At 35.9% G+C, this 57,671-nt stretch carries 55 protein-coding genes (2 of these 55 running past the window's edge); 49 read left to right on the top strand and 6 right to left on the bottom strand.

Annotated elements, in window-relative coordinates; genetic code table 11:
- On the bottom strand, positions 1 to 58 hold the start of the coding sequence (locus K412_RS0119580; protein ID WP_024834659.1) for a 4'-phosphopantetheinyl transferase family protein. The gene continues 632 nt to the left of window position 1, outside the view; the window shows 58 of its 690 coding nt (coding positions 1-58); it begins with the start codon at positions 56 to 58; its stop codon lies off the left edge, out of view.
- 196 nt (positions 59 to 254) lie between these two features.
- On the opposite strand from K412_RS0119580, the gene K412_RS0119575 reads away from it, so the two are divergent.
- Positions 255 to 962: a thioesterase II family protein gene (locus K412_RS0119575; RefSeq protein WP_024834658.1), complete on the top strand. Its 708-nt coding sequence runs from the start codon at positions 255 to 257 to the stop codon at positions 960 to 962.
- 72 nt (positions 963 to 1,034) lie between these two features.
- On the opposite strand, the gene K412_RS0119570 is transcribed toward K412_RS0119575, so the two are convergent.
- The gene (locus tag K412_RS0119570; protein ID WP_024834657.1) at positions 1,035 to 2,042 is read right to left on the bottom strand and encodes an SDR family oxidoreductase; all 1,008 of its coding nucleotides are present in this window, start codon (positions 2,040 to 2,042) and stop codon (positions 1,035 to 1,037) included.
- 265 nt (positions 2,043 to 2,307) lie between these two features.
- Here K412_RS0119570 and K412_RS0119565 point away from each other — a divergent pair, with 265 nt between their 5' ends.
- The 16 genes from K412_RS0119565 (at position 2,308) to K412_RS0119490 (ending at position 18,005) form a co-directional block, all read left to right on the top strand.
- On the top strand, positions 2,308 to 3,555 hold the full coding sequence (locus K412_RS0119565; RefSeq protein ID WP_024834656.1) for a competence/damage-inducible protein A: 1,248 nt from the start codon (positions 2,308 to 2,310) through the stop codon (positions 3,553 to 3,555).
- 53 nt (positions 3,556 to 3,608) lie between these two features.
- Entirely contained in the window at positions 3,609 to 5,201 is a 1,593-nt protein-coding gene (gene murJ / locus K412_RS0119560; protein ID WP_024834655.1) for a murein biosynthesis integral membrane protein MurJ, read from the top strand.
- 94 nt (positions 5,202 to 5,295) lie between these two features.
- Complete coding sequence (gene recA, locus K412_RS0119555; RefSeq protein ID WP_024834654.1) at positions 5,296 to 6,342, top strand: recombinase RecA; 1,047 nt, start codon at positions 5,296 to 5,298, stop codon at positions 6,340 to 6,342.
- Between the two features lie 124 nt (positions 6,343 to 6,466).
- Positions 6,467 to 7,087 carry a regulatory protein RecX gene (locus tag K412_RS0119550; protein WP_024834653.1) on the top strand — a complete coding sequence of 207 codons (621 nt, stop codon included), beginning with the start codon at positions 6,467 to 6,469 and terminating at the stop codon, positions 7,085 to 7,087.
- Positions 7,088 to 7,249: 162 nt separating this feature from the next.
- On the top strand, positions 7,250 to 8,590 hold the full coding sequence (gene rimO, locus K412_RS0119545; protein WP_024834652.1) for a 30S ribosomal protein S12 methylthiotransferase RimO: 1,341 nt from the start codon (positions 7,250 to 7,252) through the stop codon (positions 8,588 to 8,590).
- A complete protein-coding gene (gene pgsA, locus K412_RS0119540) occupies positions 8,574 to 9,194 on the top strand; it encodes a CDP-diacylglycerol--glycerol-3-phosphate 3-phosphatidyltransferase (protein ID WP_024834651.1) in 621 nt (206 codons plus the stop codon). The genes rimO and pgsA overlap by 17 nt, the downstream gene beginning before the upstream one ends.
- A gap of 408 nt (positions 9,195 to 9,602) precedes the next feature.
- The gene (gene fapR / locus K412_RS0119535; protein ID WP_024834650.1) at positions 9,603 to 10,187 is read left to right on the top strand and encodes a transcription factor FapR; all 585 of its coding nucleotides are present in this window, start codon (positions 9,603 to 9,605) and stop codon (positions 10,185 to 10,187) included.
- A gap of 56 nt (positions 10,188 to 10,243) precedes the next feature.
- Positions 10,244 to 11,272: a phosphate acyltransferase PlsX gene (gene plsX / locus K412_RS0119530; protein ID WP_034848383.1), complete on the top strand. Its 1,029-nt coding sequence runs from the start codon at positions 10,244 to 10,246 to the stop codon at positions 11,270 to 11,272.
- Entirely contained in the window at positions 11,256 to 12,254 is a 999-nt protein-coding gene (locus K412_RS0119525) for a beta-ketoacyl-ACP synthase III (protein ID WP_034848380.1), read from the top strand. The genes plsX and K412_RS0119525 overlap by 17 nt, the downstream gene beginning before the upstream one ends.
- A 44-nt stretch (positions 12,255 to 12,298) precedes the next feature.
- Positions 12,299 to 13,231: an ACP S-malonyltransferase gene (gene fabD / locus K412_RS0119520; RefSeq protein WP_024834647.1), complete on the top strand. Its 933-nt coding sequence runs from the start codon at positions 12,299 to 12,301 to the stop codon at positions 13,229 to 13,231.
- Between the two features lie 41 nt (positions 13,232 to 13,272).
- The gene (fabG, locus tag K412_RS0119515; RefSeq protein WP_024834646.1) at positions 13,273 to 14,010 is read left to right on the top strand and encodes a 3-oxoacyl-[acyl-carrier-protein] reductase; all 738 of its coding nucleotides are present in this window, start codon (positions 13,273 to 13,275) and stop codon (positions 14,008 to 14,010) included.
- A 125-nt stretch (positions 14,011 to 14,135) separates the two neighbouring features.
- A complete protein-coding gene (gene acpP, locus K412_RS0119510; RefSeq protein WP_024834645.1) occupies positions 14,136 to 14,363 on the top strand; it encodes an acyl carrier protein in 228 nt (75 codons plus the stop codon).
- 133 nt (positions 14,364 to 14,496) lie between these two features.
- On the top strand, positions 14,497 to 15,732 hold the full coding sequence (gene fabF, locus K412_RS0119505) for a beta-ketoacyl-ACP synthase II (protein ID WP_024834644.1): 1,236 nt from the start codon (positions 14,497 to 14,499) through the stop codon (positions 15,730 to 15,732).
- A gap of 133 nt (positions 15,733 to 15,865) precedes the next feature.
- Positions 15,866 to 16,576 carry a ribonuclease III gene (gene rnc, locus K412_RS0119500; protein ID WP_034848377.1) on the top strand — a complete coding sequence of 237 codons (711 nt, stop codon included), beginning with the start codon at positions 15,866 to 15,868 and terminating at the stop codon, positions 16,574 to 16,576.
- A 15-nt stretch (positions 16,577 to 16,591) separates the two neighbouring features.
- A complete protein-coding gene (locus tag K412_RS0119495; protein WP_024834642.1) occupies positions 16,592 to 17,608 on the top strand; it encodes an elongator complex protein 3 in 1,017 nt (338 codons plus the stop codon).
- Between the two features lie 136 nt (positions 17,609 to 17,744).
- Positions 17,745 to 18,005: a stage V sporulation protein S gene (locus tag K412_RS0119490; protein WP_004620400.1), complete on the top strand. Its 261-nt coding sequence runs from the start codon at positions 17,745 to 17,747 to the stop codon at positions 18,003 to 18,005.
- Positions 18,006 to 18,060: 55 nt separating this feature from the next.
- Here the strand turns inward: K412_RS0119490 and K412_RS0119485 are convergent, their stop codons facing one another.
- Together K412_RS0119485 and K412_RS0119480 are read right to left on the bottom strand one after the other, a co-directional pair.
- Entirely contained in the window at positions 18,061 to 18,723 is a 663-nt protein-coding gene (locus K412_RS0119485; protein ID WP_024834641.1) for a superoxide dismutase, read from the bottom strand.
- 274 nt (positions 18,724 to 18,997) lie between these two features.
- Positions 18,998 to 19,414 carry a hypothetical protein gene (locus K412_RS0119480; RefSeq protein ID WP_024834640.1) on the bottom strand — a complete coding sequence of 139 codons (417 nt, stop codon included), beginning with the start codon at positions 19,412 to 19,414 and terminating at the stop codon, positions 18,998 to 19,000.
- Between the two features lie 239 nt (positions 19,415 to 19,653).
- Between K412_RS0119480 and K412_RS0119475 the strand changes: the two genes are divergently transcribed.
- The 10 genes from K412_RS0119475 to K412_RS0119430 all read left to right on the top strand — a co-directional run bounded on the left by K412_RS0119475 (position 19,654) and on the right by K412_RS0119430 (position 37,252).
- Complete coding sequence (locus K412_RS0119475) at positions 19,654 to 20,844, top strand: aldo/keto reductase (RefSeq protein WP_024834639.1); 1,191 nt, start codon at positions 19,654 to 19,656, stop codon at positions 20,842 to 20,844.
- A 144-nt stretch (positions 20,845 to 20,988) separates the two neighbouring features.
- On the top strand, positions 20,989 to 24,561 hold the full coding sequence (smc, locus tag K412_RS0119470; protein ID WP_024834638.1) for a chromosome segregation protein SMC: 3,573 nt from the start codon (positions 20,989 to 20,991) through the stop codon (positions 24,559 to 24,561).
- 84 nt (positions 24,562 to 24,645) lie between these two features.
- A complete protein-coding gene (ftsY, locus tag K412_RS0119465) occupies positions 24,646 to 25,554 on the top strand; it encodes a signal recognition particle-docking protein FtsY (RefSeq protein ID WP_024834637.1) in 909 nt (302 codons plus the stop codon).
- A 26-nt stretch (positions 25,555 to 25,580) separates the two neighbouring features.
- Positions 25,581 to 28,421 carry a UPF0182 family protein gene (locus tag K412_RS0119460; protein ID WP_024834636.1) on the top strand — a complete coding sequence of 947 codons (2,841 nt, stop codon included), beginning with the start codon at positions 25,581 to 25,583 and terminating at the stop codon, positions 28,419 to 28,421.
- A gap of 254 nt (positions 28,422 to 28,675) precedes the next feature.
- Positions 28,676 to 30,556: an APC family permease gene (locus tag K412_RS0119455; protein WP_024834635.1), complete on the top strand. Its 1,881-nt coding sequence runs from the start codon at positions 28,676 to 28,678 to the stop codon at positions 30,554 to 30,556.
- Positions 30,557 to 30,606: 50 nt separating this feature from the next.
- Positions 30,607 to 31,584 carry an ROK family protein gene (locus K412_RS0119450; protein ID WP_024834634.1) on the top strand — a complete coding sequence of 326 codons (978 nt, stop codon included), beginning with the start codon at positions 30,607 to 30,609 and terminating at the stop codon, positions 31,582 to 31,584.
- A gap of 25 nt (positions 31,585 to 31,609) precedes the next feature.
- On the top strand, positions 31,610 to 31,834 hold the full coding sequence (locus K412_RS0119445) for a YdbC family protein (RefSeq protein ID WP_024834633.1): 225 nt from the start codon (positions 31,610 to 31,612) through the stop codon (positions 31,832 to 31,834).
- 485 nt (positions 31,835 to 32,319) lie between these two features.
- Entirely contained in the window at positions 32,320 to 34,629 is a 2,310-nt protein-coding gene (locus K412_RS0119440; protein ID WP_024834632.1) for an anaerobic ribonucleoside triphosphate reductase, read from the top strand.
- A 104-nt stretch (positions 34,630 to 34,733) separates the two neighbouring features.
- Entirely contained in the window at positions 34,734 to 35,243 is a 510-nt protein-coding gene (gene nrdG / locus K412_RS0119435) for an anaerobic ribonucleoside-triphosphate reductase activating protein (protein ID WP_024834631.1), read from the top strand.
- A 122-nt stretch (positions 35,244 to 35,365) separates the two neighbouring features.
- Positions 35,366 to 37,252: an LTA synthase family protein gene (locus K412_RS0119430; protein WP_024834630.1), complete on the top strand. Its 1,887-nt coding sequence runs from the start codon at positions 35,366 to 35,368 to the stop codon at positions 37,250 to 37,252.
- Positions 37,253 to 37,328: 76 nt separating this feature from the next.
- Here K412_RS0119430 and coaW read toward each other — a convergent pair whose 3' ends face one another.
- Positions 37,329 to 38,174, bottom strand: a complete 846-nt coding sequence (gene coaW / locus K412_RS0119425; protein WP_024834629.1) for a type II pantothenate kinase — start codon at positions 38,172 to 38,174, stop codon at positions 37,329 to 37,331.
- 23 nt (positions 38,175 to 38,197) lie between these two features.
- On the bottom strand, positions 38,198 to 39,850 hold the full coding sequence (locus K412_RS0119420; protein WP_024834628.1) for an OPT/YSL family transporter: 1,653 nt from the start codon (positions 39,848 to 39,850) through the stop codon (positions 38,198 to 38,200).
- Positions 39,851 to 40,284: 434 nt separating this feature from the next.
- On the opposite strand from K412_RS0119420, the gene K412_RS0119415 reads away from it, so the two are divergent.
- The 22 genes from K412_RS0119415 to K412_RS0119310 form a co-directional block, all read left to right on the top strand.
- A complete protein-coding gene (locus K412_RS0119415) occupies positions 40,285 to 41,061 on the top strand; it encodes an NYN domain-containing protein (RefSeq protein WP_024834627.1) in 777 nt (258 codons plus the stop codon).
- A 115-nt stretch (positions 41,062 to 41,176) separates the two neighbouring features.
- Positions 41,177 to 41,533 (top strand): YlxM family DNA-binding protein, encoded by a 357-nt coding sequence (ylxM, locus tag K412_RS0119410; protein WP_024834626.1) that lies wholly within the window; start codon positions 41,177 to 41,179, stop codon positions 41,531 to 41,533.
- Positions 41,534 to 41,570: 37 nt separating this feature from the next.
- A complete protein-coding gene (gene ffh / locus K412_RS0119405; RefSeq protein ID WP_024834625.1) occupies positions 41,571 to 42,917 on the top strand; it encodes a signal recognition particle protein in 1,347 nt (448 codons plus the stop codon).
- 42 nt (positions 42,918 to 42,959) lie between these two features.
- Entirely contained in the window at positions 42,960 to 43,205 is a 246-nt protein-coding gene (gene rpsP / locus K412_RS0119400) for a 30S ribosomal protein S16 (protein ID WP_024834624.1), read from the top strand.
- A 147-nt stretch (positions 43,206 to 43,352) separates the two neighbouring features.
- The gene (locus K412_RS0119395; RefSeq protein ID WP_024834623.1) at positions 43,353 to 43,583 is read left to right on the top strand and encodes a KH domain-containing protein; all 231 of its coding nucleotides are present in this window, start codon (positions 43,353 to 43,355) and stop codon (positions 43,581 to 43,583) included.
- Between the two features lie 68 nt (positions 43,584 to 43,651).
- Positions 43,652 to 44,161, top strand: coding sequence for a ribosome maturation factor RimM (gene rimM, locus K412_RS0119390; protein WP_024834622.1), 510 nt, complete (start codon positions 43,652 to 43,654; stop codon positions 44,159 to 44,161).
- Positions 44,161 to 44,850, top strand: a complete 690-nt coding sequence (gene trmD / locus K412_RS0119385) for a tRNA (guanosine(37)-N1)-methyltransferase TrmD (RefSeq protein ID WP_024834621.1) — start codon at positions 44,161 to 44,163, stop codon at positions 44,848 to 44,850. Before rimM ends, trmD begins: the two co-directional genes overlap by 1 nt.
- Positions 44,851 to 45,031: 181 nt before the next feature.
- Positions 45,032 to 45,199 carry a YezD family protein gene (locus K412_RS22080; RefSeq protein WP_081741837.1) on the top strand — a complete coding sequence of 56 codons (168 nt, stop codon included), beginning with the start codon at positions 45,032 to 45,034 and terminating at the stop codon, positions 45,197 to 45,199.
- Positions 45,200 to 45,320: 121 nt separating this feature from the next.
- The gene (locus K412_RS0119375) at positions 45,321 to 46,229 is read left to right on the top strand and encodes a radical SAM protein (protein ID WP_024834620.1); all 909 of its coding nucleotides are present in this window, start codon (positions 45,321 to 45,323) and stop codon (positions 46,227 to 46,229) included.
- 27 nt (positions 46,230 to 46,256) lie between these two features.
- Positions 46,257 to 46,604 (top strand): NifB/NifX family molybdenum-iron cluster-binding protein, encoded by a 348-nt coding sequence (locus K412_RS0119370; protein WP_024834619.1) that lies wholly within the window; start codon positions 46,257 to 46,259, stop codon positions 46,602 to 46,604.
- A 16-nt stretch (positions 46,605 to 46,620) separates the two neighbouring features.
- Complete coding sequence (gene nifH, locus K412_RS0119365; RefSeq protein ID WP_024834618.1) at positions 46,621 to 47,499, top strand: nitrogenase iron protein; 879 nt, start codon at positions 46,621 to 46,623, stop codon at positions 47,497 to 47,499.
- 18 nt (positions 47,500 to 47,517) lie between these two features.
- The gene (locus tag K412_RS0119360; protein WP_024834617.1) at positions 47,518 to 48,999 is read left to right on the top strand and encodes a nitrogenase component 1; all 1,482 of its coding nucleotides are present in this window, start codon (positions 47,518 to 47,520) and stop codon (positions 48,997 to 48,999) included.
- A complete protein-coding gene (locus K412_RS0119355) occupies positions 48,983 to 50,299 on the top strand; it encodes a nitrogenase component 1 (RefSeq protein ID WP_024834616.1) in 1,317 nt (438 codons plus the stop codon). The genes K412_RS0119360 and K412_RS0119355 overlap by 17 nt, the downstream gene beginning before the upstream one ends.
- Positions 50,300 to 50,311: 12 nt before the next feature.
- Positions 50,312 to 51,103, top strand: a complete 792-nt coding sequence (locus tag K412_RS0119350; RefSeq protein ID WP_034848370.1) for a methionine ABC transporter ATP-binding protein — start codon at positions 50,312 to 50,314, stop codon at positions 51,101 to 51,103.
- A complete protein-coding gene (locus tag K412_RS0119345; RefSeq protein WP_024834614.1) occupies positions 51,100 to 51,810 on the top strand; it encodes a methionine ABC transporter permease in 711 nt (236 codons plus the stop codon). The genes K412_RS0119350 and K412_RS0119345 overlap by 4 nt, the downstream gene beginning before the upstream one ends.
- A gap of 68 nt (positions 51,811 to 51,878) precedes the next feature.
- A complete protein-coding gene (locus K412_RS0119340) occupies positions 51,879 to 52,721 on the top strand; it encodes a MetQ/NlpA family ABC transporter substrate-binding protein (protein ID WP_024834613.1) in 843 nt (280 codons plus the stop codon).
- A gap of 56 nt (positions 52,722 to 52,777) precedes the next feature.
- Complete coding sequence (locus K412_RS0119335; RefSeq protein WP_051461069.1) at positions 52,778 to 53,959, top strand: trans-sulfuration enzyme family protein; 1,182 nt, start codon at positions 52,778 to 52,780, stop codon at positions 53,957 to 53,959.
- 8 nt (positions 53,960 to 53,967) lie between these two features.
- A complete protein-coding gene (locus K412_RS0119330) occupies positions 53,968 to 54,876 on the top strand; it encodes a PLP-dependent cysteine synthase family protein (RefSeq protein ID WP_024834611.1) in 909 nt (302 codons plus the stop codon).
- A 217-nt stretch (positions 54,877 to 55,093) separates the two neighbouring features.
- Positions 55,094 to 55,444, top strand: coding sequence for a 50S ribosomal protein L19 (gene rplS, locus K412_RS0119325; RefSeq protein ID WP_020814325.1), 351 nt, complete (start codon positions 55,094 to 55,096; stop codon positions 55,442 to 55,444).
- Between the two features lie 175 nt (positions 55,445 to 55,619).
- Complete coding sequence (gene lepB / locus K412_RS0119320) at positions 55,620 to 56,333, top strand: signal peptidase I (protein ID WP_024834610.1); 714 nt, start codon at positions 55,620 to 55,622, stop codon at positions 56,331 to 56,333.
- Positions 56,334 to 56,360: 27 nt separating this feature from the next.
- Positions 56,361 to 57,239 carry a ribosome biogenesis GTPase YlqF gene (gene ylqF / locus K412_RS0119315; RefSeq protein ID WP_024834609.1) on the top strand — a complete coding sequence of 293 codons (879 nt, stop codon included), beginning with the start codon at positions 56,361 to 56,363 and terminating at the stop codon, positions 57,237 to 57,239.
- A 414-nt stretch (positions 57,240 to 57,653) separates the two neighbouring features.
- Positions 57,654 to 57,671, top strand: partial view of a ribonuclease HII gene (locus tag K412_RS0119310; RefSeq protein ID WP_024834608.1) — the 5' end (the start) only. 750 nt of this gene lie beyond the right edge of the window; only the first 18 of its 768 coding nucleotides appear in the window; it begins with the start codon at positions 57,654 to 57,656; its stop codon lies off the right edge, out of view.

The following is a 57,671-nucleotide window of genomic DNA, read 5'->3' as shown; positions in this document are numbered from 1 at the left end:
ATAAATCAATATAATTATCAGTACACGCAGAAACTTTCGTACCATATAATTTAATCAAGACACCCCAACCTTTCATGAAAACAACTGCTTAGCATATGTGCTGACTTTTATTCTAACAGAGATTGACAAATTTGTGAAGTTTGCAAAGGATTAAACAGAACTATGGAAATCCTAAACTGGATAATATATAATATATTGGGTTAAGTAGTAAAAATTTTGTAAGATTTTAAACTATTTTTATTAAGAGGAGTACTATGAAAAATACAATTAATCTGTTTTGCTTTCCATATGCAGGAGGTTCTTCAAACATATATTCTAAGTTGAAACATTTTGCTGACAAAAATATAAAAGTAATGCCTGTGGAACTGGCAGGAAGAGGAAAAAGGATAAGTGAACCATTATTCAAAAATATGGCAGAAGTAATAGATGATGTTTACAATATAATATCATCGTCAGTTGATGAACAGCCCTTTGCTTTATTTGGACATAGTATGGGAAGTTCCATTGTTCTTGAACTGGCACAAAAAATTCTTAAAACCAAAAAAACAGAGCCCCTGCACCTATTTATTTCAGGTAGATGTCCTCCTGTATTTTACAAAAATCGTAAGAATATACATCATTTACCTGATGAAGAATTTATAAATGAGGTTTATGAACTTGGTGGTACACCCAAAGAGGTTTTTGAAAACAAGGAATTGCGTAGTATATTTTTGCCTATACTAAGGGCAGATTATACATTGATAGAAGAATATAATTATATTGAAAAAGATGTAAAATTAAGCTGTGACATAACGGTTTTTAATGGAAAAGATGACAAAATGACCAGTATGGAAGGACTGGAAAAATGGGCAGACTATACATCTGGTAAAACTGAAATTATTCAATTTGATGGCGGGCATTTTTTCCTGCTTAATCAAATGGAGAGAATCATGAATATAATAAATAAAACTTTAATTCGTTAATAATAAAAAAGTATCGGAATGGTAATTTGTACCTGGATTCCGATACTTTTTTCTATTTTCGGGTAAATATAATTATTTTTTCATAGAATTCATATAATTATTGATAACTTTATCACACCAATCATCAAATTCCTTATCTTCAGTCTGGAGTTCTGGATGGGAAAGAATATTTTCCAAAACATATCTGACTCCTTGGTCAAAACGAACAGTTGCATTAAAACCGGGTACTAACCTTTTTATCTTGGAATTGTCGAATACAACTGTGTTTGACTTATCCCCCAAAAGAGAACCTGTGAAATCATAGTCGCTTGAAGCTGCAAGATAATCTGTTGCTATGTGTACAGCATTGAGTTTTACTCCCAAAGTAGAAGCGATTATTTCATAAATCTGGTTCCATGTAAGGCTTTCATCAGACGTAATATGAATGGCCTCACCAATGGCATGAATATTGCCCATTAAACCTATGAAGCCTTTGGCAAAATCTGTATTATATGTTAAAGTCCATAAAGAGCTTCCGTCACCGTGAATGATTACAGGTTTGTTTTCCAACATCCTCTTTATTACCTGCCAGCTGCCGTTATTTCCATGAACACCAAGAGGAATGCTTCGATTGTCGTAAGTGTGACTTGGACGTACAATAGTTACAGGGAAGCCGTTGTTGCGGTATTCTGACATTAGAAGTTCCTCACAAGCAATTTTATTACGAGAATATTCCCAATATGGATTTGCAAGAGGTGTTGATTCAGTTATTCGATAATCAGACAGGGGTTTTTGATATGCTGAAGCAGAACTAATAAATATGTATTGCTTTGTTCTGCCGGAGAAAAGTCTTATATCACGTTCAACCTGTGAAGGTACAAAGGCAATAAAATCTGCCACGACATCAAAATTCATATCTTTTATAAGTGATTTTACAAGTTCTTCGTCATTAATATCAGCCTTTAAAAGTTTTGCTCCTGCAGGAATGCTTTCAGACCTGTTGCCCCTGTTAATAAGATAAAGTTCCCAGCCTTGCTCAACCAAAGAGGATGTAATTGCTGAACTAATAATACCTGTTCCACCAATAAACAATGCCTTCATAATTAATTCTCCTTTGTACTGGTAAATAATATATAAAAGTATTATATAACGATATTTAAAATAAATACATTATTCTAGACAAAAAAAGTGCTTGAAAGCCTACATATTTATGTTATAATTAAACTGGTTAGTTGAACTCAAAGATTTTTTCTGTTATTTCATTTCTTAAATTAATTCCTTTTTTCAAATGTTTGATTACTATTTTGTTTTCATGTTGTATAATAAATAAATACGGGTTTATTTACTATATAACGGAGGCACAAATATGAAAGCAGAAATATTAGCCGTTGGTACAGAGCTGCTTATGGGTCAGATTGTTAATACCAATGCACAGTATATATCCTCAAAACTGCCAGAAGCAGGAGTTGGTGTATATTATCATAGTGTAGTAGGTGACAATCCCAATAGATTAGAAGACTCTTTGAAACTTGCTTTGGAACGGAGTGACGTTGTCATTACAACAGGCGGTTTGGGACCTACACAGGATGATTTGACAAAGGAAACTATTTCAAGAGTTTGTGGAAAAAAGCTGGTTATTCATGAAGAGAGCCTAAATAGAATAAAAGATTATTTCAGCAGGCTAGGAAGACAGATGACTCCAAATAATGAAAAGCAAGCGTACATGCCCGAAGGTTGTATAGTACTTGAAAATAATAATGGTACTGCACCGGGATGTATAATTGAAATGGGAGAAAAGGTAGTTGTAATGCTCCCGGGCCCACCGGTAGAAATGAAGCCAATGTTTTTGGATTATGTTATGCCATATTTCAAAAATAAGGGCGATTATTCTCTGGAATCAGTAATTTTAAGGGTTTTTGGTATCGGTGAATCAGCTATGGAAACTAAAATAATAGATTTAATTGATAACCAAACAAATCCAACTATTGCTACGTATGCTAAGGAAGGCGAGGTTACTATAAGGGTAACTGCCAGTGTTAAAAATGGAGAAAGTGCAGAAGAAATACTGATGCCTGTTGTAGATGAGATTAAAAGAAGAACCGGTGAAAATCTGTACTCTGATAAAGATGAAACTTTGGATTCTGTGGCTGCTAGACTTCTTTTGGAAAACAATATTACAATTGCAACTGCTGAATCCTGTACAGGAGGTCTTATTTCAGAGATGTTTACCAATATACCTGGTATATCCAAGGTATTTATGGGAGGAGCAGTGACATATTCCAATGAAGCGAAAATGGAATACCTTGGAGTAAAGGAAAAGACTCTTCAGGCTCACGGAGCAGTCAGCCGTGAAACAGCAGCAGAAATGGCTGAAGGTATCAGAAAGCGACTAAAGACTGATATTGGTATTTCAGTTACAGGAATAGCAGGGCCAGGTGGAGGTACTGCCGAAAAACCTGTTGGTTTGGTTTATATAGGCCTTTCCAGTAACAGCGGAACAATTACAAAAGAGCTTAGACTTTCAGGAAATAGAAAAAAAATCAGAACGATTACAGCATTAAATGTGTTTGATTTAATAAGAAGACATATTTTAAAATTGAAAATTGATTTTTGATTAAGGTTATACACAGGAAAAGGACTGCAAATGAGCAGTCGGGAGGGTTTAATTTGAGTTCAAATAATAAAAAATTAACAGGTGCCGCAATAATAGTTATGGCATCGTTGGTTGTAAGCAGAATAACGGGTTATTTGAGAACAATACTTATTAACAATCTGCTTACGGCAGCACAATCGGATTCATTGCTAGCAGCGTTCAGAACCACTGACTTGATGTACAATTTATTAATAGGCGGGGCAATTTCAGCAGCACTTGTTCCCGTACTGTCTGGATACATTGCTAAAGATGAGGAAGAGGACGGCTGGAAAGCTGTTGGAACTTTTATAAACGTTGTATTTGTAACCATGATTGGGGTATGTATTCTTGGAGTAATTTTTGCTCCTGCTGTAGTATCCATGACTGCGTCAGGCTTAACGGGTGAAAAAAGGGAGATGACAATCCAGCTTACCAGAATACTGTTTCCCTCAGTTGGTTTTATGATGCTTGCAGGAATGACAAACGGAGTGCTTTATTCATATAAGAGGTTTGCTTCCGCTGCATTTGCACCATCAGTTTATAATCTTGGAACTGCACTTAGCATATTCATACTTAGCAGATTTGGGGTTAGATTTGTTGCATTTGGTGTATTAGCAAGTGCGATTATATATTTCCTAATGCAGATAACCTTCGCATGGCCTAATTTAAAATATTACAGGCCTAAAATTCTTTGGAAGAATCAGGGGTTTAGAAGGCTGTTCAAGCTTGCAATACCATCCCTTGCAGCATCTGCCATAGCACAGATAAATATACTTATATCACTAAACTTTATATCTATGTTTAAAAATGACGGAAGTATAACGGCATATTACAATGCAAACGATTTATGGCAACTGCCCTACGGCATATTTGCAATGGGACTTGGAACAGCGATACTTCCTACACTTTCAGAAAAACTGGCACTGAAAAAGATAGGAGAATTCAAGGAAATACTTGATAATGGTTTTAGAACAATTCTGTATCTTATAATACCGTCATCAGTAGCATTTATAGTCCTTTCTCAACCTGTTGTCAGTGTTGTTTACAAATGGTCACAAGTTATAGGAAAAGAAAGAATTGTAACAGCAGGCAATATACTGTTTTTGTTTACGGCTGCAATGATTGCTCAGTCTATGCTTGCTCTTCTGAACAGGGCTTTTTATGCGGACAATGATACCAAGACTCCTCTTTATGTTGGTACCATATCTATTGCACTAAACTTTGTTTTCTGCTACATATTTATGAAAACTACAGATCTGGGTCCTGCCGGAATGTCATTGTCATATTCCATACAAAGCGTGGTAAATATGGCTATTATGATGGTGATAATATCAAAACGAATGAATGGAATGGGATGGAAAAAACTTCTTAACTATTCAATAAAGCTGTTAGGGGCTGCGGTTATTATGGGGGGAGTACTATTTTTATTAAATAGATTCATCCCTGTTGATTTTACAAAGCCTTTCGTAATGCACTCAAAGTTAATTGAAATAGCGGCATTAGGAGTAGAAATTGTAGTAGGAGCATCAGTTTATTTTGCATTTACCATGCTATTTAAGATAGATGAGGCCGTTGCAGTAAAGAACAAATTTATTAGTAAAATTAAGGGTTTAGTAGTTAAATCATAACAAGCAAAATATTTTAATTTAACAGTTGACTATCTATAAAATAAAATATATAATTTAAAAGAACAAATGTTCGAATGATAAAGGAGGTCACCCCGTGTTAGAAAAGAAAAAAGCATTAGAGATGGCTTTGGGCCAGATAGAGAAACAGTTTGGCAAAGGTGCGGTAATGAAACTGGGCGAAAATTCACATATGAATGTAGAGAGTATTCCTACAGGGTCCATGAGCCTTGATTTGGCACTGGGAGTAGGAGGAGTTCCCCGAGGAAGGATAGTAGAAGTTTTTGGACCGGAGTCATCAGGTAAAACGACAGTTGCATTGCATATCATTGCGGAGGCTCAAAAAGCCGGAGGCGAAGCTGCTTTTATAGACGCAGAACACGCCCTTGATCCTGTGTATGCAAAGAAACTTGGGGTTGATATAGAAAATTTGATAGTATCTCAGCCTGATACAGGTGAACAGGCTCTTGAGATTACAGAAGCACTTGTAAGAAGTGGTGCCATAGATGTTATTGTAGTTGACTCTGTTGCCGCTCTTGTGCCTAAAGCAGAAATTGATGGAGAAATGGGAGATTCCCATATAGGTTTGCAAGCAAGGCTTATGTCACAGGCATTGAGAAAATTAGCCGGTGTTATTAGTAAATCCAGAACAACTGCTATATTTATTAATCAGCTTCGTGAGAAGGTCGGTGTAATGTTTGGTAATCCGGAAACTACTCCCGGTGGTAGAGCATTAAAGTTCTATTCCTCAGTAAGGCTTGATGTCAGAAGAATAGAAGCATTAAAGCAAGCTAACGAAGTTGTAGGTAACAGAACAAGAGTTAAGGTTGTAAAAAATAAAGTAGCACCTCCATTCAAAGAAGCTGAGTTTGATATAGTTTATGGTGAGGGTATATCAAAAGAAGGCGGTATACTTGATATAGCCGTTAGCATGGATATTGTCAACAAGAGTGGAGCATGGTTCTCGTATAACGGTCAGCGCATAGGTCAAGGCCGTGAAAATGCAAAGCAATATCTAAAAGAAAATCCTGCTATGTGCAGTGAAATTGAAAAACTTATCAGAAGTAATTTTGTTGTAACTGATGCTCCACAAAATGAAGGTACAGAAGGAGACGAAGATATTTCACTTGATGAAATTGAATAGTACTATATTAAAATAAAAGAAGAATAGAAACAGTCATTACAAGGCATGCCAGAGGATGAATTCCGTACAGGCATGCCTTATATATAGTATAAACGTATTATGCGAATATTAAACGGAGGCTGTTATGAGGATTACATCAATAGAAAAAAGCAATAAGAATAAATCCATGGCAAGTGTCTGCATTGATGACAAGATAGAATTTGTGCTGCCACAAAAACGTATAGATGCTCTTAATCTTGCCATTGACAAAATAATAGAGGGGGAAACACTGGATTACATACTTAAATACGAGGTCTACGCCGCAGCAAAGAGTTCAGCGGTAAAGTTTCTTTCTTTGAAACTCAGAACTTCTTTTGAAGTAGAAGAAAAGCTTAGAGAACTGGGTTATGAGGAGACTACAATAAATCAAGTGATAAATGATTTAACTGAAATAGATTATATCAATGATTATAAATATGCTACTAAATATATATCCGAAAAAACAAAGCTGAAGCCAAAGTCTATCAGATTATTGCAAATGGAATTGAGTAATAAGGGAATACCTGATGATATAATAAGCAGTGTGATTGAAGAATTAAACCCGGATGATGATGAGGTAGCTTTGGAAATACTTAAAAAAAGATATTCAAAATATACAGAGTATGATGAGAATTTGATTAATAAAATGAAATCTTATCTTGCAGGCAGAGGGTTTAGTTATAATCAAATTTCAAAAGCAATAAGTAAATACTTACCAGAAGACTAATGTAATACGAATTTCAACTGCAAAAAAAATTAAATATTTGCAAATTATTTACCTAAAACATTGACAATCTGTAATTATTATTAAATAATTTTTAATAGAACTTTTTTAGAGTATAAATTAAGCAAATATACGTTCTTTAAATCGAAATATGGAGGGCTTTGGGTGAAAAAAAAGATAGGCATCGTCTCATTGGGGTGCCCAAAAAATTTAGTAGACAGCGAGATAATGCTGGGTATGTTGTCCCATGCAGATTATGAAATTGTAAATAACAAGGAAGATGCTAATGTACTTATAGTAAATACATGCGGGTTTATAGAATCCGCTCAGCAGGAATCCATAAATACAATTTTAGAAATGGCTGATGAAAAGAGCAGAAATTGTGAGGTACTTATAGTTACCGGTTGTATGGCAGAAAGGTATAAAGAAAAAATACTTGAACAGATACCGGAAGTAGACGCAGTTTTGGGTACAGGTAATTATAAAGAAATAGCCGAAGTAATTAATCTTGCGTATATGGGAGAAAAGACAGTATCTTATGGAAAACTGGACGAGACTGATTATCTTGATGAAGAGAGAGTAATTTCGTCAGCTAAACATTCAGTTTATCTGAAAATATCAGAAGGATGTGATAATCGCTGCACGTACTGTATTATACCGTTTTTGAGAGGTAAGTACAGGAGCCGTAAAATGGAGTCATTAGTTAGAGAAGCTGAACTTTTGGCTGAAAAAGGTGCAAAGGAAATCATTATTGTCGCACAGGACAGTACTCGTTATGGTATTGATATATATGGTAAAAAAATGCTTCCGGAGTTAATCAGAAAGCTATCAGACATAAGTGGAATAGAATGGATAAGACTTTTGTATTGCTACCCTGAGGAAATAGACGATGAGTTAATTAATGAAATATCCAATAATCCAAAGGTTTGCAAATATCTTGATATCCCCATACAGCATGCTTCTGACAGAGTACTAAAGCAAATGGGAAGAAGAGGCACTATAACTGAAATTAAGCAAGTACTTAATAAGTTAAGAGAAAAAGTCAAAGGTATTTATATCAGAACATCGTTGATAGTTGGATTTCCTGGTGAGACAGAGGAAGATTTTGAAGAATTAGTTGCTTTTCTAAAGGAATTTAGGTTGGATAGAGTAGGAGTATTTACTTATTCCAAAGAGGATGGTACACCGGCAGCAAAGATGAAAGGCCAAATACCAAAGCATATTAAAATTAAAAGGCAAAAAAAGATTCTTGAGCTCCAAAATTCAATCAGCAGGGAAATAAACCAAGGTAGGAATGGAAAAGTCTACAAAACTATAGTTGACGGTATTGCCGATGATGGTATATTCTATTATGGACGTACTTATGCAGAAGCTCCTGAGATTGATGGGGTTATTTATTTTACCAGTCCCGAAGAGCTTTTAATAGGTAGTTTTGCAGATGTAAGGATTCTTAATTCCGAAGATTATGATTTGATAGGAGAGGTCATAAATGAATTTACCAAATAAAATAACTATATCAAGGATATTTCTAGTTCCGTTATTTATGATTTTTGTTATACCAATTCCTGATGCAACAGTAAATTTTCAGCTTTTGTCTTTCATGAAAGACGAAATGTTAGCATTTAATAATTTTATTAATAATTATGGAAGTTACGTTGCTGCGGTGCTATTTATATTGGCTGCGAGTACTGATGGAGTTGACGGATATATTGCTAGAAAACATAAACTAGTTACTGCTTTTGGAAAATTTCTTGACCCTATTGCCGATAAATTATTAATTACTGCTGCATTGATTGCTTTGGTTCAGCAGCAGGTAGTAACAGGTTGGGCAGCTATGATTATAATATCCAGGGAACTTTTAGTTACAGGATTACGTTTGGTTGCTGCAGGAGAAGGACAAGTTATTGCGGCCAACAAGTCAGGAAAAATCAAAATGGTATTTCAGGCTATTGCAGTTTCAGTTTCTCTTTTAAAGAATTGGCCGTTTTCAATATTTACGGATGTACCGGTTGACTCATATCTGATGTTTATAGCTGTTATAATAACAATATATTCAGGAATAGACTTTTTTGCAAAGAACTTGAAAATACTTAAGTCTGGCGGGATGTAAGGTTAATCATCTATATTTATATACATAAGTAGCCGTGGGAAACTGCGGCTATTTATATTTGCATGTAGAAAACCATACGCTAGAAAATAATAGTTCTGTCGCATGTGGCAGACAATACTAACGCTTTTTAGGCGTGGCTAGTAGTACGGATTATAATCGCTGAGGTAAAACCCCCGGCTAGGCCAGGACGGGGGATATTTATTGTGCCTCGGAGCCTTGTGGTAGAGAGGTTCCCTAAAGAAAGAACCAAATCAAAATAAATTTATGTAAATTTAGTATTAGAACCTATGGGAAATTTAATATTATTAGAAAATAGTTGCAATAATAGTAAAGTTAATATATAATCCTATTATCAGCAATTAGTATCTGGTAATAATTATAGATAATATTTATAAGGGGTGGTTGTAAGTGAGCAGATCATCTTCTCACAAACAGCAAAGACAAAAGATTCTGCTTGAGAAAATTAAGTACGACCCATTCTTAACAGATGAAGAATTAGCTGATTATTTTAAAGTGAGCGTACCAACAATCAGACTTGACCGACTGGAACTTTCAATTCCAGAATTACGTGAAAGAATTAAAAATGTTGCCGAGAGCAATCAGGAAAAATTAAAGTCATTAAAAAGCAGAGAATTTATCGGCGAATTGATAGATTTACAGCTTGGACAAAGTGCAATTTCACTTATGGAAACAAACAGTACAATGGCATTTGAAAAAACTCATATTGTACGAGGGCACTATATTTACTCATTGGCAGAAACCCTTGCCATAGCTGTAATTGATTCACAAGTAGCATTAGTTGGAGTTGCGAATATAAAATACAAGATTCCTGTTTATGCAGGAGCAAGAATAATAGCAAAAGCTGAGGTCAAGGAGTCTAAGGGAAACAGGTTTATTGTCTGGGTCAAAATATACGAAAAAAACGTTGAAGTATTCAGAGGAAAATTTATACTGGTATCTCTTAATGAAAATACAATTAAAGAAAAAATATGAAGTTGTTTACGGATTTTCTGAATATTATTTAATGAAATTTTTGGAGAGTGACAAAGATGATTAACATTATTGTTGATGCTATGGGTGGAGATAATGCACCTGATGCCATAATAGACGGATGTGTTGAGGCAATAAATATGAAAGAAGGCTTTAATATTACTCTTGTTGGTAAAAGCGAAATAATAGAAAATAATTTAAGCAAAAAGGAATTTAATAAAGATAGAATAAGTATTGTCAATGCTACTGAGGTTATAACAGGCGAGGACACTCCTACAAAGGCTATAAGAGGCAAAAAGGATTCCTCAATGGTTGTAGGTATGAAGCTCTTAAAAGAAAATAAAGGCGATGCATTTATATCAGCAGGGAATACCGGAGCTATTATGACAGGTGCCTTATTGATAGTAGGTCGCATAAAGGGAATTGACAGACCATCACTTCCGGCATTAGTTCCATCAAAAAAAGATATGGTTTTAATAATAGATGCAGGTATGAATACCGTTTGCAAACCAATAAATTACTTGCAGTTCGGTATTATGGGCTCCATTTATATGAAACTGATTTATAAAAAGGAAAAACCAAAAGTTGGACTTTTGAATGTAGGCTCAGAAGACGCAAAAGGAAATGATACTCTCAAACAGGCCTTCAGTATTCTTTCTTCTTCCCAAATTAATTTTGTAGGAAATACCGAAGGGAACAATATTCCTGGCGGAGATATTGACGTAGCTGTATGTGACGGCTATGCAGGAAATGTTGCTTTAAAGCTCTATGAAGGTGCGGGGTCTCTATTTCTTGGAGAACTAAAAAAGTTATTTACATCAAATTTTTTTACAAAGCTTTGTTATCTGATGCTCAAACCGTTTTTTAAGAATTTTAAAACTAAATTCGATCCTGATGTACTTGCAGGAGCTCCGGTTTTAGGTGTTAATGGGTTAGTAATTAAGAGTCATGGTTCATCGAAGGCAAAAACAATAAGATATGCAATTTTAAACAGAGCAATACCTTTAATAGAAAATGGCGTAGTAAATGAAATTAAAGATCAATTCAAGAATATGGAGGTGGACTCTTCCGATGATAAAATCGACTAAGAGTGTAGGGATAATAGGTACAGGAAGTTTTGTACCAGAAAAAGTACTTACAAATAACGATTTGGAAAAATTAGTTGATACCTCAGACGAATGGATTAGAAAAAGAACAGGAATATCCGAGAGACATGTCTTAGATGAGGATGTTCCTAATTATACGATGGGAATTGAAGCGGCAAAGAGGGCTTTGGAAGATGCCGGTGTTGAACCAGAGGAAATAGATTTGATTATTGTATCAACTGAAACCCCTGACTACATGTCACCATCAATGGCTTGTATTATTCAAGGAGCTATTGGAGCTGTAAATGCTGCTGCATTTGATATAAATGCAGCTTGTACAGGATTTATTTACTCGTTATCAGTTGCACAGCAGTTTATTGCAAATGGAGTTTATAAGCATGCTTTAGTAATTGGTTGTGAAGGCTTGTCGAAGATTGTTGACTGGAAAGACAGAAATACTTGTATACTATTCGGTGATGCTTCTGGTGCGGTGGTACTTGGAGTAGTTGATGAAGGATACGGAATACTTGATTTATTCCTTGGTTCAAATGGCGCCGAAGGTATGAAAATAACAATTCCAAATCTCTATATATCTGAAGAAGAAAAGAAAAAAAGACCAAACGGGAAATTCAATTCACTATGGATGGATGGCAAAGAGGTATTTAAATTTGCTGTAAAGGCCATGTCAACAGCAACAATGCATGTTTTAGATAATCTAAATTTAGATATAAGTGAACTTGATTTTATTTTTCCACATCAGGCAAACACCAGAATTATTGATGGTGCCATAAAGAAACTTGGAATTACAGATGATAAAATACATTACATTATAAATAAATACGGTAATATTTCATCAGCATCTATACCTGTAGCAATGGATGAAGCTCAAAGAAAAGGAAAATTAAAAAAAGGCGACAATATGCTTCTTGTTGCTTTTGGAGGCGGATTAACTTGGGGCTCAATGGCTATTAAGTGGAATAAATAGCAATTGATTAATGTACTAATTTTTTGATAAATAGGAGAATTTATATGGGTAAAGTAGCTTTTATATTTCCTGGGCAAGGTGCTCAGTACGTAGGAATGGGTAAGGAAATCGCAGACAAATATAATAGTGCCCGTAAAGTATATGATGAAGCGACAGAGGCATTGGGTTTTGATGTCGGCGAAATGATATTCAATAGTGATGATGAAACACTAAAGATAACTGAAAACACCCAGCCAACTATTGTTACTACAAGTATTGCCTGTATGCAGCCTCTTTTGGAAAAAGGTATTAAACCTGATTATGTGGCTGGTTTGAGTCTTGGTGAATATGCTGCCCATGTTGCAGCAGGCACAATTAGCTTCAAAGATGCTGTTTCTCTTGTTAGAAAAAGAGGAAAGTATATGCAGGAGGCTGTACCTGTAGGCGTTGGTGCTATGGCAGCAATTATAGGACTTGAAAGTAATGATGTAATAGATTGCTGTAAAGAGGCGTCACAAATAGGCATTGTTGAACCGGCTAATTTCAACTGCCCGGGTCAGATAGTAGTAGCTGGAGAAACAGAAGCTGTTGAAAAGGCAGTGGAACTTTGTAATGCTAAAGGAGCTATGAGGGCAATGTTACTGCCTGTTAGCGCACCATTTCATTGTAGTCTTTTGAAGCCAGCAGGAGAGAAACTTGCAGTTGAACTCGAAAAAGTAACCTTAAATGATATAAAGATACCTGTGATAACAAATGTTACCGGTGATGTTGTTACAGAAAAAGATATAGTCAAGGAACTTTTAATAAAACAGGTTAGTACTTCTGTACTGTGGGAAAAATGTATAAGAACTATGCTTTCTGAAGGTGTGGCTACATTTGTAGAAATAGGCCCTGGAAAGGTTTTGAGCGGTTTTGTAAAGAAAATTGACAGGAGCGTTAAAGTAATAAACGTTGAAAATTTGAAAACTTTGGATAATGCCTTTGAAATATTGGCTTAGAAAATTTTTAATATTAGGTTTAGTTAGGAGGGGTACGCAAAATGCAATTTGAAGGACGAACTGCTGTTATAACCGGCTCATCAAGAGGAATCGGAAGAGCTATTGCTGAAAAACTGGGTAAACTCGGAGCAAATGTTGTACTAAACGGAACAACAGAAAAGGTTTTGGAAACAGCTAAAGAGCTGGAAGATATGGGAATAAAGGTGGCAGCAGTTGTAGGTGATATAAGAAATGCGGAAGATGTAAAGGCATTGATGAATACTGCGGTAAATACATTTGGAGGTATCGATATACTTATAAACAATGCAGGGGTAACGAAGGATAAGCCAATGGCGATGATGTCAGAGGACGATTGGGACAGCGTACTTGACATTAATTTAAAGGGTGCTTTTCTCTGTACTAAAGCTGCAGCAAAATTGATGCTGAAAAAGAAGTATGGAAGAATAGTTAATATATCATCAGTTGCCGGCAATTACGGAAATCCTGGGCAGGCAAATTATTCAGCATCAAAAGCAGGGCTTATCGGCTTAACAAAAACCACCGCTAAAGAGTTTGCACCGCGAGGGATTATTTGTAATGTAGTTTGTCCGGGTGTGATTGTCAGTGATATGACGGAAATATTGCCAGATGATTTGAAGAAGAAGTACATAGAAAAGATAGCACTTGGAAGGTTTGGGACGCCGGAAGAAGTAGCTAATGTTGTGGCTTTTCTAGCTTCTGAAGAAGCTGGTTATGTAACAGGGCAGGTTATAGATATTGACGGTGGATTAGTTATGTAATAATATTATGTTTGGATATGCCTGGTATTCGGCTATTCAGCATAATAATTATTAATTGCATACTATGGTGAATATAGTAAATAATGTATGCATTATAGAACCATCCTTTGGAAGGAGGTGAACGTATGATTTTTGATAAAGTTAAAAAATTGATTGTTGAGCAGTTGGGTGTTGAAGAAGAAGATATTACTATGGAAGCTTCCTTCATAGATGATCTTGGAGCTGATTCTCTTGATATAGTTGAGCTTATAATGGCTCTTGAAGAGGAATTTGGTCTTGAAATACCTGATAACGAAGCAGAGAAGATCACAACAGTTAGTGATGTTGTTGAATACATCAAAAGTAATACTTAAAAAAGTCCCCAATAGGGGCTTTTTTAATATTATATTATCTGAAAATAAATTTTTATAATGTCTTAAAGACGTTTTGATATATATTCTATAAATCAGATCATTATAAAATTTCACCTTTTGGAGGTTTATGAAAATGAAAAGACGCGTAGTTATAACAGGAGCTGGAGTAGTATCTTCACTTGGTTTTGGGGTGGATCAATTTTGGGGTTCAATAAAAGAGGGAAAAAACGGTATCAGTGAAATAACCAGATTTGATGTATCTGAGATGTCAACAAAGGTTGGAGCTGAAATAAAGGATTTTGATCCTAACCTATTCATGGATAGAAAAGAAGCAAGAAGAATGGATAGATATAATCAGTTTGCTATGGCTGCTTCAAAAATGGCGGTAGAAAATGCAAAGCTTGATTTAGATTCTTTGAATAAAGATAGATGTGGTGTTATCGTCGGTTCTGGTATTGGTGGTATAGAAACATTCGAAGATCAATACAAGGTTCTTTTAAGCAAAGGACCTGGAAGAGTTAGTCCGTTTTTCATACCTATGATGATTTCAAATATGGCTTCCGGGCGTATAGCTATTCAATATGGATTTATGGGTTTCAACGAATGTGTGGTAACAGCTTGTGCAACATCAAATAATGCTATTGGCGATTCATTTAAAGTTATACAGCGAGGAGATGCTGATTTAATGTTGACAGGTGGTGCGGAAGCATCATTAACAACTATCAGTTTTGCAGGTTTCTGTAACATGGGAGCAATGAGTAAAAATCCTGATCCTGAAACTGCTTCAAGGCCTTTTGATAAGGATAGAGATGGGTTTGTCATGGGGGAAGGTGCTGGAATTTTAGTTCTTGAAGAACTTGAACATGCACTTAATAGAGGAGCAAACATCCTTGCAGAAGTTGTCGGATACGGATGTACCTGTGATGCTTACCACATAACTGCTCCTCATCCGGAAGGAATAGGCGGTATAAAGAGTATGCAGATGGCAATTAATGATGCAGGTATAAAACCTGAAGAAGTTAACTACATCAATGCTCACGGAACTTCTACTCCTTTAAATGATCCAGGTGAAGTAAATGTTGTTAAAGCAGTATTTGGCAACCATACCGCTAATCTTGCAATGAGTTCAACCAAGTCTATGACTGGACACTTATTAGGTGCTGCAGGTGCCATTGAGGCAATAATTACAGCAATGGCTATTCACGACAGCTTCCTGCCGCCAACAATAAATGTTCAAAATCAGGACCCTGAATGTGATATTGATTGTGTACCAAATAAGGGAAGAGAAAGTGAAATTAAATATGCACTTTCAAATGCACTTGGATTTGGTGGTCACAATGCTACAATCTGTTTTAAGAAATATGAATAAATACAAAATGTTGATGATATTAATATAAAAGTGTAAAATAACAGGTAGGGTTTTTCCGTCCTGTTATTTTTTTGAAGGTTGACTAAACATTCCATAAATTGAATTAAGATTTGAGTACTATTGGAGGATTATAATGGAGCAAACCGATTATGATAATAGAATTTCTGAGCTTGAAAATATAATAGGATACAAATTTAAAAACAAAGACACCATATTTGCTGCTATTACTCACAGCTCCTACGCAAATGAAAAGAAAGCAAGAAAGTTAAAATATAACGAGAGGCTTGAATTTCTAGGGGATTCTGTTTTAGGCCTTGCAATAAGTGAATATCTTTTCCAGAAAAGGCCTAATTTACCAGAAGGCGAGCTGTCTATGACAAGAGCTAAAATTGTATGTGAAAATTCATTATCACAATGTGCCAGTGACATTGGCCTTGGAAAGTATCTTTTGCTTGGAAAAGGAGAAGAACTTTCAGGGGGCAGAGAAAAAATTTCTTTGCTTTCAGATGCATTTGAGGCACTGATAGGAGCATTATATATTGATGGTGGGTTTGAAACTGCTAAAGCATTTGTATACAAATATATGGATAAAATTATTAAGTCGTGTATTGAAGGAAAACTGTTTTATGATTATAAGACACAGTTGCAGGAATTAGTTCAACAAAACGGTGAACAACAGATTTCTTATAGTGTTACTGACCAGTTTGGCCCTGACCATAACAAAACATTTGTTACAGAAGTAAAAATAAATGGTGTTACTCAAGGACATGGAAAAGGACATTCAAAAAAAGAAGCTGAGCAAAATGCAGCAAAGGATGCCTTAAATAATCTAAAAGCAAAATAAGGCTTTAAGGAGTGTTTGCAAATTAAGAAGCATATAGTAATTCCCATTTTTGTGCCACACAAAGGTTGCCCTTTTGATTGTATTTTCTGCAACCAGAAAATTATTAGCGGTCAAACAAAAGAGGCCAGTGAAGAAGAAATTCGCCTTACTATTGAAAGTTATTTGGAAACCAGCGGTAATGCTTTTGTGGAAATTGGTTTTTATGGCGGCAGCTTTACAGGTATATCACAAAAGGAGCAGGAATGGTATCTTAAAATTGGATACAGCTATATAAAAGAAGGGAAGGTAAAGCAGATAAGGCTTTCTACCAGACCTGACTATATAAATTCAACGATATTGGATTTACTTGAAAAGTATGGTGTACGAACAATAGAACTAGGCGTACAGAGTCTGGATTATGATGTTCTAAAATGCACTAACAGAGGACATGGGATTGAGGAAGTAAAGAATGCTGCAAAATTGATTAAGGAAAGAGGTTTTTCACTTGGTATTCAAACAATGATAGGACTTCCCGGAGATACCAGGTTAAAGGCAATTGCAACTGCCCAAAAAGTTGTGGAATTATCTCCTGAGATTGTACGCATTTATCCTACCCTTGTTATTAAAAACACATTTTTACAGAAAATGTATCAGGAAGGACGCTATCAACCTCTGACAATTGAAGAGTCGGTGGACATTTCTGCAGAACTGCTGAATATATACGAAAAAAATTATATTAATGTTATTAGAATAGGTCTCCAGCCCACAGACAATATTAGCGAATCAGGAGAGGTTGTTGCAGGGCCTTTTCATCCTGCTTTCAGACAGCTTGTGGAATCAAGGCTTACTCTTAATAGAATCAGAGAATATATACTAAACCATAAGCTTGACAAATCACAGGATATAGTTATTGAGTGTAATCCTAAATATATATCAAATGTAATAGGACAAAAAAAAGTAAATATTATTACACTTAAAAACGAGTTTAATTTTAAAAATATACGGATTATGGAGAAGCAAAATGTCGAAAAATTCCTAATTATAGGAACATAAATAAATTATTTAAATTTTTTAAAAAATTTTAAATGTAAAAAGCAGGAATTCGATGAAATATATAGAATAGATATAATTACAATTATATTTTATTTTTTTGCTTTTTTTAAAGCATTTTTTTAGGAGGATGTATAATATGGAAGTACTAAAGGTTTCAGCTAATTCACAACCCAAATCTGTTGCTGGAGCATTGGCTGCAGTTTTGAGGGACAACAATTATGCAGAGATTCAGGCAGTAGGAGCCGGTGCAGTAAATCAGGCAGTCAAGGCAATAGCAATAACAAGAGGTTTTGTAGCTCCAAATGGAATTGATCTTGTGGCAGTTCCTGCTTTTGCTGAAGTAAATATCGATGGAGAGGAAAGAACAGCTATAAAATTCTACATACAACCTCGATAATTCAGTTTATTAAAATTAAAGGCTCGCTTATATAGCGGGCCTTTTTTTATAGGGTTTAATAACCCATTGTATTTATTGTTGTTAGTGGCAATTGACCATTGAAGGCGAATATCAGCCTGTTTTCCACCTCATTCCAGTTAATTATTCCCCACCATGATTCAATAAACTTTCGACGTTCATTCTGATAATCTAGGTAATAGGCATGTTCCCAAACATCACAAACTAAAATCGGGATGCCACCCCATTGAGCAAGGTTCTGATGCTTTTCAGCCTGAAGAATTTCAAGTCTTCTCCATGCAGGCTGCCAAATAAGGATAGCCCATCCTGAACCTTCCACTTTTTCAGCAGCACTTATGAATTGTTCCTTGAAAGCACCGAAATTACCGAAATAACTATTGATATAATCAATTGTTTGAATACCGGGATTTCCTCCCATGCCTGGTGGTGCCATAGTAGTCCAGAAGATACTATGCAGAATATGACCTGACCCATTAAAGGCCAATTCCTTTTCCCAGTACTTTATAAATTCATAGTCTCTTTTTTTCCTGGCATCTGATAGATTGATTTCTGCCCTGTTTAAGCCGTCTACATAGGCTTTGTGATGTTTATCATGATGTATTCTCATGGTTCTTTGACTTATAAATGGCTCAAGAGCGTCATAAGAGTATGGCAGTGGAGGTAATTGATGTTGTCCAAGTGGAACATAATTAAAGTTCATAAATATATTTACTCCTAAAATATATGCTAATGGTATTATATTTTATCCTCAATAAATTGTGCACTATAAATAGATAAGCTTTACATTAGTATAAGCAAGTTTAGGCAGGAGTTTTGATTAATTTTGTGTAAGCCATCCTGTATTAAAAATATTCAGACATTAAATTTGAGACAGCATATAAAAAACAGGTGGCCTTCGTGAACTGAAAGCTACCTGTAATATGCAATGAATAGAATGTATTATTAAAAATTATAGAGGTAAACTATATTACTGACTAAAAACCGCTGAAACCAAAAGGGGAAAAAGGACGAGGTCTTCTTCTTAACAGTTCCCTAAGCAGGAGGATTGTTATGAGATCGCGTCGGAAACGTCTTCTGCCTCCGCCAAATCCATCGAAAACAAATTGTCTGTCCTCACACTCTTCAAAATCATGATAGTCCATATCAACATCCGCACCAACTCTATTGTCAATATCACTGACCATGGAGTCCAACATTTGACGGCTTGGGTTAAACATAGGCCCATATTGTGCACACATTCTATCGCACATACGTACAACTTCAGGCATTATAACGTGGTAGCATCTGGGAAACATGGTATGAAGCTGATCTTGAGGCATCTCCATCATGGGTAAATACTGATTGGGAATATTCATCATTTGCATATAATCATTATAATTATAATTTTGCATAATTCCTCCTTATAAAAAAATAATTCCATAGTATTTTATGAACCTTTCTTTCATATGGTTACGTTTTTAAAATATTATGTAAATTGAGCTGGGAAATAGCTGCCCTTTATTATTGACACTCCAAAATCATAAATATATACTGAAAACTATAAATATACTATTTAATACTGAATTTATACGGAAACTGATGGATAATTTTTATTCATTTAATAAATTTGAGGCCTTGAGGGAGATGCATCATGTTAACAAGAATAAATCAAAAAAACGGAGAAGAATTGTCTATTCTGGGATTTGGGTGTATGAGGTTTCCAACCAGAGCAGGGGGAATTGATGAACCAAGAGCAATAAAGATGATACATAATGCTATAGAAAAAGGTGTGAACTATTTTGATACGGCTTATATTTATCATGGGGGTAAAAGTGAAAGTCTTTTGGGAAAGGCTTTGATGGGAGGCTACCGTGAAAGGGTCAAAATAGCTACAAAACTACCTCCATTTATGGTAAAGAATCTTGATAATGCAAAAAAAATATTTAATACTCAATTGGAACGCCTTCAAACAGACTACATTGACTATTATTTACTTCACATGCTCACAGACAAGGCAGGTTTTGATAGGCTTGTGGATATGGGAGTATTAAAATGGATAGAAGAGCTTAAAGCAAAAGGTAAAATAAAGAACATTGGTTTTTCTTTTCATGGGGCTAAAAATGAATTTGAGCAGATTTTAAGGGCATACCCTTGGGAGTTCTGCCAGATACAATATAATTACATGGATGAGAATAATCAGGCTACTAAGGACGGATTAATTCTTGCAAATGAGATGGGAATACCTGTAATTGTTATGGAGCCTTTAAGGGGAGGAAAGCTGGTTACAAATCTGCCGGAAGATGTAAAAAAGGTATTCGCAGAATGTAATCGTGACAGGTCACCTGCAGAATGGGCATTAAGGTGGATATGGAATCATCCCCAGGTAAATGTAGTTTTATCGGGAATGAGTGATGAGGCACAGGTTGAGGATAATATAAGAATAGCCTCGGATTCATATGCTAATTCTCTTACAGATGAAGAACTTGGTGTCTTTGATAATGTTAAAAGGATATTGCATGAAAGAACAAAAATACCATGTACAGCATGTGGCTACTGTATGCCTTGTCCGGCAGGGGTTGATATACCGGGATGTTTTTCACATTATAATGATAAGTATCTTATTGGGAAAAAAGGAATAAGATTTCAATATTACAGAAACTTAGGAGCGGTTGCAGCAAGGCCTTCCTATGCTTCTCAGTGTATAAATTGCGGAAAATGTGAAAGTCACTGTCCTCAGGAAATCAGTATAAGGTCTGAGCTAAAAACTGTCAGTAAGGAATTGGAAAGTATACTTTATAAAGCAGGAATAGCAGTTGCAAGGAAAGTTATGAAAATTAAATAAAAATGTTAACCTTCCAATAAAACACAAAGTATGCTAGAATTATTGAATGTTAAAGTCATTTCTTTCATAGAAATGACTTAATATTTATAATTTGATATGTACAAAAGAAAAATTACTACGCTTAATCAATTACAGGGGTGCAGCATGTATTTAAGAAAACTTGAAATACAAGGATTTAAATCTTTTGCAGATAAAATATCACTCGATTTTAATAGCGGTATAACAGCAGTTGTAGGACCAAACGGCAGCGGTAAAAGCAATATCGGTGATGCCGTTAGATGGGTTCTCGGTGAACAGAGTGCAAAAACATTGAGAGGAAGCAAGATGGAAGACGTTATTTTTGCGGGTACTGAGCACAGAAAGCCTGTTGGTTTTGCTGAGGTATCCTTAACTATTGATAATACAGATAATTATCTTCCAGTGTCCTACAGTGAAGTAACTATTACAAGAAGAGTATACCGTTCAGGTGAAAGTGAATATTACATAAATAAGACATCCTGTCGTCTTAAAGATATACATGAACTGTTTCTGGATACAGGAATAGGCAGGGACGGATATTCAATAATCGGACAGGGTAGAGTTGATGAAATACTCAGTACCAAATCAGAAGATAGAAGGCTTATATTCGAAGAAGCCTCTGGTATAATGAAATATAAAGTTAGAAAACAAGATGCAGAAAGAAAGCTGGAGCTAACTGAGCAAAACCTTGTACGTATAAATGATATTATAAATGAACTTGAGTCTCAATTAGAGCCTTTAAGAGAACAGTCGGAGGCGGCAAAAAAATATCTTGCCTTACGAGAAAGCCTTAAGGAGCTAGAAGTTAATGTTTATCTTTACAATATAGACAAGTTAAAGGAAAAAATAAAGGAGTATGAAATTCAATTCAAAGATATAAGAGATAATATAGATGCTGAAGAGAGAAAACTCAGGAGTATTACTACTCAAAACCAACAAAAGACAGAACTCCTTAAAAATCTTGATGATAAGATAACAGAAGCAAGAGAGAAGTTCTATAGTATTGAATCAAATCTTGAAAAAAACAGCTCTGAGGTTAAGCTCAAGAATGAAAAAATCAACAGTCTTGGGGAAAACATTGTACGATTAAATGAAGAAACTGCGGAAATTAGTTCAAAACTGGAATTATTAAACACAGAAGAGCAGAGCCGCCAGAAAAAAATAGAATATTTAAACGGACAATATAATGATTTTTCCAAAAAACTCGAAAAATATCAGTCTGATTTGGACGAGATTTTGTCAACTCTGGATGAAAGCGAACGACACATTGAGATGCTTAAATCCGATATCATGGACAAGCTTGATATACAATCTGACAAGAGGACTCAGATAAACAATATAAAAAATCATATTGAAAACATGAGAAAAAGGCAAAATTCCATTGGAACAGAAATTTACTCTCTTAAGCTTGAAAAAGACAAGGACAATATGAAAAAAGAGGACTTGCTTGAGAGTATAAGAAATACTTCCATGCTGATAAAACATTCAAGGGAAAAAATAAATGAGTTAAATAACGAGAAGACAGAGTTGAAGGGAACTCTTTCTGATTTGGAAAAACAGCACGGAAACATAAGAACCGATATACAGATAAAAACCTCCAGACACAAGATGCTTAAAGATATGGAAAACAGTATGGAGGGATACAGCAGAAGTGTAAAGGAAATAATGACAGCCTGCAGACAATCACCGGACCTGGGAAAAGGAATACACGGTACAATTGCACAGCTGGTAGAAGTTGATAAGAAATATGAAACAGCTATAGAAATGACTCTTGGAAGTGCATTGCAGAATATAGTTACATCATCAGAAGATGATGCAAAGAAAGCTATAGAATTCCTAAAAAGGAATAAAGTGGGAAGAGCTACTTTTCTGCCTATTACATCTGTAAAAGGTAAACGCCTTGACGATAGTACTTTAAGAAGATTAAAAGATTGTCAGGGCTTTTGTGGTGTTGCTTCAGACCTTGTAACCAGTGACCCAGCATACAATGGAATAGTTTTAAACCTTTTGGGCAGGGTTGTAGTAACAGAAAATTTGGATAGTGGAATTAGCATAGCCAGAAAATTCGGCTATACCTTCAGAATTGTAACTCTTGAAGGTGATATATTAAGCACAAGCGGGTCAATGTCCGGAGGAAGCAGTGACCACAGAAGTTCTGGAATATTAAGCAGAAGCAGAGAAATTTCAGAATTGGAGAATATAATAGAAGGACTAAAAAAAGATGAAGTAAAATATGCTGCAAAGATAAACGATGTTAGACAAATGCTGTTGGAGATAGATACCGAGTTCAACGAGCATAACAATAAGCTTAGAGATAATGAACTTATTAAAACCAGAGACGAGAATCACCTGCAGATGATTGAGGATAATTTAAAAAAGACAGACGCCAAAATCGAAATGCTTATTAATGAGAAAGAGCAAATGGCTAAGCAGGAACAGGAAACATTATTAGAACAGCAAAAGTATGAAGCTGAGCTTTACGCCATAGAAACAGATATAGCCGAAACGAAGGCCATAATTGCAGAGCATCAGGAAAAATTCAAGGCTGACCAGACTGTTAGAGATGATTTACACCAAGAGATAACTGATTTTAAGATATCAGTAAATTCAATAACTGAAAGTATACAAAGCGTAAATGAGAATCTTGACAGAATAAAAGGAGAAAAAGAAGCTTTATCAAAAAGCCGTGCACGTAAACAGGAAGAAATAAACAAAGCAAATACGGAAATTGAATTATTAAAGCAGGAGATAATTGGTCTAGATAACTCAACCAGAGAACTTCAAGATGAAAAGACAGGAAAAAACTTGGAAATTGACAGGTTGGTAGAAGAGAAAAAAGTGTTGGAGGAAGAATCTAGCGATTTTGTTGAGAAATTAAATACAACAAACAAGACAATCCATCTTCTCCATGAAGAATATAACAGGATAGACATAAAAAAAGCCAAAGCAGAAGCAGAAATGAAATCAATTCAGGACAGAATGTGGGATGAATATGAGCTTACCTATAGTAATGCTGTTGAGATTAAAAGAGAAATAGAAAGCATATCAGAAGCTCAAAGGAATATATCTGAATACAGAGCTCAGATAAAAGCACTTGGCCCTGTAAACGTCTCATCCATAGATGAATACATTAAAACAAAAGAGCGTTTTGAATTCATGTCTGTTCAGAAAAATGATATGGAGCAGGCTAAAGATAAGCTGCACAAAATAATTCATGAAATGGTTCAGGTAATGAAAAAGCAGTTTGTTGAACAGTTTAAGCTTATAAATGAAAACTTTGGAATAGTATATAAGGAGTTGTTTGGAGGGGGAAGAGCAGAACTTATAATTTCTGATGAGGACAATGTTCTTGAAAGTGGTATAGAAATTGAGGTTCAGCCACCGGGAAAGAAACTCCAGAATATGATGCTTTTATCAGGTGGAGAACGTGCGTTTACTGCGATAGCATTGCTATTTGCAATACTAAGACTAAAACCAACACCTTTCTGTCTTTTGGATGAGATAGAAGCAGCATTGGATGATGCGAATGTATACAGGTTTGGAGAGTACCTGAAAAAATATTCTCAAAATACACAGTTTATAATGGTTACACATCGTAAGGGAACCATGGAAGCAGCTGATACCATGTATGGTGTGACCATGCAGGAGCACGGTGTATCTAAGATTGTATCAATGAAAATGGGTGAATTGGCAAGTTAAGCAAAAATAAAAGTTGATTTTAAAAGACATTTATATAGTAAAGAGAGTACATTATAATATAATAATATCTTACGGAGGTTTAAAATGGGATTTTTTGACAAACTTAAAGAAGGACTGCAAAAAACACGCAAAAGTATAACTGAGAAAATAGACCAGGTACTTGTATCTTTTGGAAAAGTCGATGAAGAACTTTTTGATGAACTTGAGGAGATATTAATTACTTCTGACATTGGAATAGAAACAACAATGCGGATTATAGATGATTTAAAAGAAAAAGTTAAAGAAAGAAAGATAATTGACCCTAGGGAGGTAAAGGGTTTACTTAAGGAGACTCTTAAAGAGATACTTGAAAAAGGCGGTAATGAAATGAAGCTGGATACCAAGCCGTCTGTAATTATAGTAATAGGTGTAAACGGAGTTGGTAAAACAACCTCTATAGGAAAAATTGCAAATCTTTATAAAAATCAAGGCAAAAAAGTACTTTTGGCAGCTGGAGATACCTTCAGAGCTGCAGCCATTGACCAACTAGAGGTCTGGGCACAAAGAGTGGGTACTGATATAATAATGCACAAGGAGGGTTCAGACCCGGCAGCTGTTATATTTGATGCTGCTCAGGCTGCAAAATCAAGAAATGCAGACATTTTAATATGTGATACTGCAGGAAGACTTCATACCAAAAAGAATCTTATGGAAGAGCTAAAAAAGGTTTCAAGAGTACTTGACAGGGAACTTCCGGGAGCAGACAGGGAAACGCTTCTTGTACTTGATGCAACTACAGGACAGAATGCCATATCACAGGCTAAAACTTTCAGCGAAACCTCTGATATTACAGGTATAGTTTTAACTAAATTGGATGGAACTGCTAAAGGAGGAATAGTTGTAGCCATAAAATCTGAGCTTGATATACCTGTAAAGCTAATCGGTGTAGGAGAACAGCTTGATGACTTACAAAAATTTGATGCAGGGGAATTTGTAGAAGCCTTGTTTTCATAGAAAATGAATGTGAAGGGAGAAAGTAGATGGAAGAAGTATACGATTATTACAAAGAGAGGGAAAAAAGGCAAAAGAACGGAAAGGGCCGTAAAGGAAAGATTACAGCTTTAATAGTTTTTGCGCTAATAATAGTTTCGGCAATAATAGGAAGCTCTATATACATGGAGCTGATTCAGCTCAAAGAGTTGAACCCAAATGCTGATTATACAACTGTTTATACAAAAAACCTCTTATACAAGACCATATTCTCTATAATCAGTTTTGTGGTTATCACTTTATTTGTATTTTTCACAAACAAAGTGATAGGTAAAAATCTTAAAAAGTACTTCACAAGTAATAACCTTGAGCAGAGAAAATTGATTAATGTTCCTGTTGCATTGGTAGTAGGTATATTAGGGGCATTTATCACTAAGGAATTCTTTTTTAACAAAGCACTCCTTTTTTTGAATTCTGCAAACTTTGGTATAAAAGATCCTCAATTCGGACAGGACATAGGTTATTATATGTTTCAAAGGCCTTTTTATATGTCTCTGTTTAATTTTGTATCTAATTTGTGGCTTTTCCTTGTATTTTACACAGCCATATATTATTTGGTTGTTCTAATGGCGGCTTTAAACAACAATTTATCTGCTAAAGACCTCAAGGATAAAACTATTTTAAGGCATAATCTCATAAATATTGCAATATATTTTGTACTTAAGACTATTTCTTTCAAATTTCAAAGGGAATCACTGTTATTTACGAATTTTACCAATAAAAATATAACAGGCGCAGGCTATGTTGATACAAATATATGGATTAAGTACTATACAATAGCTCCTATAATTGTTCTTGTAATTGTTTTATTAGCAGGTTTCTTTATGTGGAAGGGTAAGTTAAAAAAGTCAGCTATTGTAATTGCGGCTTTTCCGGCATTATTTATTTTACTTACTTTAGTTTCAACATTAATTCAAAATGCTATTGTAGGACCAAATGAAATTGAATTTGAAGACAAATATTTAAAAAATAATATGACGGAAACAAGGGCGGCTTTTGGACTGGATAAAATTCAACCTTATGATTTCAGCAAAATAGATGAACTGACTCCAGAAATAATTAACAATAACAGAAACACTGTTGACAATATACGTGTAGTTGACTATGCACCTACATTGAACAGTAACAAACAGCTTCAAAGTAATACGAACTTTTATACATTCTATAACGGAGATATCTTAAACTACACTGTAAATGGCAAAGAAATACCAGTACTGATTTCCGCCAGAGAAATAAACTCTGATTACTTAAAGAACCAGAACTTTGTAAATAAAACCTTCAAATATACACATGGTTATGGTGTTGTTGTAAATCCTATAAATAAGTTGACTGCACAGGGACAGGTAGATTTTTTGATAAGCGGACTAAAAATGGATACTGTAGACAAGGTAAACCTGAAAGTTACCGAGCCCAGAATATACTACGGACAGTTAACAAATAACTACGTAATTGTAAACCCCAAGAGTGCAGGAAAGCTTTCAGAAATAGACTATGATGGAACTACAGTAAGCTATTTTGATGAAGAGGGAAACAAATACGAAAAAATAAAAATGAACCTCTTAAACAGGCTACTTTTTTCAATTAAATATGCCGATACCAACCTTCTGGTATCCAGTAATATTTCTTCTGATTCAAAGATTCTGCTAAATAGAAATGTTGTGGAGAGAGCCCAGAAAGGAATTCCATTTTTAAAAGTGGATAACGATCCTGCATTGAATATAACTGCAGATGGAAAGCTTGTATGGGTTCTGGATGCGTATAGCATATCCAACAACTATCCATATTCACAATATTTTTATACTCAATCAGAAGATACTGACTTGCAAGAACTTAACGGTATTAATTATATAAGGAATTCGGTTAAAGTAACCGTTGATGCTTATGACGGTACTGTAAAGTATTATGTTATAGACAAGGAAGACCCTATAATAAAAGCTTATCAAAGTGTATATCCGGGACTATTTGCAAAGGATGAATTTCCTGCAGACCTTGCATCACATTTAAGGTATCCTGAAACCCTTTTCAAGCTTCAAACCGAGGTACTTAAGAAATACCACCTAGACCCTGAAAAGGAAGAAAATGTATCAATCTTCTATACAGGGCAGGATGAATGGAATATTGCAAAATATCCTGATTCAAAAAATGAAAGCGGGACAAAGGATATTGATGCGTACTACAATATGGTTAAACTCCCTGGAGATATTGGCAAAAATGAAGAACTCATTCTTATGAGGCCTTTCACACCTTCAGGAGAGAAGCATAACATGGTATCATGGCTGGCAGTTCGAAATGATAAGGCTAACTACGGCCAAATGATTCTGTTTAACTTCCCTAAAAATACTAACATTCTTGGGCCAGACCAATTTGAAGTAAATATTAACCAGATTAGTGAAATATCCAAGGAGCTGACACTGTGGGGACAGGGAGGCTCAAGAGTATTCAAAGGAAGTCTGCTTGTAATACCTATAGAAAACAGTATTTTGTATGTTGAACCGATATATATACAGGCCAACAGTGATTCTTCAATACCGCAGGTAAAAAGGGTGGTAGTGGGATACCAACAGGGAGCAGATTTCAAACATGGTATAGGAGACGACCTCAATAGTGCTATAGACAATCTGTTTGGAAATAAAACAACCCCAGCGAATAATAATAAACCTGAAACTAATAATCAAGAAAGTCAGCAGGATAAGGTGGATTCAACACCTCCTACAGTGGATGAATCACAAAGTATAGACAGACAAAAACTGGATGAATTACAACAAAAATTAGATGAACTTATGAAACAATCTCAGGAGATTAATGAACTTTTAAAAAGCCTGAAAAAGTAAGAATATCAATGGTTATGGGAATAGTTTCCTAAAATGGAGCTATTCCTTTTTTATTGTAAAAAAAATGTTGCTAAATTATATAAAAAGTATATAATTCTATGTTGTGCAATAGGATATTATTTAGTAAATTTGCTATTGAAAATTGCATAGAAAAGTATTAGAATACAATAAGCGTTTTGCCATAATATTCCTTGTGACAAAATGAGGAAAAACCAAATAATAAAACTAAATAACTTTAAAATGGTGAGGCATTTATGTTTAAAAAAATAAGAAGGATTTTGGTCGGTAAACCGCTGAAAAATGAAGCACTACAAGATCAAAAAATGGGAGTTCTCTGGGGACTTCCAATATTATCCAGTGATGCTATTTCGTCGGTAGCCTATGCAGGTCAGGAAGTATTGATGGTTTTGATACCTTCTGTGGGTATGCTGGCATTCCGACAGTTGTCGTATATATCTATTGCAATTATTTGTCTTCTTATGATACTCATGTTGTCATACAGACAGGTTATAGACAGTTATCCAAATGGCGGTGGTGCCTATGTGGTTGCCAAGGAGAATCTGGGAATTCTTGCAGGTGTTACAGCCGGTGCTGCATTATCTGTTGACTATGTAATGACTGTAGCAGTGAGTATTTCTTCCGGAGTTGAACAATTTACAACTGCATTTAAGGGCTTTAAGCCTTATTCGGTTATCATAGCAGTTGCTATGGTACTTTTACTTATGTTAGGTAATTTAAGAGGAATAAGAGAGTCCTCTAGAGTTTTTGGTATTCCTGCCTATGCGTTTATTATGGGTATAGTAGTTATGATAGCTGCCGGTTTTGCAAAGGTAGCGGGAGGATATGTTCCTCCGCCGGCTCAAGATATGCCTGACGTTGTTAAACCTTTGACGCTAATGTTGGTACTGACTGCTTTTTCAAATGGTTGTGCGGCTGTTACAGGTGTTGAGGCTGTAAGTAATGCGGTACCAAACTTCAAGAATCCAAGTACAAAGTATGCTAAAAGAGTACTGCTTCTTTTGTCTATGGTCATTCTTGTTTTGTTTGGTGGAAGTTCTGTTATAGCAAATATATACCATGTAAATCCATCTCATGGCAATGCAATGCTTGTAGTGATAGCCGGTGAGATTTTCCACAATACCAAGTTTGATTTTATGTTTTATTATATAACTGCAACTACATTTATTATACTTGTTCTTGCAGCCAACACAGCTTATTCGGGGTTCCCGATGCTGATTTCAATTATGGCAAAAGACGGATACGCTCCAAAACAACTCAGTATGAGAGGTGACAGACTGAGTTATGACAACGGAATAATTCTATTATCTGTTCTTGCAAGTGTCTTAATGATTGCATTTAAGGCAGATGTTTCGAAGTTGATAGGTCTTTATGCAATAGGTGTGTTTATTTCCTTTACACTGTCTCAAACAGGTATGTTTATTAAGTGGAAGGGCAGCAAAGAAAAAGGCTGGAAGCACAAGGCTGTAATCAATGGAACAGGAGCAGTTGTATCAGGTATTGTTGTTATAATCATTGCCTTTACTAAGTTCAGAGAAGGCGCATGGTTAGTTGTTATACTTATACCAATTCTAATATCATTAATATTCAAGGTAAAAAAGCACTATGAAGCGGTTAGCAAACAGTTAAGGCTCAAACCAGAAGAGATTGCAAACTTTGATATTAGTAAAGCTGTGTACACAAACAGAGTTATTGTTCCAATAGAGAGTATAAACAGGTCAAGCCTGAGAGCTCTTCGGTATGCAAAAACCATATCGGACAACATAACTGCTTTTAGTGTGGTCATTAGTGAAGAAGATGCAAAAAAAATAAAAGAAAAATATAATGCCCTCAATATGGATGTTCCTTTAGTTGTTAAATATTCGCCTTTCAGAAAAGTTGTTGATCCAATGCTCAAATTCATTGATTCGGCTGAATATGACTATCAGAGCGGTGATATGATAACGGTTATACTTCCGCAGTTTTCAGTTAAGAAATGGTGGCATAGATTCCTTCACAACAATACCAGATATTATGTTGAAAAGGAACTTTTAAAGCATAAGCATATAGTTGTATCAGTTATGCCATTACAATTAAGGGATGATGATTTTGTTCTTAACAGTCATAAATATGATTGATAAGCATGTTATGTAAAATAATAATATCATAATATAAAGAGGCGTGATATATGAAATATACTATTGGTATTGAATTGGGAGTCAAAAATATAGTTGCAGGTATACTTGATAAAAATGGTAAATTAATTCGCAGAGACACTGTACCCACAAATAAAGACAGAGAATTTTCAGAAATAATTAATGATGTTTGTACACTAATAAGAAAAATAACTGAAGATGAAGATGTTGAAATAAAAAATGTAAAATATATAGGAGTAGGATGTCCTGGGATAACAGATAACAAGAATGGTATCGTTATAAAAAACTACTCTCTTAATTTCACAAATGCAAATGTGAGAAGTGAAATTCAAAAGCACTTAAACATTCCTGTTTTTGTTGAAAATGATGCTAATTGTGTAGCAATAGCTGAATATCTCCTTGGTGCCGCATATGGTACCGAAAGTTCACTTACTATCAAAGTAGGAGTAGGCATCGGCGGAGGAATTATTATCGATGGTAGTATATATAATGGTTTTAACTTTGGTGGGACTGAGTTCGGACATATGGTTATAGAACATAATGGGAGACCGTGTAGCTGTGGCAGAAAAGGCTGTTGGGAGCAATATGTGTCTGGAACTTCTCTTATTAATCAAACAAAACAGCTTGCAGCAGAAAATCCGGATTCCATTTTAGGTAAAATGGTTATGAACAATGTTGCACAGATAACTGAATTGACTATATTTGAAGCTGCAAAGGCCGGTGATGAAAAGGCCAAAAAAATATGCTCAGAATTTGTTGAATATTTTGCTGAGGGATTAACAAACATTGTAAATATATTAATGCCTGAAGTTGTAATATTAGCAGGGCCCATAAGTAAACTAGGCAACACAATTGTAAACCCATTGGTTGAGCTTTTAAAAGATAGAGTATATTCCAAAGAGCTTAATCTTCCTGAATTTAAAATGGCTGAAATGGGTAATGCAGGTATTTTAGTAGGTGCTGCACTGTTAGGTGCTTTTAAAGATAAAAAACTTGATGACTGGGTATAATTTAATTTGGGGAGGATTGCTATATATGGCTGAAATAAAGTTTGAAATAACTCAAAACATTGGTACTTTATCTGAGTCGGGAAAAGGTTGGTATAAGGAATTGAATTTGGTAAGCTGGAATGATAGAGCCCCAAAGTATGATATTAGGGATTGGTCTCCAGATCATGAAAAGATGGGAAAGGGTATTACACTTACAAAAGAAGAATTAATAGAACTGAAGAAACTTTTAAACAGCTTGGAGGACATATAGTAGCTCAGATAGCAGCTTACGGAATAAAGAGAAAATAAAAGCATAATACCACGTAAAAACCTGTTTTAAGCAGGTTAAGGTATCTTGGCTATTATGCTTATTTTATTTGCTCTTTTTTGCATAAGATATTATATAGTCAAAAACCAAAACAAAAAAAGATAAAGGTAGAAAATAAATCTTAATTAAGGCATACAGGCTAAAATTTAGATACATCAAAATAATAACTTGTTGACACAATATCTTGATAGTGATAGTATAGTTGCACCAACATATTGTTAAAAGTGATGAATATATACATATTCACAACATAAAATTATTTAGATATATGGCATAAACACATGTTCAAGGCTACGGCCATTTTGGCTGGTGGCCCGAATTATTGTGCAATTTGATTTGCACTTTTATTTGTGCGCATATTTTGCTTTTTTAGCAAGAGTTAATAAATTTACTGCAAAAGAAAAAATTTGAGAAGGGTGGCTAGCCACATGATAACCAAAATCAGAAAGCGTGACGGAAGAGAAGTACCATTTAACATTGAAAAAATTGCTAATGCTATTTTTAAGGCAGCTAGCGCTACCGGAGGTAAGGATTACAAGACGGCAATGGAATTGGCAGAAAGAGTTGTTGATTTCATTGAATCAAGTCCTGAAAGAAGAGTACCCAGTGTTGAAGAAATACAGGACACAGTAGAAAAGGTGTTAATTGAGACAGGCCATGCAAAAACGGCCAAGGAGTTCATTTTATACAGGGCAGACAGAACAAGAATACGTGAAATGAACACACGCTTGATGAAGGTTTATGAGGAACTCACCTTCAAAGATGCAAAGGATAATGACTTAAAACGTGAAAATGCAAACATAGACAGTGATACTGCTATGGGAACAATGCTTAAATATGGCTCTGAGGGTGCAAAACAATTCTATGAAATGTATGTACTTAAACCGGAGCATGCGAGAGCTCATAATAATGCAGATATACATATACACGACTTGGATTTTTTAACATTGACTACTACTTGCTGTCAGATAGATATTCAAAAGTTGTTTAAAGGTGGTTTTAGTACAGGACATGGATACCTGAGAGAACCAAATGATATCAGCAGTTATTCAGCTTTGGCTTGTATTGCAATCCAGTCAAATCAGAATGATCAGCATGGAGGTCAGAGCATTCCAAATTTTGATTATGGAATGTCATTGGGGGTTGCAAAGACTTTTGAAAAGGGATACAGGCAGAATTTGAAGAAATCATTGGAATTGCTAACAGGAAATGATTTTTCAAATGAGATTAAAGAAGCTCGTGAAGAAATATATAAAGAAATCGGAATAAAGCCGGCGCTAAATAGAATGGAGCCATATATTAAAGCAGAAAAGAAATTTCTATTGAAATGTATTTCGGACGAAGCCTTGATTGAGAAAGCTCAGAGTTTTGCAGTAAAAAAGACTGAAGAAGAAACTGACAGAATCACTTATCAGGCTATGGAAGCATTTGTTCATAACCTCAATACAATGCATAGCAGAGCAGGAGCACAAACACCTTTCAGTTCCATTAATTACGGAACAGATACTTCACCAGAAGGAAGGCTTGTGATTAAAAATCTGTTACTGGCTACAGAAGAAGGCCTTGGAAATGGTGAAACACCAATATTCCCCATACATATATTCAAGGTTAAAGAGGGAATAAACTATAATGAAAGTGACCCTAACTATGATCTTTTCAAGCTGGCATGCCGTGTCAGTGCAAAGAGATTATTCCCTAACTTTTCTTTTATAGATGCTCCATATAACCTAAGATTCTACAAGGATGGGGATCCTAATACTGAGATTGCTTACATGGGTTGCAGAACCAGAGTTATAGGAAATACATATGACCCTGACAGGGAAGTAATATTTGGCAGGGGAAATCTGAGTTTTACAACCATAAATTTACCGAGAATAGCCTTAAGAAGCAATAAGAACCTTAATATTTTCTTTGAAGAACTTGATAAGAAAATTGACTTGGTAATTGACCAGCTTTACGAAAGATATCTTATTCAGTCAAAGAAGAAAGTCAAAAACTTTCCTTTCCTTATGGGACAGGGAGTATGGATTGATTCTGAAAAGTTGAGTTGGGAAGATGAAGTTGGGGAAGTATTGAAGCATGGAACACTTACCATGGGCTTTATCGGTTTGGCAGAGTGTCTCAAGGCATTAATCGGGAAGCACCATGGAGAATCTGAACAAGCTCAAAATCTCGGTCTTGAAATCGTAGGCTATATGAGAAAGAGAATGGACGAAGCAAGTGAGAAATACAATATGAATTTTTCTCTTATTGCAACTCCGGCAGAGGGTACGTCAGGCAGATTTATAAAGTATGATAAGAAATTATTTGGTAATATAGAAGGTGTGACAGATAGAGAATATTATACAAACAGTTTTCATGTGCCTGTTTACTATAAGATAAATGCAATAGACAAGATAAAGACTGAAGCTCCTTACCATGAGTTAACTAATGGGGGACATATAACTTATGTTGAAGTTGACGGTGATCCCCTAAACAATTTGGAAGCCTTTGAAAAGATTATCAGAGCAATGAAGGAGTCAGGAATAGGATACGGCTCAATAAACCATCCTGTTGACAGAGACCCTGTATGCGGTTATACGGGAATAATAGGCGATACATGTCCTAAGTGCGGAAGAGAAGAAGACGATAGACATTTTGAAAGGATTAGGCGTATTACCGGGTATCTTGTTGGGACACTTGACAGGTTTAATGATGCTAAAAAAGCTGAGGTACGAGATAGAGTCAAACATATGTAATTAATTATATAACAGTATAAAATGGGGTTGTCGCAAAATTAATTTTTAGGTTTAAAACAAAAACTTTCTGTTTTGCAACAGCCCCATTTATTGTGGTGATAAATATGAACAAGCAGATAAGAATATCAGGAATAATCAATGAATCTATTGTCGACGGTCCGGGAATACGAATGGTAATCTTTTCACAGGGCTGCCCACATAATTGTAAAGGCTGCCACAATCCTCACACCCATTCCTTTGATGGTGGTGAATTTATTGAGATTGAAGAAATAGTGGAGAAAATACGAAAAAATCCACTATTGGATGGAGTTACATTCAGCGGAGGAGAACCCTTTGAACAGGCAGATACTTTTGCAGTCCTTGCTAAGGAAATTAAAAAACTTGGACTCAATGTTATGGTTTATTCGGGGTACACATTTGAACAGTTGATTGAAAATTCACATGCCAGAAAAGGCTGGATGGAACTTCTTAATAATATTAATATACTGGTTGACGGGCCCTTTATACAGGAACAGAGGGATCTTCTTCTTAAATTCAGAGGTTCAGCAAACCAACGTATAATTGACGTTGAAAAAAGTTTGGCAAGTGGTAATATAGAGTTTGCGAATATATAAATTAATTTATAGAATAAGCTGCTATTTACAAAGACAATTATTAGACCTAAAATAATATGGTAAACGAGGAACGGTAGGCCAAATAATGTATTTATTTTTGCTTGCCGGGAATGGAGTTATAAATGCTTAATTTACTTTCATCTAAATCCCAAAAAAGGATTGAATTGGGATATATTTGGACTTTTACTTTAATAGCTGTTTTTACAGTATTTTTAACAATAACCGGCTTTCTACTTCAGCCAAATGACTTCCGTACCATAGCTGCTAATGTACTTAGGCATCCTTCTTTATTTATACTTAATGGTTTTCCTGTTTTTGCAGGTATATTGTTCTTTTATCTGATATTCAATAATGTATTTTTTTCAGTTTCATTAGTTTCCACTGTATTTCATGCAGCATCATTAATAAACCGCTTCAAGATTATTTTCAGAGACGATCCTTTTGTACCTCAAGATGTGTTTCTTGGCGCTGAGGCGGCTAATATAATGTCAGATACAAAGATGAAGCTGGATTTTTCCTTAATTATAGCAGTCCTTCTTTTTACTTTGGCTATGGTGGTTTTTGGAATATTTATAAAGTTCAAAAAGCTCAAGATGCCACTAAAAATCCTTGGGTGTGTTGCAACTATAGGGGCAGTACTTTTAGCGAATACCTTTGTTTATAGCTCCAGAGAAATATATGACAGAATGCCGTCCAAGTCAAAAGCCTACGTAGCTGGTGTATTTAATGATGTTGGCTTTAATTACTGTTTTTTATATAATTTGAGTGCATATAAGATGGAAGTACCTGAAAACTACAGCAAGTCTGCTGCAGAAAAGTTGGTTAAAAAATATACAAATAGTAAATCTACTCCAAAAGTGAAGGCCAATGTAATATTTGTTATGAACGAAGCCTTTTCCGACATAAGCTTGGATAAATCATTCAAGTTTGGTTTAGACGATGATCCTCTTAAAAATTTTAAGCTCATAGTTAAGGAAAAGAATTCGGTGTCGGGACATCTGGTAGTGCCGAATTTTGGCGGCGGGACAGCAAATACCGAATTCGATGTAATGACGGGAATGCAGACATTAAACCTGAGTAATGTGCCCACTTCATCTTTTAGACTTATACACAGGAATATAAAATCCATAGCGAGAGTATTGGGCAGTGATTCATATAAAAATTATTTTATGCATCCCGGCGACAGTTGGTTTTATAACAGGGCAAATGTATATAGATTTCTTGGGGTGGAAAACCAAACATTTATAGAGCAATTCAAAAAGCCGGAAGACTTAAAGGGTTCATTGATATCGGACAAAGCAGCGGGTGAAAAGATAATCAGTCTGTATGAGAATAATACTGATTCTGGTAAAAATCCGGTATTTAATTACAATGTAACAATTCAGAACCATATGCCATATACCTCCAGTAAGTACAGCGGATTAAAGGTCAAAGAAGTATCCACTGACAAACAGTTGTCATCACAGGCAAAGACCCTCTTATCAAATTATTTTGAGGGAGTAAGAGATGCGGACAGGCTGCTAAAAACCCTTACTGATTACTTTAGAGAAAGACAGGAGCCTGTTATCCTTGTATTTTTTGGAGATCACAAACCTTCTTTAGGGGACAATTACCTTGCGTACAGGGAAGCAGGAATTGATATAAATGAAAGCGGAACAATTGAGGAGGCTATGAAAAGCCGTGAAGTACCATATTTAATATGGGCAAATGACAGCGCAGGCAATATTATTGATTTTCCAAGTGCTGTCCTAAATCTTGGTCTCCCTGCGGATAATACAATTAGTGCAAACTATCTTGGAGCAATTGTTCTGGAATTATTAGGTTATGACGGATATGACCCTTATTTTGATTTTCTGAATGAATTGAGAAAAGAGCTTCCGGTTATAACAAGATACAATTTTAAAACAATGAATGGTTATACTGATAAGCTCTCAGAAAAACAGCAGTCTTTGGTTCAAGACTTAAGAATATGGCAGTATTACAGGATGACTAGTGATAAAGTAAATTAGATAATAAGTTATCAAGATTAAAAAAAGCAAAATGACCACAATGGCTCATTTTGCTTTTTAGTAAGTATATGTATATCTACAACACTTCACGCATTGAAATTCCTTCGGTACTGAAGCATATTGCAGCACCCACAGCAGTTGCATATTCTGCATGTTCAGGTATTTGAAAGTTAATATTATATAATGCACTAAGCTGGTCAAATATCTTTTGAGCTTGGGGGACGTTTGTAAGGTTCCCTGTGAGAACAACATCCTTTATATTATCAATTCTTGTATTAAAAACAGCTACCATACCTATTGTCTGAAAAACAAGGTTTATAATTCCCAGAGCCAAATCTGCCTTGGTTACCAGGTCACTTATTTTCCCAAAATTAGATGCAGTGGTTTCGCTGGGGAGAGTTGCTAGAGCTTCCTTTGATATGTCCCCAATAGTTAAGTCAACGTTTGACAAATCACCTCCAGCGGCTGTCTCAATAAGTTCATCAAAATGCCGTACATTCAGCATCCTGTTTGATAGACCCAAAAGGGTACCTCCGCCGATACCTGTTCCACCAAGGTGCACAGCAGTATTATTCTCAGCTTTTACTAGTGCGGTACCTGTTCCCATACTTACAATAATGGCTTTTTTCAAATTGCTTAAAAACAGGCCACCCATGCCGATTGCCATAAATTCGTCAACTTTGGCAGTTGGTATACCAAAAAGTTTGCTGTCAACAAAAGAAGAGCCTACACCGGTTACCATAATTCTCTCAATGTCATCTATTTTTAATGAATTAACACTAAGGAATTTGCCAAAAGCCCCGTAAACCGATGCAAGCGGGTCATTAGCACGAACAAGAAAAGGACTAATCATAGTTTTGCCGTCAAAACCAACAATTTTAGTAGTACTTCCTCCAAGGTCTATTCCAATTACCTTACCCACAAAACCACTCCTCTTTTAATAAATTATCCTCTTGTAAACATTTTAACCAAAGCTATACCAACTCCTGTAATACCTTCACCACCAAGAAGTCCGGAAGCTGCCACTGTTCCTGTGTCATCATCAGATGATTTTTTTCTAACACGGTCTGATATGAACCTTATTACACCGCCTATAAATACGGCAGATGAAATTGTAAAGGGAAGGAATACTCCTATACCGAGAGTAGCAGTTGGAAGACCTAAAAGATATAGTAAAGCCCCGATGCCCACTGCAATACCAAAAACAATTGGATTACCGATTCCGTTAATCATTGCTGAAACTCCTGTTGCTTGAGCGGCGGGCAAGGCAGTTTCAGAACCCACTTCACCGAATTGATTGATAATGGCGAATAAAGCAAGAGATGCTACTATAGTACCAAATAAGCCTCCCACTATCTGAGAAATAAGCTGTGCTTTCGGGTTGGTTCCCAAAACCTGTCCTGCCTTATAATCGTTGAACAGATCCCCGGAAAAGCCGCTGGCAATTGCAGTACACGCCGCAATCATCAGTGCATCCATTGCATCAATTTTAGCAAAAATCCTTATAGCCAGAAGAACAATTATTCCGAATATTTCCATAGGATTAATACCTGTCTGCCCCGTAATAGTTGCAGCCATTAAGGAAACAACGTAAATACCAATAATCAGCAAAATAGAAGGGAGTACCGGGATTCCGGCCACAACTGTAAAAATAAAGGCAATAAAAGTGCCTGACATAATTAGAATCCTGCTGGGATTAAAAATGTTCTTTTTACTTTTTAAAGTTTCAGCGTTTTCAGAGTATACATCCTTTTGTCTGTTTTTAAACTTTTTTATATAGGAATAGATGATACCCAATAAAATACCGAGACCGGTACCTACCAAAAGTCCAATACCTGCACTGGTTGTAAATGAGGATGCGGCTGTAGTATCGGCAAACAACCCCAGTTTTGGGCCAAATGGAATTATAAATACGTGTGAAAATAATGCTCCAAGAAACCAGACACCTGTATACAATGTTCCGAGAATATATCCCATACCCACTGCCATTGGAGAATTCCATATACCAAGAGGGGAATATTTATTGAACATAAATGCATCTGGAACTAATCTTACTTGATCTCTTAGAAATGTATAAATAGTTGAAATAAGCATTGTTCCAAAAAGAACTATGGATTTTTTACCGCCTTCGTCACCTGCTTTTATAGTTTCTGCCGCAGCTTGTCCGATAGGAAAGGGCAGAGAATTTTTTAAAATATATCTGTATCTTAAAATATAGGAAGTAACACTTCCTAAAAGCATACCTGCAACAGCAATTGATAATACTTTAACATAGTTGGAGGAAATACTTACAGAGCCTTTCCATATACCCATAATCCATAAACCAGGCAGAGTAAAGGCAAGACCTCCTGCTACCATTGCACCTGCAGACATTGCTGTCTGTGTAATATTGATTTCATTGTTAGTTGTCTTTCCAAAAAGTTTAAGAAGGCCCATTGACAATACCGCTACAAAAATTGTTGGCCATGGAAGTGCACTCATTCTCAAAGCAACGTACATGGAACTTGCAGTTATAACACAAGAACCCAGAGAGCCAATTATCAAACTCCTTAATGACAATTGCTCGACGCCCATAAAGTTTCTTTCCTGATTATTCAAAATTAATCTCCTCCCCATTCAGTAAACATGTTACACAAGTTTTCTGGTATTTATTCATAGGTTAAACAGCATCAAAAATAGAAGTAGCAAAAGCTTATACTTCTTGAAAAAAATATTGAATTTACATAATATGGAAAGAATGATTATGTTTGAAAAACAGATATGAAGTACATCATAGAATCAACCCCCGTTCTCATTCCCTAATGGGATATAAGTCGAATTAAATAAAACTAATAAAAAACATGTCTGGTTTCATAATGAATACCAGCTAATAAAACATGATATCATATAAAAAAAACCAGTGCAATCTAAAAGATGCGTAATTATTATTTTTTGGGAAAAATAGTGGCAATAGTCAACTTTATATACAAAAGAAGGACTTAATGTGCTAGTATTAAGTTATGTGATTTTATAAATGAAAGGAGTAGTGAAAAATGAGTCCTGATGAAATGAGGCTTGCAGTATTGATAGATGCAGAAAATGTGCCTTATAGTAATGTTAAGGGGATTATGGAGGAAATTGCTAAGCACGGTACCCCTACTATTAAAAGAATTTATGCTGACTGGACAAAACCAACCATGTCAGGTTGGAAAAATGTGCTACTGGAGAATGCAATAACGCCAATACAGCAGTACAGCTATACATCAGGTAAGAATTCTTCTGATTCGGCTATGATTATTGATGCAATGGATATTTTATATTCAGACCAAGTAGAAGGTTTTTGTATAATATCCAGTGACAGTGACTTTACCAGACTGGTTACCAGGCTGCGTGAGGCTGGCAAAAAAGTATATGGTATAGGGGAAAGAAAAACCCCCAGCCCTTTTATAGCAGCTTGTGATAAGTTTACATATATAGAAATAATAAGTGCCTCACTTCAAAATAGCAGGACATATGAAAATGGGGCCAAAAAAGAGGAGATAACCGAGAAGGAGCAAAGAAACGGTACTATATCAATTGGCAAAGATATAATAAATTTAATATCCGTTTCAATTAATGACGTTGAGGATGAAAACGGCTGGGCGTTTTTAGGAGATGTAGGTAATCTTATAATCAAGAAGCAGCCCGACTTTGACCCTAGAAACTTTGGTTTTTACAAGCTTACGCATTTGATAAGAAAGCTTAAAGAATTTGAAATAGAAGAACGAGATACTAACAATTCTAAAATAAAACACATTTATGTTAGAAACAGAAGCAAACGTACAGATTAGATTTGTAAAGTAAAAATACTTGACAATATACTATGATTGTTTTAAAATAAGCTGTAAAGTAAAAATACTTGACATAGAATTTGATTAACCCCGCATTCAACTAATGGAGGTTAATATGAATAAAATATACGAAACTTCACTGCTGCTTGATTTTTATGGACAGCTTCTGACGGATAGGCAGTACGAAATACTTGATCTGCATTATAACAATGATTTTACTCTTACAGAGATTGCAGAACAACTGAATATCAGCAGGCAGGGTGTATATGATAATGAAAAGCGCGGAAGGGCGCAGCTTATAGAGTATGAAAACAAACTGGGACTGTTGGGTAAATTTTCACAGCAGAAGCAAAAGGCACAAAATGTGCTTGAAATGATGAAGAAACTTAAACTTGATTCATTGGGAAGAGAAAACGCAGATATTATTAAAAAAGTAATTACTGAAATAGAAGATTTAGCAAATAACATATAAAATAGAGGCTTTTGTTTAGCAGATTGGAGGTTTTTAGATGTCAGTTTTTGAGGGTTTGTCAGGAAAGCTCCAGGAAACAATAAAGAAAATTCGCGGACAGGGCAGAGTATCCGAAAAAGATGTAAAGGATATGATGAGAGAAATCAAGCTGGCTCTGCTTGAAGCCGATGTAAATTTTAAGGTTGTTAAGGAATTTATAAGCAAGGTATCTGAAAGAGCGGTAGGCTCTGATGTGCTAGAGAGCCTTACACCGGGACAGCAGGTAGTTAAGATAGTTCATGAAGAACTAATAGAATTGCTTGGCAGGGAGCAGAGTAAGATTACATTTGCACCAAAACCTCCGACAATTTTAATGATGGCAGGACTACAGGGGGCAGGTAAAACCACTACTGCAGGAAAGCTTGCTAACCTTTTGAGAAAGCAGGGAAAAAATCCTTTGCTGGTTGCCTGTGACGTGTATCGTCCGGCAGCTATCAAACAGCTTCAGGTATTGGGAAATCAATTAAATATTCCTGTATTTACACTGGAGAACAATCAGAACCCTGTTCAAATAGCTAAAGAAGCAGTTAGCTTTGCAGAAATGAAACAGCACGACTTGGTTATACTTGATACGGCAGGAAGACTCCATATTGATGAAAAGCTTATGGATGAACTGTTAAATATAAAGAATTCGGTTAAACCTCATGAAATACTTTTGGTTGTTGATTCAATGACAGGTCAGGATGCAGTAAACGTATCCGAAACCTTTAATGAAAAACTGGGTATTGACGGAGTAGTTCTTACAAAACTTGACGGTGATACTAGAGGCGGTGCGGCTCTTTCTGTTAAATCTGTTACAGGTAAGCCCATTAAGTTTGCTGCAATGGGTGAAAAGCTTAATGATATTGAGCCATTTTTCCCTGACAGAATGGCCTCTAGAATACTTGGAATGGGCGATGTTCTCAGTCTCATAGAAAAAGCTCAGGAAGCGTATGACGAGAAAAAGGCTATTGAACTGGAAAAGAAAATGCGTACCATGACGTTTACTCTGGAAGATTTTCTGGAACAGATGCAGCAAATTAAGAAAATGGGGCCTATTGGTGATTTGCTTGGCATGATGCCAGGTGTGGATTCAAAGGCTTTGAAGGATATAAATATTGATGAAAAGCAGATGGGACGTACTGAGGCTATTATTCAGTCAATGACAAGAAAAGAAAGATTAGATCCGTCTATTATAAACGGAAGTCGCAGAAAAAGAATTTCTGCGGGAAGCGGTACTACCATACAGGAAGTAAATGCACTCTTAAAGCAGTTTGAACAGATGAAGAAATTGATGAAAATGATGAGTGACATGGGTAAGAAAGGTAAAAAAGGCGGTTTTGGAAAGTTTAGGTTGCCTTTTTGATAAATGATTTTGATTATAATCCTTTGAAGGAGGTGAAAATAAATGGCAGTAAAGATTCGTTTAAAGAGAATGGGTGCTAAGAAAAACCCTTTTTACAGAGTAGTTGTTGCTGATTCAAGATACCCAAGAGACGGTAGATTTATCGAGGAAATCGGTACTTATAATCCTGTTACAGAACCAGCTCAGATTAAAATCGATGCTGAAAAGGCTCAAAAATGGATTAAGAATGGTGCACAACCAACAGATACAGTTAAATCACTTCTTAAGAAGCAAGGTATTGTTGAATAATTATCTAAAGCGTAAAACAAAGGGGCTAAAAAGCCCTTGTGTTTTATTCGGCTGGGTTAGCCTCTTTTATTCTCTTGCATGTTGAGAATAAAGGAATTAATTTAGTTACAATTCAAAAGCCGTTTTAGGCTCATGGAGGCTAATATGATGAAAGAATTACTTGAAAGTATTGCAAGAGCCCTTGTGGATTATCCAGATGAGGTTTTTGTAAACGAAATTCAGAATGAAAAGTCTATAATTCTTGAACTTAAAGTTGCAAAAGACGATATGGGCAAGGTTATCGGCAAACAAGGCAGAATTGCCAAAGCAATCAGAACTGTTGTCAAGGCTGCTGCAGTCAAAGATAACAGGAGAGTAGTTGTTGATATCATTCAGTAAGATAAGGGGCATAAAGCCCCTTTACTTGCGTTTAAAAGTTATATATTCAGTAAAGGCAAGGTGATAAAATGCTGGAATATTTGATTGTAGGACAATTGATAAATACCCATGGCGTAAAAGGCGAGCTAAAAGTAATGCCCCAAACTGATGATCCGCAGAGATTCAGAAAACTAAAATGGGTTTATATAGATAAAAATGGCAGTCTTGAAAAGTATAATATAAGCGGTGTTAAATTTTTTAAGCAGTTTGTTATAATAAAATTTGAGGGTATTGATAGAATTGAAGAAGCTGAGAAGCTAAAGGGCTTTTACATTAAAGTGGACAGAGCAAATGCTGTAAAACTGCCTAAGAATTCCTTTTTTATAACGGATATTCTTGGTCTTGAGGTTTACGACGAAAACAACCAGCTTCTTGGTGAATTAAAGGATGTAATACAGACAGGCAGCAATGATGTATATGTAGTAAGAGATTCTGCATCAAAAGAAATTCTTATCCCGGCATTAAAGAGTGTTGTGAAGGAAATATCCATTGAAGAAGGAAAAATTTCAGTTATATTACCGAAAGGATTGCTTGATTAATGAAATTTGACGTACTGACACTGTTTCCGGAATTATTTGTTAGCGTAATGGGAGAAAGCATTATTGGGCGTGCCCAGAAAAACGGCCTTGTTGAAATAAATGCAGTAAATATCAGAGATTATTCAAAAGACAAGCATAGGAAAGTAGATGACTATCCATTTGGCGGAGGCAATGGAATGGTGATGATGTGTCAGCCTGTTATAGACGCATACAAAGCCATAACAGAAGGAATGGAGAAAAAACCAAAAGTATTATACATGAGTCCCCAGGGAAAAGTATTAACTCAAGAAATGGCCAAGGAGTTGTCAACTCAGGAACATCTGATACTTTTGTGCGGGCACTATGAAGGTATAGATGAACGTATAATAGAAGAAATAGTTGACGAAGAAGTTTCTATTGGCGATTATGTACTGACAGGTGGGGAACTGCCGGCAATGGTACTTATTGATTGTGTAAGCAGACTTATCCCCGGAGTATTGTCAACAGAAGGCTCATTTAGTGATGAGTCACATTTTAACGGACTGTTGGAATATCCTCAGTATACAAGACCTGCAGATTACAATGGGAATAAAGTTCCTGACGTATTGTTGTCAGGACATCATGCAAATATAGAGAAGTGGCGAATGCAGCAGTCATTGGATAGAACTAGAGAAAAAAGACCTGATTTATATGAAAAATATAATAAATAATATTAGTAAATAAGCATTCCTTATAACTAAGAGGAATGTTTTTTTGTTTTCAATATTTAATTGTATATATCTATTGACAAATAATTCAAGTAGTAATATACTATCAATAACATATAAAACATATATGAATTATCGAACTACTAGGGTTTATTTATTAATAAATATATAAGGTGGTGCTGCTATGAGTCATCAAGAAAATGTTAAGCAAACAAAAGTACCAATATCAGAGCGAGATATACAAAAGCTATATGATATGGCCAAATCTCTAAAGTATGGCTCAATCACTCTGGTTTTTCAGGACGGAAACTTGATACAGCTTGAAAAGAATGAAAAGGTCAGGGTGAAATAAATAATAGAATAATTTATAAATGATTAGATTTAGTTGACTAAATAAATTAGAGGCTAAGTTAAAACCATTATTGGTTTGGCTTGGCTTTTTTTATTGTATATAAATATAAGGGGGCGGCACTATGACAAACTGCTGCAATGTTAAAACAGAAGAAGTTCAAATTAATCAGAAATTCAATCATCTTTTGGGAAAACACCCTTGCTTTAGTGCAAGGGCACATTTTAAATACGGAAGAATACATTTACCTGTTAGTCCCACATGTAACATTCAGTGCAGATTCTGCAAAAGATGCATAAATAAAATTGAAAACAGACCGGGAGTTGCAGCTATAGTTCTTACTCCTAAGGAAGCAGTTAAAATAGTAGCTAAAGCTTTGGAACTTTGTCCTGAAATAAGTGTGGTGGGTATTGCAGGGCCTGGAGAAACACTGGCTACAGATAATGCTCTTGAAACTTTTGAAATGTTGAATACCAAATATCCTCATTTAATTAAATGTCTTAGTACAAACGGACTTATGCTAGACAAATACTCCGAGAGAATAATTAAATCAGGTGTACAAACGGTATCGGTAACAGTAAATGCAGTGGAGCCTGAAATCCTACAGTATATCTGTTCCGGGATATTTTGGATGGGAAGTTATCTAGAAGGTTATGAGGGGGCTGAAAAGCTTATACAAGAGCAAATCAAAGGAATAGAAAAACTGAGTAGTAAAGGTATAGCAGTAAAGGTAAACACTGTGCTTATACCTGATTTAAATTATGAGCATATTGAAGAAATTGCACGGGTGGTCTCCAATGCCGGGGCATCCATTATAAATATAATTCCACTTATTCCACAGCATGAAATGAAAGGCTTTAGACCACCTGATTGCAATGAATTGAATGATGCCAGAGAGTGGGCGGGAAAATACCTAAATGTCTTCAGACATTGCAGGCAATGTAGGGCAGATGCATGTGGCATTCCTGGGAAAGGCAAGGAGCTTGGCAATCTACTCTATGATTTTCCAATGGAAACCTTTTCTCATGGGTAATAATAAACAACTAATGGGGAGGTTATTATGTCTTATAAAATAGCAGTTGCCAGCAGTGACGGCAAGGTAGTAAACCAGCATTTCGGTCATTGCAGACAATTCTTAATATTTGAAACAGATGATACTGGAAAATGGGAATTTATTGAAAAAAGGGACACAAGTCCTGCATGCAACAGTGGTGAACATAGTGAAGTATCAATGCAACAGGTCGTTAAACTACTTGAAGACTGTAAAGCGGTGGTAGCTGCACAAATAGGTTTAGGTGCTGTTCAAGCTCTGATGTTGTCGAAAATAAGAGCCTTTAACGCTGTAGGTCTTATAGAACAGGTTCTTGAGAAAGTTAATGAAACTTTAAATATAAAGACAGAAAGTTAAATTTAGGAGGTTAAAAATGGCTAAAAAAATCAAACAAATTGCAATCTATGGTAAAGGTGGTATTGGTAAATCAACTACAACTTCAAATATTAGTGCTGCTCTTTCGGTGGCAGGATATAAAGTAATGCAGTTTGGCTGCGATCCAAAAAGTGATTCAACAAATACTCTGAGGGGTGGAAATTACATTCCTACAGTTTTAGATACATTGAGGGAAAAAAACACAGTAAAGGCCCACGAAGTTATTTTTGAAGGATTTAACGGGATTTACTGTGTAGAGGCAGGAGGCCCAGCTCCGGGTGTGGGATGTGCCGGTAGAGGTATTATTACAGCGGTTCAGTTGTTTAAACAGCAAAATATTTTTGAAGAGCTAGACTTAGATTTTGTTATATATGATGTTCTTGGTGACGTTGTTTGCGGCGGATTCGCTGTTCCAATAAGAGAAGGAATTGCAGAGCATGTTTTCACAGTTTCATCAGCTGATTTTATGGCAGTTTACGCTGCTAACAACCTGTTTAAAGGAATACATAAGTATTCAAATTCGGGGGGAGCCTTACTTGGTGGTGTCATAGCAAATTCAATAAATGCACCTTACGCTAAGGAAATTATAGACGATTTTGCAAAACAGACTCATACCCAGGTTGTTGAATATGTACCAAGGTCCGTAACAGTTACTCAAAGTGAATTACAAGGAAAAACCACCATAGAGGCCGCCCCTGACTCAAAACAGGCAAAAATATATAAATCTCTTGCAGCGAAAATAGCAGGACATGAAAAATCAAAGGTTCCATCACCATTGGATGTGAAGGAACTAAGACGTTGGGCTGCAAGATGGGGTGATTATTTGCTGGCTCTTGAAACAGGTGAAATGAGGCCTGAAGCAGCAGGAAATCTATAATAAAGGGGACTGGGAAAATTGAGCAACATAAATGTAAAAAGCCCGGAAGTTCAGGTAAGAGAAGTGCGGTTAGGCTCCATAACAGGATTTGAAGGAACAGCCGAGGAGCTTGTAAGGTGTGCCAGAGCAGGTAATCTGCAGGATAAAACAAGGAACTTCAGTCAGTGTATGGGTTGCAGTTCCAGAACTGCATTCTGCCAACTATCAATGATAAAAGATGCAGTTGTTGTTAATCATGCACCAGTAGGTTGCTCCGGTGATTTTTTTGGTTTTAATTTCACATACAGAGTAGGGCAGATGGAGAGAAATCTGCCTCCAACAATAGGCAGATATTTTAATACAAATATTGAAGAAAAGGATACTATTTTCGGAGCTACTCAAAAGCTCGAAGCAACTATAAGAGAGGTATATACAAGGCTTAAGCCCAATGCTGTTTTTATAACTACTTCATGTGCCTCTTCCATTATAGGAGATGATGTGGAGTCAGTTGCCAACAGTTTGACTGATGAACTTGGAATTCCAGTGGTAGCTTGTTTCTGTGAAGGATTTCGCTCTAAAATATGGACTACGGGATTTGATTCTGCTTATCATTCAATAGTACGTAAAATAGTAAAACCACCTAGAAAAAAGAGTAATAAGGTTAACATAATTAACTTCTGGGGCTCTCACATTTTTGATGAGATTTTAAAGCCTTTGGGGTATGAACCTAACTATATAGTACCGTTTTCAACTATTGCAGATTTGGAATATATATCAGAGGCAGCTGCAACCATTCAGATATGCCCCACTCTGGGGACTTATTTAGGGGCTGCTTTAGAGGAGATATACGGAGTACCTGAAATTAAGGCACCTCCGGCATACGGAATTGCCGGTACTGATAACTGGATGAGGGAATTGGGAAAGGTACTGGACAGACAGGAAGAAATAGAAAAAATAATTGTTAAGGAGCATATAAGAGTTATTCCAATCCTTGAAGAATATAGAGAGAAGTTAAAGGGTAAAACAGCTTATGTTACAGCAGGAGCATCACATGGGCATGCATTGATTTCTCTCTTAAAAGAGCTTGGGTTATCTGTGCAAGGGGCTGCCATATTTCACCATGACCCTGTTTATGATAATGGAAAACCTGATTCTGACACGCTGTTACATACAATAAATACATATGGTGATGTACACAATTACAATGTCTGCAATAAGCAAGCTTTTGAACTTGTAAATATTTTAAACAGAATGAGGCCGGATATAATGATTGCAAGACACGGAGGAATGACGCTGTGGGGAGCTAAGCTTGGAATACCTACATTACTTATAGGCGATGAGCAATTTGGTTTCGGATATCAAGGGGTTCTTAATTACGCTGAAAGAATATTAGAAACACTTGATAACAGAGAATTTGTTTCAAATTTAGCAAAACACAGCTCAATGCCATACACAAAATGGTGGCTTGAACAGAACCCATTCTCATTTCTCGGAGGTAATGTACATGTTGAAGTTTATTGAACAGCCAAGGTATTCATGTGCCATAGGGGCTCAACAGACGATTGTTGCCATTAAAAGAGGTGTTCCCATTTTACATGCAGGTCCAGGCTGTAGTGCAAAGGTAAGCGATATAATTGGCCAGGGAGAAGGCTACGCAGGTGGAAATAACATTCCATGTACTAATACCGGTGAAGCAGATGTGGTATACGGTGGAGAAGAAAGACTTAGAAATGTAATTGACGGAGCGTTAAAGGTAATAGACGGTGATTTGTATGTTGTACTTACAGGGTGTACCTCTGATATTGTGGGTGACGATGTAGGAAGAGTTACTGCAGAGTACCAACAGCAGGGAGTACCAATAGTATTTGCAGAAACAGGAGGCTTTAAGAGTAATAATTATGTAAGCCATGAAGTAGTTGTAAATGCAATAATCGACCAGTATGTTGATATCAATTATAAAGGGGAAAAGGTCCAAAAAAATCTGGTAAATGTCTTTACAACTGTGCCTTATCAGGACCCATACTGGAACGGCAATTTGGAAGAACTCAAAAGAGTACTTGAAGGTATTGGTCTTAAAGTAAATATACTTTTTGGAAACGAATCCAATGGCGTTAGTGAGTGGAAAACAATTCCTCAGGCGGAATTTAATATACTTGCAGGTGCTTGGAGTGGTCTTGAAATAGTAAAGCATCTGGAAGAAAAATACGGGACACCCTATTTGCATTTTCCGTATCTTCCTATCGGAGGTATTGAGACAACAAAATTCTTGCGAGAAGTTGTGGAATTTGGGAATCTTGACAAGACAAAAGCAGAGAATTTTATAAAAAGTGAAGAAGAAAAATATTATTCATTTATTGAAAGAACAGCTGACTTTATGCTGGAATTCAGGTACGGCCTTCCAAGAAGGTTTTACACCATACTGGATGCAACATACTCATTGGGCTTTTCAAAATTTCTGCTTAATGAGCTTGGCATAATTCCTGCAAAGCAATTTATTGTTGATGATACTCCTGAAATATATAGAAAACAGATTGAAGAGAAGTTTTTAAAAATATCTGACTTTAGAACTTCAACAGTATCATTTTCAATAGATGGAGGCGAAATTCAGAAGGAAATAAGACAGGACCAGCAAAAAAACAGAGCTTTGATTTTGGGAAGCGGATGGGACAGAGATTTGGCAAATGACATAAAAGCTGATTTACTCATTGTCAGTGCACCTGTTACATACCGCTTGATTCTAAATTGCGGTTACGCTGGCTATAGAGGAGGACTTAGAGCAATTGAGGATATATATGACAGAGTTCTGAACACCTATAGATAAGGTGGTGATGTCATGGGAAAAAGCTTTATATCCATAAGGGATTTATATAAAACATTTAGAAGTAAGGACGGAAACTTTCCGGTACTTAAAGGTATAAATCTTGAATTGGAAAAGGGTGATATCTTCGGGATTGTAGGTTTCAGCGGTGCTGGAAAATCCACTCTTATAAGGTGTATGAATCGTCTGGAAACGTCGGATTCAGGAACAATAAGAATTGGTGATTACGAAATAACCAGTCTATCAAAAAAAGAACTCAATAAACATCGTCAAAAAATAGGAATGATTTTTCAGCATTTTAATTTATTTGATTCAAGGACAGTTTTTGGGAATGTTGCCTACCCTCTTGAGATTGCAGGTTATACTAAAAAGCAGATAGCAAAACGGGTGGAGGAAATACTCGAACTTGTAGAGCTGAAGGATAAAAGCAACTGCTATGTGGGGCAGTTGAGCGGAGGTCAAAAGCAAAGGGTGGGCATTGCAAGAGCTCTTGCCAATAACCCGGATGTTCTTCTCAGCGATGAAGCCACTTCGGCTCTTGACCCGCAAACAATCTTGTCAGTACTTGATTTGCTAAAAGACATTAATAAAAAATTGGGTCTTACTATTGTGCTAATAACCCATGAGCTTGAAGTCATCAAATATTCATGTAACAACATGGCTGTGTTGGAAAACGGCATGATAGTGGAGCAGGGTGGTGTCCGTGAGATATTTATGAATCCCAAGAGTGAAACAGCAAGGCTTTTTGTAAAGATAAATGCGGAGTTCGCTGCCAATCAATGGGTGAAGGAAGGGGGATGTATATGAATATGCAAAACAACAGTTTCTGGGGAGTTATAAGAAGCGCATTTGACAAAAATGTATGGGAAATAGTGACTCCTGCAATTGTTGATACTCTTTATATGACTTTACTGACTACCATATTTACCCTTGTTCTGGGAGTAATACTTGGAATAATACTTGTTGTGACCGATAAGCAGGGTGTCTATCCTATGCCGGTATTTAATAAAATTCTAGGGGCTATGGTAAACATTCTCCGGTCATTGCCTTCTATGATATTGATTATACTTACGCTTCCGCTATCCAGACTGCTTATAGGAAGGGCGTACGGTCCGGAAGCATGTATACTCGCACTTGTTGCCAGTTGCGTTCCTATGTTTGGGAGGCTTGTGGAAAGCAGTATACTAGAGGTTTCAAAGGGTAAGATTGAAGCGGCAAAGGCAATGGGTACACCAAACTACTATATTATATTGAAGGTATTGTTGCCGGAAGCACTACCTTCACTAATAAGGGCATTTACAATAACCATAATAGCTGTTATTGCCACTACCGCACTGGCAGGGTCATTTGGGGCAGGAGGTCTTGGTGATGTTGCCATAAGGTTTGGTTATTCAAGGTTTAAGACAGACATACTCATTGCGGCAGTGCTTGTATTGATTGTTATTGTACAGTTAATACAGCTTCTGGGAGATACAGTTTCAAAATACATTATAAAAAAACGTTTCCTAATATAAAAAATTTTTACCATTAAATTATAGTAAACATATATGAATAATTGATATTTATAAAGGAGAACTATCATATGAATAATAGACGAATTATATCTATACTTATGCTAATTTTGTCAGTTACATTTTTTAGCGGCTGCGGCAGTACCAGTACTGCATCAGATTCTCATGAACCTGTAAAAAATTTGTCAAAAGAAAATCCAGTTACACTAAAGGTGCTGGCAGACCAAGTACCACATGCGGAGCTTTTGAATTTTGTCAAACCCAGACTTGCTGAAGAGGGAGTCAATCTGGAAATTACGATTCTGCAGAATGACCATGGGAACGAAGATGTAGACAATGGAGAATTTGATGTTAATTTTTTTCAGCACCAGCCATATTTGGATTCGGTAAAATCAGAGAAAGGCTATGATCTTGCAAATGCTGGCAATATTCATGTTGAACCTATAGGCTTCTACTCTGAGAAATACAAAACAAAGGAAGAAATACCCGACGGAGCTGTAATAGGAATTCCAAATGATGTTACAAATGAGTACAGAGCCCTCAAAATACTTGAGGACAACGGATTTTTAAAGCTCAGATCTAACTTGGAAGAACATGCTGCAACAGTAAATGATATTGCTGAATATACAAAGAATATAAAAATAGAGGAAATTGATTCGGCTCAGCTTATACGACTTAAAACTGATTTTGACGGATATATAACAAACACCAATAAAATACTGGAAGCGGGAATAGATCCAAATACAGCACTGTTCAGAGAAGGAAAGGATTCACCTTATACAAACATACTGGTTACCAAATCAAACCGGTTAAATGATCCTGCAGTTGTTGCATTGAAGAGGGCACTAACAACTGAGGAGGTGAGAAAGTTTATTGAAGAAAAATACAAAGGTGCTGTAATACCTGCATTTTAGTAAATTAACATGAATAAATTATTTCTAAAAGTAAATATCCAAAAGGGGGATTTAATATGGAAAGTGATATGATGACAGAAGCAGACATGCAAAGATTAATAAGTTCATTAGTGATACATGGTGGAATAGACGGTGATGAAAGGACTGGTGCCGTAAGTGTACCTATATATCAGACATCAACATACAGACAAAAGGAACTGGGTATAAATAGCGGGTATGAATATTCAAGAACGGGTAATCCTACAAGGGAAGCCTTGGAATTACTTATAAACGAACTGGAAGGAGGAATAACAGGTCTGGCCTTTGCATCAGGAATGGCAGCTATAACAGCAGTACTAATGCTTTTGAAAAGCGGTGATAAGGTTATTATTTCCAGTAATGTCTATGGGGGAACTTTTAGAGTACTTGACAAGATTTTTAAAAATTACAATATAGAATATGAGATAGTGGATACATCTAATCTGGCAGAGTTTGAAAAGCAGATAAATCCAAAGATAAAGGCAGTATTAATAGAAAGTCCTGCAAATCCTCTCCTTACAATAACAGATATAAAAGGGGTTTCAGAAATTGCCCACAAACATGGGGCTCTGGTAATAGTTGATAATACTTTTATGACTCCTTATTTGCAAAGGCCACTTAATCTGGGCGCAGACATAGTGCTACACAGCGCAACAAAATATCTAGGAGGGCACAGTGATGTAATTGCCGGATTGGTTGTAGTAAAGGATGAAGGTATAGGGGAACGTTTAAAGTTCATACAAAATGCTACAGGTGGCGTTCTCTCTCCATTTGACTCGTGGCTACTTATAAGAGGAATAAAGACTTTGACGGTTCGTATGGACAGACATATTGAGAATGCCCGCCATTTAGTTGAATTTCTGAAAAATCATGAAGGAGTAACAAAAATATATTATCCGGGGCTACCTGAAAATGAAGGGTATTCTGTACATAAACAACAGGCTTTTGGCCCGGGAGCAATGATTTCCTTTGTACTGTCAGATGAATACGATATAAAGGAATTTTTCAGAAGTATAAAAGTAATAACCCTTGGTGAAAGTCTAGGCGGAGTTGAATCTCTAGTTAGCCATCCAGCTAGTATGACCCATGCTTCCATTCCTTATGAAGTAAGACAGAAGGTGGGAATCGTTGATAACCTTATAAGGCTGTCCGTAGGAATTGAAGCCAAGGAAACACTTATAAACGATCTTGAAAATGCTTTTAAAAAAGCAAGAAAGTGAGGTTGTTTATGAGATATTACAATGATATTCGAGAGCTTATAGGCGGCACACCTCTTCTAAAACTTAATCATTCAGATATAAAAGAAAGTATAAATATTTTTGCAAAATTAGAGCTATTTAATCCCAGTGGTAGCGTAAAAGATAGAATGGGAGTTGCACTTATAGAAGATGCGGAGAAAAAAGGAATATTACAAAAAGGCTATACAATTGTAGAAGCTACAGCCGGAAATGCCGGTATAGGAATAGCCTTAGCTGCATTAAACAAAGGATACAGGATTATTTTTGCAGTTCCAGAGAAATTTTCACATGAAAAATTAGTTGTAATGCGGGCTTTGGGAGCTGAAATAATACATACTCCCCTTGAAAAAGGAATGAATGGAGCCTTTGAAAAAGTAGAGGAACTTCTGGCAGAGGTAAAGAATTCAGTATGCCTTAGCCAATTTACCAATCCGGTAAACCCGAAGATTCACTACGAAACTACGGGCCCTGAAATATATCGTGATTTAGAAGGAAAGATAGACTATGTAGTAGCCGGAGCTGGTAGCGGAGGTACAATATCAGGAATATTGAAATACTTGAAAGAGCGAAATAAAAACATAAAGGGGATTCTGGCTGACCCGGTTGGTTCCACAATGGGAGGAGGATTGCCCGGATGTTATTCAATAGAAGGAATAGGAAATACGTTTATGCCTGAAACTATGGACTTATCACTTATTGATGAAGTAATAAAAGTTAACGACAGTCAGGCACTAAAGCAGGTGAAACTCCTTGCCAAACAAGAGGGTTTGCTTGTAGGAACTTCTTCAGGCGCTGCTATGTATGCTGCAAGAGTTATTGCACAAAAAGCAGAACAAGCAAATGTGGTAGTAATTTTCCCTGATAGAGGAGACAGGTACATAAGTAAAAATATTTTTTAACCTAACGTTTACACCCTCCACACAAAGGGGAATATACGGATATAAACCATATATCCCCTTTAAAATTTTTAAAATCAAATTATAGACAATGTTTGTTTTCGAATTTTTACTTTACAGAATATATTTCCTTGTGTTATAATATCATGCGTGTGTAATACGGATGGTCCTCTGCACTTATGATGCACGAACATCTATGAGAGGAAGGAGGAAACAAATAATGGATATATTGAAGTCAATTGAAAATGAACAGATAAGAACTGACCTTCCTAAATTGGAAATTGGTGATTTTATTAAGGTTCATGCAAAGATCAAGGAAGGAAACAGGGAAAGAATACAGGTATTCGAAGGTACTGTTATAGCTTTAAAAGGTTCCGGATTAAAGGAAACTTTTACAGTTAGAAGAGTATCCTACGGTGTAGGTGTTGAAAGAGTATTCCCTGTTAACTCACCAAGAATCGACCATATTGATGTGGTTAGAAAAGGTGTTGTTAGAAGAGCTAAGCTGTACTATCTCCGTGATAGAGTTGGTAAGGCTGCTAAAGTTAAGGAAAGACTTGACAGAAATTAAGCATTAAGAGACAAAAACCTAGGGGCATTTGTTCCTAGGTTTTTAGTTTATAATAGCATTATAATAATATTTCTTTAAATGGCATTTGAAAAAAGTGCTATATTTATATATAATAATAACGTTCTAAATGGAAATTTGGAAAATCTTATTATATAAATTTTAAGGTGGTGTTTCTATGGAAAACCAGAATATGGACGATAAGGAACCATTGGATTTAGAAAAAAACATTTCTGAAAATAATGCAGAAAACGTTGATAACGCTGATAATAATGAAGATGTAAAAGAAGAAGCAAGTGCAGCCAAAAAAAAGAACTCTATAGGAAGAGAGATTTTTGAGTGGTTTTTAGTGATTGTAGCCGCGTTAGTTATATCTATGGTAATAAAGGCCTTCGTATTTTCAACCTATAAGGTTAATATGGTATCAATGGAAAATACACTTTTTGAAGGCCATAATGTAATAGTTTATAAGACTGGTTATTTTTTCAGTGAGCCAAAACATGGACAGATAATAGTTTTTACACATGAAGAAGGCCAGTTTAAAGGTTTACTTAAGTATTTGCCTGTAGCAAACCCCGGAGAAGTTGATTATATAAAGAGAGTAATCGGAGTACCGGGAGATGAGATTGACATCAGGGATGGCTACGTTTGGAGAAAATCATCGGGAGATAAGGATTTTGTCAAGTTAGATGAGCCATATGCAAAGGGGCTTACAGACTCCCATGGAATGCAGCTTCCCTATAAAGTTCCTGAGGATAAGTTGTTTGTAATGGGTGATAATAGAGAACAGAGCCTTGATTCAAGACAAATAGGCCCCATTGATATTGATTCTGTCATAGGGCATGCTGTATTAAGGATATGGCCTTTTTCAAAATTTGGCGGATTAAAATAACATAACTTCATATACAAAGGAGAAATTATGAACATTCAATGGTTTCCGGGGCATATGGCAAAAACAAGAAGGTTGATAGCCGAGAATTTAAAGCTTGTTGATGTTATTATTGAGCTTCTTGATGCAAGAATACCATTTAGCAGCAGAAATCCTGAAATTAATTCATTAATAAATAATAAGCCCCGACTGGTTGCTTTCAATAAATCTGATCTTGCAGATGAGAGAATATCAAGGCAGTGGATAAAGTGGTATGCTGATCAGGGAATTGATTGTATTCTGATTAATTCTATTAATGGCAAAGGACTTAATGAAATTAAAGCCAGAGCAAGAGAATTAATGTCTGAAAAAATAGAGCGTGACAGGGCAAAAGGAAAACTATTTACCCCTGTGAGAACTATGGTCGTAGGTATTCCCAATGTGGGCAAGTCATCCTTTATAAACAAGATTGTCGGTAAGGCAACAGCGGTTACAGGTGACAGGCCCGGTGTAACCAGAGGTAAGCAATGGATACGAATAAATTCAGAAATGGAGCTTCTTGATACGCCCGGTATACTTTGGCCCAAATTTGAAGATCAGGAAGTGGGCATGAACCTTGCTTTTACCGGAGCAATTAAGGATGATATAATGGATACCGGAGAAGTTGCCATGGAGCTTCTCTATAGGTTGTCTAAAACGTACAATACCGAGCTTTGCACACGATTCAAGTTAGATCCTGAACCTATAAAAGACATGGAACCCCTTGAATTATTGGAGACGGTGGGGCGTAAAAGAGGATGTATTATTTCAAAAGGTGAAATAGATTATTCAAGAATTTCAGCTATAGTTTTGGATGAATTCAGGGGGGGAAAGATAGGACGAATAACCCTTGAGAAGCCAGGTGATAGAGCTGAAACAAAGACGGAATAGAAATTTTAAAATGGGCTGTCGCAAAACTAATTCTTATCTTTCTTAACCTGTACGTGAGTAAAAATTGTATCAATGGAAGCTTGGTTAAAGATATTTGAAGATGTTTGTCGGCGAAAGATGGATATTTTACCGGAAAACCTACAGGATGTAGGTTTTAGCGACACAATGAATCATGGACGATGAATGTGCGCGACGGTAAAATATCTTATATTGAGCCGCTAGAAACTCATGCAAATATCTTGGAAGCAAACATTGATATAATTTTATACGGAAGTACTAGTGTTAAAACAGTAAGTATTTCTGTTTTGCGACAGCCCCTTTTTATGGAAATAGACATTTCGTTATAACACTAGCCATCACAAATAATATATAATAAGGTGTATACATTTATTATATTGTACATGGAGAATGAAAATGGGAAAATTGACACTT

Origin of the sequence: Ruminiclostridium josui JCM 17888, assembly GCF_000526495.1 — a bacterium.
In the GTDB taxonomy this organism is placed as follows: Bacteria; Bacillota; Clostridia; order Acetivibrionales; family DSM-1351; genus Ruminiclostridium; species Ruminiclostridium josui.
This window is presented reverse-complemented; position numbering and strand designations above follow the sequence as displayed.

What these genes read in the sequence shown, in the direction of transcription:
- fabF (WP_024834644.1), top strand. Translation starts at nt 14,497, where the DNA reads ATGAAAAGACGCGTAGTTATAACAGGAGCTGGAGTAGTATCTTCACTT.
- K412_RS0119395 (WP_024834623.1), top strand. Translation starts at nt 43,353, where the DNA reads ATGAAAGAATTACTTGAAAGTATTGCAAGAGCCCTTGTGGATTATCCA.
- rplS (WP_020814325.1), top strand. Translation starts at nt 55,094, where the DNA reads ATGGATATATTGAAGTCAATTGAAAATGAACAGATAAGAACTGACCTT.
- K412_RS0119455 (WP_024834635.1), top strand. Translation starts at nt 28,676, where the DNA reads ATGTTTAAAAAAATAAGAAGGATTTTGGTCGGTAAACCGCTGAAAAAT.
- lepB (WP_024834610.1), top strand. Translation starts at nt 55,620, where the DNA reads ATGGAAAACCAGAATATGGACGATAAGGAACCATTGGATTTAGAAAAA.
- ylxM (WP_024834626.1), top strand. Translation starts at nt 41,177, where the DNA reads ATGAATAAAATATACGAAACTTCACTGCTGCTTGATTTTTATGGACAG.
- fabG (WP_024834646.1), top strand. Translation starts at nt 13,273, where the DNA reads ATGCAATTTGAAGGACGAACTGCTGTTATAACCGGCTCATCAAGAGGA.
- rnc (WP_034848377.1), top strand. Translation starts at nt 15,866, where the DNA reads ATGGAGCAAACCGATTATGATAATAGAATTTCTGAGCTTGAAAATATA.
- plsX (WP_034848383.1), top strand. Translation starts at nt 10,244, where the DNA reads ATGATTAACATTATTGTTGATGCTATGGGTGGAGATAATGCACCTGAT.
- K412_RS0119490 (WP_004620400.1), top strand. Translation starts at nt 17,745, where the DNA reads ATGGAAGTACTAAAGGTTTCAGCTAATTCACAACCCAAATCTGTTGCT.
- rimM (WP_024834622.1), top strand. Translation starts at nt 43,652, where the DNA reads ATGCTGGAATATTTGATTGTAGGACAATTGATAAATACCCATGGCGTA.
- K412_RS0119460 (WP_024834636.1), top strand. Translation starts at nt 25,581, where the DNA reads ATGGAAGAAGTATACGATTATTACAAAGAGAGGGAAAAAAGGCAAAAG.
- K412_RS0119485 (WP_024834641.1), bottom strand. Translation starts at nt 18,723, where the DNA reads ATGAACTTTAATTATGTTCCACTTGGACAACATCAATTACCTCCACTG.
- K412_RS0119375 (WP_024834620.1), top strand. Translation starts at nt 45,321, where the DNA reads ATGACAAACTGCTGCAATGTTAAAACAGAAGAAGTTCAAATTAATCAG.
- fabD (WP_024834647.1), top strand. Translation starts at nt 12,299, where the DNA reads ATGGGTAAAGTAGCTTTTATATTTCCTGGGCAAGGTGCTCAGTACGTA.
- nifH (WP_024834618.1), top strand. Translation starts at nt 46,621, where the DNA reads ATGGCTAAAAAAATCAAACAAATTGCAATCTATGGTAAAGGTGGTATT.
- K412_RS0119430 (WP_024834630.1), top strand. Translation starts at nt 35,366, where the DNA reads ATGCTTAATTTACTTTCATCTAAATCCCAAAAAAGGATTGAATTGGGA.
- K412_RS0119450 (WP_024834634.1), top strand. Translation starts at nt 30,607, where the DNA reads ATGAAATATACTATTGGTATTGAATTGGGAGTCAAAAATATAGTTGCA.
- K412_RS0119480 (WP_024834640.1), bottom strand. Translation starts at nt 19,414, where the DNA reads ATGCAAAATTATAATTATAATGATTATATGCAAATGATGAATATTCCC.
- nrdG (WP_024834631.1), top strand. Translation starts at nt 34,734, where the DNA reads ATGAACAAGCAGATAAGAATATCAGGAATAATCAATGAATCTATTGTC.
- trmD (WP_024834621.1), top strand. Translation starts at nt 44,161, where the DNA reads ATGAAATTTGACGTACTGACACTGTTTCCGGAATTATTTGTTAGCGTA.
- K412_RS0119345 (WP_024834614.1), top strand. Translation starts at nt 51,100, where the DNA reads ATGAATATGCAAAACAACAGTTTCTGGGGAGTTATAAGAAGCGCATTT.
- K412_RS0119355 (WP_024834616.1), top strand. Translation starts at nt 48,983, where the DNA reads ATGTTGAAGTTTATTGAACAGCCAAGGTATTCATGTGCCATAGGGGCT.
- ftsY (WP_024834637.1), top strand. Translation starts at nt 24,646, where the DNA reads ATGGGATTTTTTGACAAACTTAAAGAAGGACTGCAAAAAACACGCAAA.
- K412_RS0119370 (WP_024834619.1), top strand. Translation starts at nt 46,257, where the DNA reads ATGTCTTATAAAATAGCAGTTGCCAGCAGTGACGGCAAGGTAGTAAAC.
- rpsP (WP_024834624.1), top strand. Translation starts at nt 42,960, where the DNA reads ATGGCAGTAAAGATTCGTTTAAAGAGAATGGGTGCTAAGAAAAACCCT.
- ffh (WP_024834625.1), top strand. Translation starts at nt 41,571, where the DNA reads ATGTCAGTTTTTGAGGGTTTGTCAGGAAAGCTCCAGGAAACAATAAAG.
- K412_RS22080 (WP_081741837.1), top strand. Translation starts at nt 45,032, where the DNA reads ATGAGTCATCAAGAAAATGTTAAGCAAACAAAAGTACCAATATCAGAG.
- K412_RS0119415 (WP_024834627.1), top strand. Translation starts at nt 40,285, where the DNA reads ATGAGTCCTGATGAAATGAGGCTTGCAGTATTGATAGATGCAGAAAAT.
- K412_RS0119335 (WP_051461069.1), top strand. Translation starts at nt 52,778, where the DNA reads ATGGAAAGTGATATGATGACAGAAGCAGACATGCAAAGATTAATAAGT.
- K412_RS0119340 (WP_024834613.1), top strand. Translation starts at nt 51,879, where the DNA reads ATGAATAATAGACGAATTATATCTATACTTATGCTAATTTTGTCAGTT.
- K412_RS0119445 (WP_024834633.1), top strand. Translation starts at nt 31,610, where the DNA reads ATGGCTGAAATAAAGTTTGAAATAACTCAAAACATTGGTACTTTATCT.
- K412_RS0119575 (WP_024834658.1), top strand. Translation starts at nt 255, where the DNA reads ATGAAAAATACAATTAATCTGTTTTGCTTTCCATATGCAGGAGGTTCT.
- K412_RS0119525 (WP_034848380.1), top strand. Translation starts at nt 11,256, where the DNA reads ATGATAAAATCGACTAAGAGTGTAGGGATAATAGGTACAGGAAGTTTT.
- K412_RS0119330 (WP_024834611.1), top strand. Translation starts at nt 53,968, where the DNA reads ATGAGATATTACAATGATATTCGAGAGCTTATAGGCGGCACACCTCTT.
- K412_RS0119565 (WP_024834656.1), top strand. Translation starts at nt 2,308, where the DNA reads ATGAAAGCAGAAATATTAGCCGTTGGTACAGAGCTGCTTATGGGTCAG.
- pgsA (WP_024834651.1), top strand. Translation starts at nt 8,574, where the DNA reads ATGAATTTACCAAATAAAATAACTATATCAAGGATATTTCTAGTTCCG.
- K412_RS0119570 (WP_024834657.1), bottom strand. Translation starts at nt 2,042, where the DNA reads ATGAAGGCATTGTTTATTGGTGGAACAGGTATTATTAGTTCAGCAATT.
- acpP (WP_024834645.1), top strand. Translation starts at nt 14,136, where the DNA reads ATGATTTTTGATAAAGTTAAAAAATTGATTGTTGAGCAGTTGGGTGTT.
- smc (WP_024834638.1), top strand. Translation starts at nt 20,989, where the DNA reads ATGTATTTAAGAAAACTTGAAATACAAGGATTTAAATCTTTTGCAGAT.
- K412_RS0119550 (WP_024834653.1), top strand. Translation starts at nt 6,467, where the DNA reads ATGAGGATTACATCAATAGAAAAAAGCAATAAGAATAAATCCATGGCA.
- K412_RS0119475 (WP_024834639.1), top strand. Translation starts at nt 19,654, where the DNA reads ATGTTAACAAGAATAAATCAAAAAAACGGAGAAGAATTGTCTATTCTG.
- K412_RS0119440 (WP_024834632.1), top strand. Translation starts at nt 32,320, where the DNA reads ATGATAACCAAAATCAGAAAGCGTGACGGAAGAGAAGTACCATTTAAC.
- K412_RS0119350 (WP_034848370.1), top strand. Translation starts at nt 50,312, where the DNA reads ATGGGAAAAAGCTTTATATCCATAAGGGATTTATATAAAACATTTAGA.
- ylqF (WP_024834609.1), top strand. Translation starts at nt 56,361, where the DNA reads ATGAACATTCAATGGTTTCCGGGGCATATGGCAAAAACAAGAAGGTTG.